We start from the raw sequence: 57,671 nt of genomic DNA, 5'->3' as shown, positions 1-57,671 counted from the left end.
ACCATTGCAACCAACCATGCGAGCCAATTTATCAGGCTTAATGATTATGAATTGACCAATACCAGCACCAGCCAAAAACCTAATCGTAGCGATTATAGCTTTGTATGGCAGACAAAAATGCCATGGATTGGTCAAGCCTATCGGCGTTTTGAGGTAACCGTGGCTGGCGATCAAGTGATTACCAGCTCGCCAGCGATGTATACGCCGCCAGAATATCGCCGCGAGCGCGACCAAACCACCTTGGGCGAGAGTATTCTGAGCAATCTGCGCAGTGCCTTGCGCACCATTCCGGCGACGATCTTGCCGATTTTGGGCTTGATTGGCATTTTTCGGCGGCGCACCGAACTTTGGCCATGGGTTTGGTTGGGCGTTGTGGTGGGGATTGGCTACTTAATTCAAGGTGCAGGGCGCTGGACATTTGCCCAAGTCAGCGAAGGGCCGCGCTTTATTTTGGCGATCAGCCAAACCATCGCCAACGCTGTGCTGAATGGCGGCGAGCTAGCGTTGTTGGGTGCTGGGGCGGCAACCGCTTGGAATCTAACTAAAAAAGAGCAACAATTACCACTTGAAGCCTTTATTCGGGCAATTCCACATCGGTTACAAGATTTCGTGGCTGATCGCGCGCAAGTTTTGCGGCGCGAAAGCGTGGTATTGGGCATTTTGCTTGTGCCATGGATCTTGCTGATTCGCAGTTTAGTTAACATGACAACCGCCAAAGCAGGCTTTTGGGCCAGCGTTCAACCGCTCAACGCACAATCAGCAATGCTTGATATACTATTACAAGCAACATTTGATGCAATCACCACAAGTTTGCTCTTGATCGGTAGCCTGAGCATGCTAACATGGGTAGTACGTGGGAAGCAGCAAATCGCCTTGGCAATAACCTGTCTTGGAGTGGCATTAACCCTTTTGCCATTACACGAACCAGTGCAATGGCTTATTTTAGGCCTAAGTGTGCTGATCAGCATCTGGCTTGGGCGCACGTTGCGCTGGAATGGGTTGGCTTTGGCGGTGGCGTTGTGGTTGGCAAACATCTTGCCAGCAGCCCTAACATTACTTGCAACAACCCCACGTTCATGGCAACTGAATGGCGCAGCCTTGCTGGTGTTGTTCTGTGGCTTTTGTGGGTGGTATTTCGGTGGATGGTGGCAAACACAGAATGCAGAAAATTAATCAGACCTATACACATATTCGACGGGCTACTTGTTTGGTGTGGAGGATGGTATGAATTCATTGGCGGCAATCCCGCACCTTCACGATCTACCACAAGTGGTTGAAACCGTGAAACGGCGACAATTATCAGGCCGACTCACATGGATCGATCACATAGATCGGGTGCATTTATTTTTTGTCGATGGGATGTTGCGCCATGGCCAAGTAGACCCACATGGCCAAATTGGCGAAGATGCAGTTGATTGGCTATTAACGCGGCGTTCGGGCCATTTTGAGTGGAACGCCGCCGATAATTTGTTTAAGCCTGCACATAGTATTAATGCAGAAATGGTAGCAAACTTTGATCGTTTGTTAACGATTATGGTCGAAGGTGAAATTTTAAATCGGCCACCTGAGCACGATTTTGCACTAGAGTTTTTTGGCCTAAGTGCTGCGCCAATTCCCAAAGAGGCCTTGATTCCGCAGCCTGTGCGGCGTTCGTTGGTGCTGCCGCCAGGCGAGCACGACCCGAATAGCAGCAAGCAATTGCAAAGCCTGCCGCTCGGCAAGCAACTCGAATATTTACATTCGCAACGCTTTTCTGGCTATCTTTACTATCAGCCAGGCGCGCAAAGCACGGGCTTTGTGATGGGGATTGTGCTGTTCAGCGAGGGCAATCTGCGCGGAGTCTACGCCCAAGATTTGGGCAATGATCAATGGTTTAGTGCCAACCAAGCCTTACAACAGTTGGCCAGCGCCCATTCGCAGCCCGATCTCTACCAAACGCCAGCCCGCTTGATCGAGGCTTGTAGCGCGATTGTTGGCGCTGATCCTAGTCGGCCTGTGGCAATTCCGGCTTCGAAAACGATCCTGCAGCAGGTCGTTGCCGATGTGCATAAGCGCAGCGCTACCGGAGCCGTGCAAATTACTGTGCCCGATAAACCAACCTTGTATGTGCCGTTTTACCAAGGCCAAGTCATTGGCATTTTGGAGCACGAATCGGGCAATAGCCGGCTGAAACCAATGCCCAATAATCATCCATTACCCTTTGGTGTGCCCCATGTCACCTTGCGCGTGCTCGAACAGGCCACCAAATAATCATTAAGGTCGTTATGTCGCAACACGAACAAATTATCGCTGGCTTAGAGCACTTGGCGCAACACTTTGTGCGCTCGGTGCAAAGCCAGCTTGGCATCGAACTTGAGTATAATCACTTGGCGGTGAAATGGCTCAATACCTATATCGAACAAATTCGGCCCAATCACGACCCTGAGAACGTGCCACCCAGTTTGGTGCAATCGCTTGGTGCGTTTTTAGGAGCCTGCATTATTGCCAACTACGGCGGGCGTTGGGGCCTCGAACGCGAGAGCAACGATTGGGGCATTGCCCTGCCCGTCCAAGGCGGCGATATTTGGGTTTATCCGTTTAACAAGGTCTATAAACACATCGCTGCTGGCGAAGAACATTCAGTGCGCATGTTTTTCGAGGCCATTCCCAACTTGATCGACCCAAGCCGCAATTGGAGCGGCCCAAAGTAGGGATGAAGGATGAGGGATGAGGGATGAGGGATCAAGCCTACAGCCTTCTGGTAACTTCATGTACTTCGTGGATCTAACAGTTAACACACACAAGGCAGGGCCGAGGGTTCAGGTTTAACGCAGCGGCGCAGAGCACATATTTTAATGCTCTGCGCCGCTGCGTTAAATTTTGCTGCTATTGATTCGCTTAGATCCCCGTTCGCATTCTTAGCGCTCTTCGCGGTTACTACAGCTGCCTGCCCACTGACCCCTCATTTGACTTCTGATTTTTGACTTCTGATTTTTGATTTTACTCTTTACTCCAGCGTTTTCGCCGTGGCCTCGATTGCTTGTTGCAAATTGGCGTAAGTTTGCAAGCCATGTTGGGCGAGGCCAGTATGGACTAATTCTTCGGCAACCTCGGGTGTTACGCCCACCAAGACTGGCTCGCAACCAAGCAAGCGCAACATCTGCAACAGTTGATGCATACTCGCCGCTGCTGAACGATCAATCGCCGAAACCCCAGTTATGTCAAACAAAAGCACTTTGATGCGTTTGACTTCCACATATTGTGCCGCTGAATCGGTGGCAATCTTGACCCGCTCGCTGGATAAATTGCCAATGACCGGCATAATCGCCATGCGATTGCGCAACGGAATAATGGGAAACTGCATGCGCTGCACGGTGGTTTCCAAAACGCTGCGTTCGGCCATACTTTTTTCTAAATCGGCCAAGGTTTGTTGCAAAGCCTCATTTTGCTGCTGTGCTAGCGCGTGTGAGCTAGCCAATTCGTGCTGCGATTGCTCAAGCGCGCTCGAGCGTTCTTGCAAGGTGCTATAGGCTTTTTGCAGGGTTGTATCAAAACGCCGCCGACTGAGTAAAAAGAAAATCGGCACTTGAATAATAATCCCGCCAAGAATAAATAAGAGCGTGATGCGTAATCGTTCAAGCGATTGGCGTTGAAATTGTGCGGCGCGATCGACAATTTGACGACGCTCGTTGACCATCGTGCGCGCATTGGTTTCCATATTGCTTAAAACTGGAATTAATTGCTGCAACGAATTGGTCGAAATATTAAGTCGCGTCTGCGTTTCGAGCGTAAAGAAATCACGCTTAATCACTTCAAACGAGCTACGTTCGAGCAAACTACGTTGATCTTCGCGCTCAACGCGATAAAAATCACTCAAGATGTTAATGCGGCTGCCAACTAAATTACGCCGCAGCACAAACTCGTTGCCTAAATTGGGCGTGCCCATGCTAATTTCATTGGCAATCACCCGCAGGCGCAAAATTTCGCGCTCAAGCTGGGTTGGGTTCCAAATGCCGCCATCAAGCGTGAAGAAGCGGTTGGCAACACTTAAGGTTTGTAAATTAAAGCCCAAGAGCACAAGCAAGATCAAAAAGATCAAGCTTGTGCCTGCGAGCACCAATCGTTGAATCCAACGGCGAGGCTGCATTACTTAATCTCCATACTCCGCAACTGCCAGATCCACATGCCCACATATTTTTCGTGCTCAAGTTTATAGGCGTGGTATGGAAACACAATTTCCAAGGGGCCTTTATCCGAAACTGCCATGCGCTCGCCATCCAAGCGGGTTGCCAAAATTACCGGCATAGTACGCAATTCATCGATCGGAATATCAACGCTGTAGTCGTTCAAGGCGATGGCTTTGACCGTTTTGGCCGTATCTTCAACCTTGGCCGCAGCAAAAATGCTGCTAATCAACACCCCTTGGTAGGTCACGGTTCGACCCAAGAATGGATCAGCAAGCGTGTATTCCACCACGCCAAGCTGTTCGAGCGTTTCCATGCTGAAATCAAGCTGCTGGCCATTATTGGTTTGGCCAATCAGGCCGCTGAGGCTCAAAACAACCTCAGAACTGGGGGCGGGAATTGGATCGCCAGCATTAATGGTTGCAGGATTAACCACCGTGTAGGCGTTAGCAGGATCAGCCGTGGTTTGGCCACAAGCAACCAGGCTGCCCAAAATAAACAGATTGATAACCAAAAGGCGAACCCACGGGCGAAGCGCGAAACGCATGCAGCGACCTCCTCAAACCAACAGCGAACGACAGAGTGTAAAGCAATCTTGCACAATCGATCTCTTGTATCTATGCTACGTCAAGTTCGCAATTTGTGCAAAATGCCCATAGTCTTGTCTTGCACTAGCCTTTATCCCCCACGGTTGTGAATAGTTGAACCGCATTCATCCACCATAAAGGGGATTAAGCACAGCAATAATTTTTTACAGTTAAATGCTCGTAGCGCCGAGCTTGGCCTGTTGCTAGTGTAGCTGTGGTTTAAACAAAAAAGGGTTGTTATGCAACAACCCTTGGTAAGCAAATCAAGACGCGACTACTTGGCAAAGACGCGGTAAATCGCCCCGCCAGCATCATCTGAAATATACAAACTGCCGTCGCGGCCAATAATTACGTCAACTGGCCGACCCCAAACCGCGCCTGCATCGGTCAACCAGCCAGTCGCAAAATCTTGGGCGTTGCCAGCTTTGCCGTCGGTAATTGGCACAAACACCACTTTATAGCCAGTTGGGGTTGATCGGTTCCATGAGCCATGGAAGGCGACAAACAGGCCGCTTTGGTAGTGTTCGGGGAAGTTGCTGCCATTGCCAAACGCAAGGCCAAGCGGGGCGCTGTGAGCCTGCATCTCAACTGCTGGCGGCGTAACGCCTTGGCAAGCATTGGCATCTTTGCCAAACTCAGGGTCGGCGATGCGGCCTGAATGACAGCGCGGCCAGCCAAAATCCAAGCCATCGCTGGTGGCAACATTCACCGTTTCTGGTGGCTGATCGTCGCCCAACATATCGCGGCCATTGTTGGTAGCCCATAATTCGTTGGTGCCAGGTCGCCAGGTGATGCCGACGGCGTTACGCAAGCCTTTAGCATAAATTCGGCCATTGCTGCCATCGGGATCGTATTCCATCACGGCGGCGCGGCGCGCATCTTCTTCGTCGCAAACATTGCACGATGAGCCAACTGCTACGTAGAGTTTGCTTTCGTCGGCGTTGAAAAGCAAGGTGCGGGTGCTGTGGCCGCCATCGGGCAAGCCATCGATGATCGTTTGGCGCTGAGTAAATTTGCCTTCAGCATCAGGCTGGGTTAATTTGATCACCTTGGTGGTTTCAGCTACATACAAATTGCCAGCTTGGTCGAAAATCATGCTTGATGGCGAATCGAAGCCATCAGCAATCACCTCAACACCATCAGCCAAGCCATCTGCATTGCGGTCGGGCAAGCGCACAATCCGATCTTCGCCGCGTTCGGCGGTATAAATCGCACCATCGGGGCCGATCGTCAGCATGCGTGGGCCAGTCAATTTGCTTTGAAACACGCTAATGCCAAAGCCATCGGGCAAGCTAATTGGATTGGTTGGCGCAACCACTTCGGTTGGCGCGTTGGGCGCTGGTTTGCCAGCACTTGTTGTTGGCTCAGGGCTTGGTACAATGACTGCTGTTGCTTCAGCAATCGGCGTGGCGGAACTGCCAGCTGGTTGGGTGAGTGGCACACTCGTCGGCGCGATTGGCGCATCGACTTGTTGCTCGCCACAGGCTACCAACACACCAAGCAAACTAATCAGGAGCAGAGATTTGCGCATGGTACCTCCAAAACATCATCATAAGAAAGGTATCACAACTCATGGATTTATTTAGCTATCAAGCGAGCCAAAGCAACGATGCGCCCCTAGCAGCACGCATGCGGCCTCGCACCCTCGCCGAATACGAAGGCCAAACCAAAATTGTCGGCGAAGGCCGCTTGTTGCGCCGCCTGATCGAGCGCGATCAATTGATTTCGCTGATTTTGTGGGGGCCGCCTGGCACTGGCAAAACCACGCTGGCGCGGATTATCGCTGGGGCTTCTTCGGCACATTTCGAGCCACTGTCGGCAGTGAGCGCAGGCGTGGCTGAATTGCGCAAAGTGGTTAAGGAGGCCACCGAGCGCCGCGGCATGTATGGCAAGCGCACGGTGTTGTTTATCGATGAAATTCATCGTTGGAACAAAGCCCAGCAAGATGCAGTGCTACCAGCGGTTGAGGATGGTACTGTCACCTTAATTGGCGCAACCACCGAAAATCCTTCGTTTGAAATTAACCGTGCCTTGCTTTCCCGCTGTCGGGTCATTGTGCTGGAGTCGTTAGAAGATCAAGCAATCGAGGCGATTATTGAACGAGCCTTGAGCGATAACGAACGCGGCTTAGGCAAACAGCGGGTGCAACTCAGCCCTGAAGCCCGCGATATGCTCATCCATTTGGCCAGCGGCGATGCCCGCGCAGCCTTGACCGCACTCGAAGCAGCAGCATTAACCCAAGTGACCGAGCCAAACGGCCAACGGCTGATTGATTTGGAAGCGATTGTTGAGGCCTATCAACGCCGCAACGTCAGCTACGATAAAACCGGCGAATTGCATTACGACGCAATCTCGGCCTTGCACAAATCGGTGCGCGACAGCGACCCCGATGGCGCGTTATATTGGATGGCTCGTATGCTTGAAGGCGGCGAAGACCCGCTGTATGTGGCGCGGCGGGTGATTCGCATGGCCGTCGAGGATATTGGCCTTGCAGACCCGCTGGCGTTGGGCATTTGTGTTGCAGCCCAGCAGGCTGTGCATTTTATGGGCACTGGTGAAGGCGCGTTGGCCTTGGCCCAAGCAGTGGTCTATTTGGCCCAAGCACCGAAAAGCAATGCGGTTTATCGAGCCTATGGTGCGGTCATTCACGATGTAGAGGCCACTCGCAACGAACCAGTGCCGCTGCATCTGCGCAACGCGGTCACTGGCTTGATGAAGGGGCTAGGCTATGGATCGGGCTACCAATATGCCCACGATTTCAAAGATGCCCAGGTTGAACAGGAGCATCTACCGCCGAATTTAGCTGGGCATCGCTACTACTACCCGACAGATCATGGCTATGAGGCGCGGGTTCAGCAGCGCTTGGCATGGCGTTACCCTGAGGATCAAGCTGCAACGTCGGAAGCTTCCACATCAGCCACGACACCCCAATCCCCACCGCCAAAAGAATGAGCCAAAGCCACCAAATCGGCTTTAGCCAGGCAGAAAGGGCTAAGGTTGGCCACAGCAAGAGCAATGTGACAATCTTAGCCCGCAAGGGCATGCCGCGTTTATCGCGAAAATTGCGAATATAGCTGCCCAAGTAGCGATTGCTCATGAGCCAGTTGTACCAACGCTGCGAACCACGCATATAGCACGCCGCCGAGGCCAATAACGGCCCCGTGGTTGGAATTAACGGCACGAAAATGCCAATTACGCCTAATATCAAGAAAAAAGTCCCAAGACTTATCCAAAGGAACTTACGAATTGATGTCATACCACGAATCCTTAAATCGATACTCTTGATATTATAGCGCTGCTTGGGCCGAACTTCCGTAACTTTTGTTGGCTAATTTGTTTAAATAACCTAACCCTTGGCAAGCAAAAATGGATGCTTCCCTCACCCCCAGCCCCCGCTCCCACTGAACGCGGGCGAGGGGGAGCAGCCGTTTTTACTGCCGCATTGCCGGAAAACCACTGCATGAAAGCCCCTCGCCCGTTGGACGGGCGAGGGGTTGGGTTGAGGGAAGCGATCTTATTCAGCAGGTTTGGCTTCGGTTTTGGCTTTAGCAGCTTCGCGCGCTTCAATCGATTCTTGCCACATCTCGCAAGTGACTTTCAGGCCCGAACTCAAAATCATTTTGGCAGCAATCGTCGCGCCAACCGAGGCGATAATTGGCAAATTGAAGGGCAAGAGGCCAATTAATAATGGTGCTAAGGCCGTGGCGATATTGTCAGCAGCAGCATTGCCACTATCACCACCAGAAACCGCCGTTGCTGTGCCTCCCTTGGCTTCAGGCAGTTGGGCCAAGATTTGGCTACGCTCGCTGCTTTCGCTGGAGCACAACAAATTGTAGAGCTTTGGTTCGATTTCGGCCCACCAGCGTGCGCCAAAGACCCGCAAATCCTTGCCCACACCCATTTCAATCTCAGCTGGCTCAGCAAATGCGCCGTTGGCCTGCGCTGCCTCTAATTGCGCTGCATCTGCTTCCTCTGCTTGCTTAACCTGAATCCCAAGCTTGCGAAATAAATCATCTTCCGAAAGCTCAACCAGCGTTTGAATTTGGCTGGCCAACACTGCTTGTTGATTGGTTGAATCGCTCACAGCAACTCCTTCACACAATTAAAATGATGCTTGGCTGGAAATAAAGGTTCGTCGTCAACCCAACTATAACACTCTGAACAATGGGCATTTGTCGCAGCACCAATGCCAGTCCCTCATCCCTCATCCTTATATTTTAGCCACGAAGAGCTATTGGATTTTGATCCACGAAGGCCACGAAGGCACACAAAGGATCGGAACCGCGAAGAACACGAAGAGCACGAAGGACATTTTTTAGCCACGAATTGCACGAATTACACGAAGGGCTTTTGATTTGGATTTCATCCTTCATCCTTTATCCTTCGCTTCTCTGCTCTCTGCGCCTCTGCGTTAAACGATTGATCCACGAAACTGGGGCTTTCATCCCTCATCCTTCATCCCTCATCCTTCATCCCTCATCCTTCATCCCTCATCCTTCATCCCTCATTAAACTTTGGCATCAGCATCGCCATAATAGGTATAGGCCAAGCCCAAGGGATTGCGTTCTTCTTCGATAAAGTAGCGTCGCAAGGCTGGCAGAATATCGCCCATCGCTTCGCCCTGGCCCAAGCGTTCGATTAATTTTTGGCCAAAGGCTGCCGCAAATGGCGCGAGCATTGGGCATTCAGTACCTAAAATACCGCGTGCGCCAAGTTGGCTAAAAAAGGGAATAAAGCCGCTGCTCAAGGTTGGCAGTACTTGGGCCGATTCACACATATTCAAAATCACCAACGGTTTGCGTTCGAGTTTCAGGCCCCATTGGCTCAGCAAGCGCAATGGCAACAGGCTTTGGTTCCATTTCAGCCAGCTATCGCTAATATTGGGATCGCTTGGCTGATATTCTTTTTGGCTCAGGCTGAGCAAATCGCTGTATTTGCTGCGCACACCCTCATCCAAACGCGCCATTTGATCGCGAAACTTGGCCAGCCAATCCGAAGTATCGTCGGGGGTTTTGGCGGTGTGACCATGGCAATACATATAAACAATATCGCTTTGGCTGAATAACGGGCCAAGGCTGGTTTTATCGCCAGCCTCACGCAGATCCAAGCCAACATTACCGCGCGCATCGCTCCACGCTTGTAAGGCTGCGCGGTGTTGTTGGGTTATATCAACCACACTATCGGCGATCGGCACGCGGAAATTATAGGTTCCGCCGCCAATCTGCAATTGCTGCTGAGCACTTGGCGCTTGCTGCGCATTTTGAGCCAGCTGCTTGGTCATAATCTCCAAGCGATAGCGACAACCCCAAAATTTGCTCAAATCAACACTATTTGGGTCGTTAACTGGCTCAGGATAAAGCAAGCCCCACGGCACGCCGCTGGGCATGCCTTCGTGGATAATCTGCAAGGCGGGCAAGCGTTGCTCAGCGCTGATTGTTTCGAGCCATGTGCGCAAGGCCGCTAACGATGCAGCTTGTTCGGCAGTAGCGCCGCTTGGCGCAAACAACGCAGCATATAGTCGATTACCAACAACCGCCAATTGATACAAACTTTCGCGCCGTTCGGCCAACTTGCCGCGTGTACCTTGGCGATACGATGGCTGCCACGTAATGTCGTAGAGCGTATTGCGGGCTTGAAGAATTTCGTTGCTCAAACTGGCCGCATTAATTGGCAACACCACATTCAAGCCGCGTTGTTTGCGAAGCGTGTCTTCAGTTGGCCAGGCCACGCTCATGCGATAAAACTCGCCATCGCCAGTTAATGTGCAGCTGATTTGCTTGGGTCGAATTGATGCTAAATCTGCAAAGCCAGCCGTGCGCGAATAGCTGACCCGTGCCAATAATGGCTCTGGCAAATCGCTCTCAACGGGGGTGATTTTGAAATGCAATTCAAGCGTTTGCAGCAGAGTCCAATTGTAATAAATATTGATCCACAGTGGCAGATCATCGATCACTTGGTTGGCAGTCAGACTAAATTGAATGCTTTGGCTATCGCCTGTTGGCGGCAAACTCAAATGCTGCATCGGTGCATCAAACACCACATACTGACCTTTGCTCGACACACTGATAAATAAAGGCAAATCCTCGCTTGTTTCGGGCGTTGGCAAGGCTTCAGCAGTGGCTATGCGCGAATCGCTACGGCGCTGGCCAATATTAATGCGCAAATGATAACGGTTTTCTAGCGCTAAAGTCGAAGTCGCAGCGACCAAATCCGGCGGATCATCTGCATAATACAGCGCTGCATTCACCACCCGCAGTTGGCTTGTTGGAGGCGGAGCTACCGTACCAGTCTCATCTGAGCCGCGACGGTCGTCGGTATGTTTGGATTCAAGCGGATCGCTCTGCCAATGCGCAGTGCGATCCGGAAAAATGCGGATGATCGTGACCGTGATGCCAGCCAACGCCCCAACGACTGAAACATTGCTTTGCTTCAGTTCAGCCACAGCAATCAGCGTCGCAGCATCGCCCTCTTTGGGATTTGGGGTCGGCGTAATCACCAGCCAATCGACTTGGCGTTGATTGACGATCATCAATGCGGTTGCCAAGGGCATACCAGCAGGCAAAATTAACGCAAGCGCAGAAGGAGCCACCATCAAAGTACCCTCCTAGCAGTACCAAGTGCTGACTCCATTGTACGAAGCCGCTTCATGGCTTGTCAACAGGCTAAATCGCCAAAAAGCCATAGACCGTTTGATATACGACTGGCGTGAGCAACACCTCAACTAAGCCTGCTAGCACAAGCCCGGGCACGATCACCAAGCAAAAAACTTTCAAATACATGCCCCAAGCCCAGAGCAAATGCCGTCCGGCACTATAGGTTGGCGGCACAAAGGCCAACGCTGCGCCCAGCCGCAAGGCCAAGGCCGCAGCAAACATGCTCAGCGGAATTTCAATCAGGCCATGGGGTAATTCATAGGCCAGCAGATAATTTAGGCTAGCCCCAAGCCCGCCGCTCGCCGCCAACGTACTCGCGCGAAACGAGATGCTCATCAGGTTAATCGCTGGCACCATCAAGCCAAAAAAGCCCATGCTAATCGCTGAGAACATGCCAGTAAAAAAGATTGTAAACATGTTAGCGCTCAAAGTAGCGCCGAATCGAGGTGTCACCAATGCCCCGCGATTGACATCCAAGCGGGTCATGATATTCGCCAACGATTGCTCGCGCTGGCTCTCTGGCGTAAATTGGCTACCAAAGATCATTGCCGCCAGACAACAAATCAGCACTACAGCCAAAGCTAAGCGGGTTTCGCGCCAAACCACCACCAATTCTTGGCGATAGAAGCGTTTGAGCCATGCGCCAAACTTGCGCTGTGGGCCTTGCGCAGTTTGAACATGAAACATTGGCAGATGTTTATCGGGATTCGTGCCAGCAGGACGAATTTCGCTAAAGAAGGCATTCAAGGCGCGATTAATTTGGCTAAAATTCAGCGCTAAATGCTCACGCGACAGAATCGATTCGCGTTTAAAGCTGCCAATTCCGGTGCGGCTGAGCACAATCGTCAAAATCAGCATCACCGCCATAATTGCATTCAACACGTCATAGCGTTCGCCAATAATCAGCACTGCTTCAAGCTGCACCATAATTGCTACTGGCACCAAAATGAAGCTGGCTAATAAATTGGCCAAGCGCACGGTGTTGGTATGCGATGAAATTACGACTGCTGCCGAAACCATTGCCAAGGCCTGGGCAATGCTCAGCAATACCATTTGACTAAAGATCGCAAGGTCGATCCGGCCAAGCAAGGCAGTTGGCGCAAAAATACTCAGGCCAACTCCAAATAACAGCATCGCAATCAGGCTGGCCCCAATTGGCGGAACAATCGCCGCCAACAACTTGCCACGATACAATTGACCATCGCTAATTGGCATTGAGAACAGCGATTCCAGCGAGCCACGTTCACGCTCGCCAACAAACACTTCCAGCGCCACAATCAACGAAAACGACGCAGGCAGAAAGCCCACCAGCAACACAATAAAGGGAATTAGATTAACCACGCCTTCTGGGGTATCAACATTGGAGTAGGCATAAATTACGCCAAACAAAGCACCAATTGGCACCAAAAAGGTCAGCAAGCCAATCGGAATCAAAATCCGCCAATCACTCAAGGTATCGGTTGCTTCACGGCGCAAAATCGTCATGACTGGGCCATGGGTGGTCGTTGCTTGGCTCAAACGTTGGGTTGAACTGCGTTTGCTAATCGTTTCGTGCTCACGCGAAAGCAATTCTTCGCGATTGAAACTATACATGCCCCAGCCAACCATCGTCAGACCAACCACCAGCAACAACCCATTGATCAAGATAATTGGCAAAACCATGCCATTAATGATGATCAAGGATTCAATCTGCACCAAAATCGCCATTGGAATCAGAATGAAACTCGCAAGTAAGTTGGCAGCCCGAATGCTGGTGGTATGCGAAGAAACATAGACCGCTGCTGCAACCATGGTGAAGACTTTAATCAGCAAAATCGCCGTAATCCCCAGAATCCAAGCGCTGGTCAGATACTCGCTCAAAAAGACGCGATTTGGCAGCGAGGCCATGCGCACAGGCCGGCCTAGTTCAATCGCCAAGCTATAAATGACCATTGCCACTGCCGACGAACCAACTGGTGGCAGCAGGGCAGCAAAAAACTTGGCCAAATACAAGCCGCGATCGCTCATCGGCATCGCCAAAAGCGATTCTAAGGTTGAGCGTTCCCGTTCGCCAACAAACGATTCCAGCGGGCCAATCAAGGAAAGCGAGGCCGGCAAGAAACCAGCAATCAACAAACCAAGTGGCACTAAGCTGCGACTGATAAATTCATCGTCAAGAAAACTCACTGCCTGGGCCACGCCCGACCGCAAAATCAGCGGCAATAGCACCGAAAGAATACACAGCGGAATCAAAGTACGCCAATCGCTTAGCGTATCGCGTAAATCGCGCCGCGTAATGGTCAGGGCCTGATTGCTCATACGGCTACCTCGGCTACCGCAGCAGCGTTTGGCTGCGCAGGCTGATTGCGAACCCGTTCGTTGTGGGTTTGACCAACAATCGTCAGATACACATCTTCTAGCGAGCGCTGAACTTCGTTGATTGAGAGCAACGGCCAGCCCCAACCACTGATCCGTTGAATCAGGCTTGGATTAAGCGCATGCGGCTCGGTCGTGCGATAGCGCAACCAACTATCGCCCACGTCCTCAATCGTGAGCAAATCGGCTAAGCGGGCAGCAAGCTCAGGTTGTGGCTGGGCCAAACGTAATTCCCAAATTGGGTCGCCCATCAATTGTTGGCTCAGCTCAGCAATCGTGCCCTGCACCGCAATTCCACCATCGTGGACAACAGCGATGCGGTCGGCCAATTCTTCGGCCTCGTTCAAATTGTGGGTACACAGAATGATTGAGCGTTGAGCCGAGCGCAAGCCAGCAATCGCATCGCGCACCGTGCGCGCCGAATGTGGGTCCATGGCGGTGGTTGGCTCGTCGAGATACAAAATATTGGGATCGTGGATCATGGCTCGAATTAAGGCCAGCTTTTGTTTCATGCCCTTGGAATAGCCGTCGATGCGTTTTTCGCGGGCTTCCCACAGGCCAAATTGTTGCAGCAACTCAACAGCGCGCTGGCCACAATCGCGGTCATTCATGCCTTGCAGCCGCCCAAAAAACAATAAATAATCAAGCGATTTCATGCGATGGTAGAGGCCTGGAAATTCGGTGAGCAAGCCGACGGCGTGGCGCACTTCACGGGCATGGGTTTCAACATTAAAGCCGCCGACAATTGCCCGCCCGCTGGTTGGCTTGAGAATTGCCGCCAACATCCGGATGCTGGTGGTTTTGCCAGCGCCATTGGGGCCAAGCAAGGCTAAAACCTCACCAGGCTTAACTTCAAGCGAAACGCCCTTGACAGCGTGAAAATCTCCAAATTGCTTGCGTAACTCTTCAGCAACAATCATTGCAGAACTCCTATCCAAACCGCCACCATCATGAAAAAAGGGCGTACCAATACCAGACCGCAAAAACGCTTGCTTGTCAAGCCTACGATAGTCCAATTGTGCTGCTAGTGCCCAGTTTGTTTTAACCAACTCTGCATTCGCCAACCAGCTAAGGCATTGGCCACAATAAAATTAAGCATGTGCACCTCGAGCAATCCAAGCCGGAAACCGAAATACTCCTGGCCAAACCAAGGAGGTATTAGCAACCAAAGATCCCAAAATGGCACCAAAGAACCAAAACCCAAAGCCATTATTGCCGCCCCAATCGCATAGTAGAGACAAAACCAAAATGTTTTATCACGCTTAATTTGACGTTTGTACAACCCGATCGTGGTGAAAACGCTCACCCAAAAACCCAAAACCAGCGCAATCAATCCACCAAGCACAACATAAAACAAAAAGGGATCTATGAGCGATATGTCTATTCCAGAAATAGTCACCATAACCAAAACCCCATTGATGAGACCCGTGCCAAGAATGATCTCTCGCCAACTGCGCCAAAACCATGCTTGCCAGCGCACTATTTGAACCAATTCACTGCTAGGAACCTGATAATCCATCGTAACCTCTCTTTTAGTTCAATCAACTTTTAGGTGGTGGCGGCACTTCTGCTGCTGCAAGCTGCTGACGATTTAACCAACCGTGCATATGCCAGCCAACCAAACCGCTGGCCAGCATAAAAAATGCCATTGGCAGCTCAACACTTAGGATCAGAAAATGATCGGTATCGAAGCTCCAGATATTCCACGCTGAGGTCAGCAAATAAAAAATCAACACCACAATGGCCGCCCACGCTGTATAGTGAACCGCAAACCAAAAGGCTGGCTGGCGCTCAAACTCACGTTGATATAAGCCAATTGTGCTAAAAACGCTGACCCAGAAACCCAAAACCACGCCAACCAACAACCCGAGCACCCCAAAAAACAATAATCCTTCCATCCCACCAAGGGTCATGGTTATGGCTGTATTCGCAAGAGTGATCCAGCCCCAGCCACGCCAAAACCAGCGTTGCCAACTCACGCCATGGGCTGGCAACACCTGTGGTAGCTCAGGCTTTGGATAGTGGGGAAAGACAGGCTCATTCGGATACTGCATAACTACCTCGCTTTTGCTTGAATCACTCGACTGGCTTTACTATAGCCAATGCACGGCGCATGGAGCAGCAGATTTGCAGCAGATTAACCGCAGTTCAGCCAAAAGTCGGGTAGTGCAAATCGCGCAGTTTATGCTAAAATCAGCATACTGTATCGATTGATATTCATCCTGCTGAAACAGTGTTGCAATGGTGCAGCCCTGAAGCATTGACATTAAACGGGAGAACCCCCTCATGACCATGGTTGAAGAACAGGTACCAACCCGCGAGGAAGTAAGCGCCGAAGACACTTGGGATATTAGTAGTCTCTATGCAGACCAAGCGGCTTGGGAGGCTGATGTTGAACGAATTAGCAACGATTTGCTGCCAGCCTTGACCAGCCTGCAAGGCAGCCTAGCCAACGGTCCTGAGGCGTTATTGGCAGTCTTTCAAGCCCAAGAAGCACTTGGCATGGTGCTCGAACAAATTTATGTCTACGCCAGCCTGCGCGCCGACGAAGACACCGCCAACCAACATCACCAAGCGCTCGAAGAACGCGCCACCGCGCTCTCGATTAAGGCCAGCGCTGCCACATCGTGGATCGAGCCTGAGTTGCTGGCGCTTTCCGATGAGCAAATTTTGGGCTACATCAGTGCCTTGCCAGCCCTCGAAGTCTATCGCCGCGCCTTAGAAGAGCAAATTCGCTTGCGCGAACATACCCGCTCTGGCGAAGTTGAGGAATTATTGGCCCAAAGCGGCGAGATTAGCCGTGGTGCCCAAACCACCTTCAACATGTTCAGCGATGCCGACCTCAAATTCCCGCCAATTGAAGACGATCAAGGCAAGCCCGTTGAAGTTACGATGGGTCGCTATTCGGTGTTGTTGGAAAACCCCGACCAACGCATTCGCCGCGACACCTTTATGAGCATCCACAGCACCTATCGCCAGTTTCGTAATATGTTGGCCGCAAATTATGCCACCAACGTGCGCAGCAATATTTTCTATGCCAAAGCACGCGGCTACGAGTCGGCCTTGGATGCTAGCTTAAAACCCAAAGAAATTCCCATGAGCGTTTATGATAATTTGATCAGCACCGTGCACGAGCACTTGCCCAAATTACATCGCTATGGCTCGGTGCGCAAGCGTATTTTGGGCATCGACAGCCTGCATGCCTACGATTGGTTTGTGCCGTTGAATGGCGCTGCGCCAACTAAAATTGATTTCGAGCAAGGGGCCTCGTTAATTTTGAGCGCCTTGGAGCCACTGGGCGCTGAGTATAGCTCAAGCCTCGGCCATGGGCTTGAATCGCGCTGGGTTGACCGCTACGAAAATAAAAATAAACGCTCAGGAGCCTATTCATGGGGTTGCTACACCTCGCAACCATTCATTTTGATGAATTACAAAAATAACTTGAATAGCCTGTTTACCCTAGCTCACGAGCTTGGCCACTCGATGCACTCGTTGCTGACCCGCAAAAATCAGCCCTATACCTATGGCAGCTACACCTTATTTGTGGCTGAAGTTGCTTCGACCTTAAACGAAGCCTTACTGGCCGAATATATGCTCAAAACCAGCGACGACCCAGCCTTGCGCTTGCAATTGGTCACCCAGCAAATCGATGATATTCGCGGCACATTGTTGCGCCAAACCTTGTTTGCCGAATTCGAGCGCGAAACCCATCGCATGGCCGAACAAGGCGAAGCCCTGACCGCCGATAACCTCAGCGCCTTGTATCGCCGCTTGATCGAGCAATACTATGGCCCTGAATTGGTCTTCGATGAAGAATTGGATATTGAATGGGCACGGATTCCTCACTTCTATCGCTCATTCTATGTGTACCAATATTCGACTGGCATTTCAGCAGCGCTGGCCTTGGCCGACAAGATTTTGACCGAAGGCCCTGGTGCAGCTGAAAACTATGTCAACTTCTTGCGCGGTGGCAATTCCAAATCATCAATTGACCTACTCAAGGGCGCTGGGGTCGATATGACCACGCCAGACCCAATTCATCGCGCCATGAACCGCTTCGGCGATTTGGTGACCAAACTCGATGAATTAACTGCTTAATCATAGTTCAATGCTCGCTCTTCGGTGTGAAGGGCGAGTTGTGTTGTGTAAGGAGTTGACATGGCCGATCCACGGGTGGTCAAAATGGCCCATACCTTGGTCAATTATTCGATGAAGATCAAAGAAGGCGAAATGGTGGTTTTGCAAAGCGAACCAGCTGCCGCACCCTTGATCAAAGAAATGTATCGCGAAATTTTGCTGGTCGGTGGCAATCCAGTTGTCCACACGGTTATGCCTGGCATCTCGCGAATTTTGCTCAATCATGGCAACGATCAGCAGTTACAATGGATCTCGCCCTACGATCGCTTGGGGATTGAAACTGCCGATGTGCGAATTCGGATTGATTCCCAAACCAACACCCGCGAACTCTCGCAGGTTGATCCTGAGCGCCAATCGGTGTATCAAAAATCACGCAGCGAATTGATGGGCAAATTGATGTCGCGCACCCATGCTGGCGATTTTCGCTGGTGTGTCACGCTCTTTCCAACCGAGGGCTTGGCCCAAGATGCTAACATGAGCTTGCCCGATTTTGAAGATTTTGTCTATGGCGTGTGCTTCTTGAACGAAGCCGACCCCATCGCCAAGTGGCAAGAACTGCACGACAAACAAGCGCATTTGATTAATTTCTTGCACAATAAACGCGAAGTGCATATTGTGGGCGAAGGCACCGATATTCGCTTGGGAATTGCCGGACGCAGTTTTGTCAATTGTGCTGGCGATGCCAACTTCCCTGATGGCGAGTTTTTTACCGGCCCAGAAGAAAATAATGTCAACGGGATTGTACGCTTCTCCTTCCCAGCGATCTATAATGGACGCGAAGTCGAAGATGTACAATTGACCTTTGAAGCTGGCAAAGTTGTTAAGGCAACAGCCAAGAGCGGCCAAGATTTCCTTGAGCAAATGTTGAATGTTGATGCTGGGGCACGGGTTTTGGGCGAATTTGCCTTTGGCACCAACCCCAACATCAAAAACTACACCCGCAACATTTTATTCGATGAGAAAATGGGTGGTACAATCCACATGGCACTCGGCGCTTCCTACCCTGAAACTGGCGGCTTAAACCAATCGGCAATCCACTGGGATATGGTTTGCGATTTGCGCCAAAATAGCGAAGTCTATGTCGATGGCCAATTGTTCGAGAAAAACGGCACATTCGTCGTCTAAACCTTCCCTTATTCTTCCAACTTAAGCATGTTCGAGGGTATGAACAGCAGTGTTCATACCCTTTAGGCTATGATTCAGGCAGTGACGCAAGTTCTGGGTTATGTTGGTTTCTGGCCCAACGCCCATCGCAATGCGGCTGCTTGATTATTGAACCATTTCTGCTGTAAGGAGAGTCCGATGGTCGTATCTCGCTCACGGGCAGTGCTCAAAAACGTTGCATGGCTCACATGCGGCGCGTTGGTCGCCCTGCTGATCGTCTATCTGCGGCGTGATCCGCAGGCCACCGCCGCCCCGAACACGGTTACTGGCAAGGTCGAAATCGCCGCCCAGAACAATCGCTCAGGCTATGATCCTTTATCCTTGGCCGAAATTGAGCAAGCCCAGAAGATTGCGCTCAACGAATGGCAATCCAAACGCGGCAAAGTGGTCGAAAACAAGGCCGTACCTGCTGATGCCCAGTTGGAATTCGTCAAAACCGAACGCCACGAAGAAATTCAAGCTGTCTACAACAAGGGCACATGGCAACGCCGCGCCGATGTGCTGATTTTCGATTATGCCAAAAACAGCTTGGTGGCCGTGTTGGTCAACCTCAGCACTGGCAAGGTCGATCTGCTTGATCAAGCACGAGGCAGCCAACCCCACCCAACCGATCGCGAAACCTTGCGCGCCCTGCAATTGGTCTTGGATCACCCCACCTTTGGGCCACAGTTGCGCGGCGAGTATCAAGCCTTGACAGGCAAAAGCCTGACCCAGGCTAGCCAATTCCAGACGGCAGGCTTCGTCTATATTGCCGAGCCACAAGTTGATAACGCCGCAGTTTTGCGCAGTTGCCAACAAAATCGCTGCGTGCAATTGCTGCTCAGCGCCGATAATGAATGGGCAGTTGAGAGCACCCCGATTGTTGATCTTTCGAATGGCCTTGTGGTTAGTTTGAAGCGTTAGGAGCCTGGCGATGAAGCTTTCAGCACGTTGGGGCATGCTGCTTGGCATGCTATTAATTGGGGCCAGTCTGCTTAGCACAAACTCGCAGCAAGCAGCCAATGCCCAAACCCGCGACCGTTGTTCTGGTGGTAGTTTTACGATTAACAAAACCTTGGAAAACGGGGCCAGCTGGGCCTTATGTTGGGAAGAACGCAGCAGCGAAGGCATTGTGCTGCGCGGCATCCGCTACACCCCACCAGGTGGCAGCGCAATCTCGATTATCAACCAAATTAATTTGGCCCAAATTCACGTCCCATACGACGATAACACCGCCCGCTTCCACGACCTCTCAGATTATGGCTTGGGTGGCGGCCACCTCAATAACATGACGGCAGCCGATTGCCCCGATGGAACTTTGCTGCAAAATAATGGGCGCAATGTGCTGTGTGCTACGGTCGTGCCAACTGGCTATGCCTACAAATATTATGCCCAAGTCAAGCAAGGCTCAGCCTTGGTGGTGCGCTCAGTTTCGCACATTGGTGCCTATAACTATGTTAGCCAATGGATTTTCCACGATGATGCCACGATTGAGCCAGGCATCGGCGCAACTGGTAAATTGCAAAAATGTACCAATGTGGCCAAATATGGCTGGAAGATCGATGCGAGTAGCTGCCAATATGGCACATCGCACGTTCACAATTACTACTGGCGGATCGACTTTGCACTTGGCGGCAACAGCAATAACGTCGTTGAGCAAATCGAATTCGATTCAAGTGGCACTGCCCAACGTGGCTTACAAGTACGACCCTATACCACTGAAACCGCCGCTCAAGTCAACCCTGAAAATTTCCGCTCATGGCGCGTCAAAAACAGCACGGTCTTGAATAGCGATGGTCACGAAATCTCATACGACATCGTTGGCAACTCCGATCATGTGTTCCGTGGCCCTTCGTTTGAGCCATGGACCAAGAACGATGTCTATGTGACCGAAAACAACCCCTGCGAACGCTGGGCTTCGCGCAACGATGGCAACACCTGCGCTGATGATGTTAGTGGTTTTGTCAATAACCAAACCTTGGTCGACCCAATCGTTTGGTATGGAATGACCTTCCATCACCTGCCCCGCGACGAGGATGACCCATTAATGTCGGCCCACTGGAGCAGCTTCCAGATGGTTCCCCGCGACTTATACGCCAGCCAACAACGCTAAAAAAACCAACGCCCGCTCAGAGCTTGAGCGGGCGTTTTTGTCGCCTATTTACCAGGCGTTGGCGTAATGGTTGGGGTTGGTGGTGGTGGTGGGGTTTGTTGTTCGTCCAAGAACTTCAGCGCCCAGAATAATTGCGAATCAGCACAGGCAGTTGCACCATCTGCTGGCGTGCGATTCAAAATACATTCAACTGGATATTGGCTTGCATCATCGGAGAATGGCACGACATAATCGGGCGTAACTCCCAGCGTGTGGATTGCACGCTTGTTAGGAGTTAACCAATGGGCGATTGTAATCCGCGCTTCCGATTTATCACTGAGCGTATGCACGCTTTGGACTGAACCTTTACCAAAGGTTTTTTCGCCAATCAAAGTTGCGCGCTTAGTATCTTGCATTGCACCAGACACGATTTCCGAGGCGCTCGCCGAGCCGCCATTGACCAATACAACCACTGGCAGATCGAATAATTCTTGTGCATCGCCCTGTTGCAAGGTGCGATATTCTTTTTGAGTTCCATCACTATTTTCTTGATAGTGGGTCACGCCATCTTTGGTAAAGCGACCAAGAATGTTTTGGGCCTGATTGACATAGCCGCCAGGATTATTGCGCAAATCAAAAATAATCGCTTTGGGATTATTGGTTTTGAGTTTGGCAATTGCTTGATCCATTTCGTCGTAGGATGTTTGCTTAAACTCGCTCAATTGAATATAGCCAATATCGCCAATCATGGTTGAGCGCACGCTAATTAACGGAATCGTATCGCGCACAATCGAAATATCGAGCTGTTTTTCATCGCTGGTGCGATAAACCGTGATTACGACTTGCGAGCCTTTGGGGCCGCGAATCAGCTTAATCGCCTCAGCCAAAGCTTGATCGCGTTCGAGGTTGGCGATAACTTCGCTAATTTGTTTGCCATCGACTGCCACGACAATATCGCCAGCGCGCACATTGGCTTTTTCAGCAGGCGAGCCTTCGATTGGCGAAACAATCATAATCTGGCCGTCTTTATATTCGACGTAGGCTCCAATGCCCTCGAAGTTGCCGCGCATATCTTCGCGTGAGCGTTCAGCGGCTTCTGGCTCTTGAAAACCGGTAAAATCATCGCCGAGCGATTGCAGCATGCCGCGAATTGCGCCATACATCATTTTTTTCTCGTCGATTGGCTCAGTATGATAGAACTCTTTATTAACCAGATTCCAAACTTCCCAAAAGGTCTGAAAATTTTCGTCTGCATTGGCTGGGGGAGCAGCCATTTGCGTTGCTTGCAACGCATTCGACGTATCGCTTGTTCCTGCTTGATTGGCAGTAATCAGCGCCTGTTCTTTCGATGAGCTACCCCAATAAAAACCAGCGCCAAGGGCGATGCCAACAATCAGCAAGACACCAACAATCCCACCCAATACAACCCAAAGCTTTGCTGCTTGGGTTGCGGAACCGCCCGATCTGGGCTGGAACTCGCTCATAGAAAACCTCGTTTCAAGCAATTTAACCTAGGCTAAGCCAGCCTGTATGCAGTGTACAACTTAAGCAACTGCTTGTAGGTTAGGTTGGCATTAGCAATCGAAATGGGTAAGTTTACGCGGCATTACCTCTCAGGCTATGGTTCATGCTAGCACGAATTTGGGCTAAACCACTGATCGAATTGAAACATGATCGCTGCCAACGCGGCAATTGGTGCAGTTTCGGCGCGTAAAATTCGCGTGCCCAAACTAACACTGATCAAGCCCGCTTGGTTGGCGGCTTCAAGCTCCGCTTCAGTCCAACCGCCCTCGGGGCCGCTCCAAAGCGCTAGCTCGGCGCGTGGCTCCAAAGCTAAGGCAGCCTTGAAGGCCATCGTTTGGCCAGTTTCGGCCAATAACAAATGCCCACGAGCTTGAGCCAAGGCTTGGGCCACGGTTTGGGCTGCGTGCAAGATTGGCAAGCGCCCACGGCCAGCTTGCTCGGCGGCTTCGCGAATAATCCGCTGCCAGCGTTCGCGTTTGGTTGGCGTAACATCAGCTTGCGAGCGCTCGCAGAGCAAGGGGACAAACGCAGTTGCGCCCAATTCGGTGCATTTTTGCAAGGCGATTTCGAAGCGTTCGCCACGAGTTAGGGCCAGATAGAGCGTGACGTTGATGCTTGGCTCGCCATTGGCTGCATAGCGTTGCAAAATGCGGCCTTGAGCTTCGCGCTTATTCAAGCTGACCAACTCGGCAATATAGCCCGTGCCAAGGCCATCGAGCAGCGCAATATGCTGACCAACGCGCAAACGCAGCACATTGTTCCATTGGTGCAGCAGCTCACGCTCGCTCACATGCAACGCTTCGCCTTGAATGGCCTCAGCTGGCACAAAAAAGCGATAGGTATTTTTCATTAGGCTGGCTTGCGATGGGTAAAGGCCACCCAATCGCCTTGGGTGCGGCGTTCAACTTGCTCTAAGCCAACGGCTTCGAAGGCTGCTACCACATCGGCTTCGCGCTCGTTGATAATGCCTGAGGTGATCAGCACGCCGCCTGGTTTGAGCGCCGCAAGATAATCATTACCCAACACAACATGCACTTTGGCCAAAATATTGGCCAAAATCACATCAAACTCGTTGTGATGGCGATAGCTTTGCGGCGTGCCAAGTTGCGCGCCTTCCCAGCCAAGCCAGTGTTCTAAGGGCGCATCGCCCAAACTACCTTCCAAGGCGGTTACCAAGGTTTCGGAATGATTGATGCGAGCATTTTCGGCGGTCGCTTCAACCGCGATTGGGTCGGTATCCAAGGCCAACACCCGTTGCGAACCAAGTTTGGCCGCGCCAACCGCCAAAATCCCCGAGCCACAGCCAAGATCAAGCACCGTCGTGTTGTTAAACTCGATCAATTCCATCAATTCGAGGCAGAGTTGGGTGGTGGGATGCAAGCCAGTGCCAAAAGCCATGCCTGGGTCGAGATTCAGCACCACATCGTTTTCAGTAGCTTCGTGTTGCAGCCACGAAGGCACAATTACAAAGCGCTGGCCGATGCGGCGAGTGCGATAGTGCTCTTTCCAAGCGTTGGCCCAATCTTCTTCGGCGATGGTTTTAACCTGCAAATCGCCAACCGGACGCATCATGCCAAGCACCCACAAACCGCGTTCGATGTGGGTTTGAGCATCGGCTGCTTGCTCGTTGGCCAGCAAGTAGGTGCGCACAATCACTGGTTTGTTGGTATCAATTTGATATTCTGGCGAGTCGAGCGATGGGATGATGGCCTCTTCGACTGCCACGCCACCGTTATAGCCATATTGGGCAAATAATTCCGACACGCTTTCGACCGCTTCGGTATCGACGGTCACGCTCAGTTCGAGCCACTGCATAAAAACCCCTGTTTAGAAGGATGAATTATGAGGGATGAAGGATGAATTTCATTCCTCACGTATTCAGGCCTTTTTAGTAATCCAAAATAATTCAAAGTCGCAAAAATCCCTCATCCCTCATCCCTCATCCCTCATCCCTCATCCCTCATCCCTCATCCCTCATCCCTCATCCCTCATCCCTCATCCTTTCGTCGTCCATGTTGTGCCGCTTGGGCCGTCTTCGAGTTGCACATCAAGCTCGCTCAGGCGGTTGCGCACCAAATCGGAGAGCGCCCATTGCTTGGCTTTGCGCAATTCGGCGCGTAACTCAATCAACAATTCGATGAATGGGGCGGCATCGGTTTTGCTGGCGCTGGTTGCTTCCAAACGAAGGCCGAGCACCGCTGCCAATTCGCGCAAACGAGCTTGCGCAGCATCGAATGGCTCGCCACCAACGCCAGCATCACGAGCAGCGTTGATCGAACGCACCAAATCAAACAACACCGCCAAGGCCGCCGCGCTGTTAAAATCGCTATCCATCGCGCTGCGGAAATCGGCTGGCGCTTTGGCCACAATGGTGGTGAGCGTATCAACCACCGCGCCGCTGGTCGTCGTGCCATGCGCTGGCTTGAAAGCCGACATGATGCGTTCGAGCTTGCGTTCGGTATCGGCCAAAACCTCATCATTATAAACCAATGGTGCGCGATACGAGCCAGAAAGCACCATCAAGCGCATAATATCGGCGGAATGTTCGCTTAAAAATTGATCAATCGTGATCAAATTACCCAGCGATTTGCTCATTTTTTCGCCAGCCAATTGCAGCATGCCGTTATGCATCCAGATTTGGGCAAAATTCTTGCCGGTCAACGATTCGGTTTGGGCAATTTCATTTTCGTGGTGCGGGAAGATCAGGTCGTTGCCGCCGCCATGAATATCAATTTGCTCAGCTAATTCGTGCAAACTCATAGCCGAGCATTCGATATGCCAACCAGGTCGGCCTTGGCCCCACGGGCTTTCCCACGCTGGCTCGCCGGGTTTGGCCGCTTTCCACAAAGCAAAATCTAAAGGATCAGCTTTGGCTTCGTCGGGAGCGATCCGTGCACCAGAACGCATATCGTCGACGGCGCGCCGCGAAAGCTTGCCATAATCTTCATCGCCACGCACGCGAAAATAAACATCGCCATTGCTAGCGTGATACGCTGCATCTTTGGCGATCAGGCCTTCGATAAATTGAATAATTTGCGGAATTGTGGTTGAAACCCGAGGGTAGGCGGTGGCTGGCAGCACATTCAACTGGCCCAATTGATCAAGAAAGGCCAAGGTATAGCTTTCGGCCAATTCCATCGGATCGCGGCCCTGCTCGTTGGCGCGGCGAATAATTTTATCGTCAACATCGGTAAAATTCATCACATGGCGCACCGTATAGCCCGACCACTCCAAATAGCGCCGCACCACATCGAACACAACAGCTGACATGGCATGGCCAATATGGGCATCAGAATACACCGTCGGCCCACAGACATACATCGACACATGGTCAGCAACCAACGGTGTAAACGGCTCGGTCTGGCGGCTAAGGGTGTTGTAAATTGCTAATGCCATAATTCTGGCTCCTCAACACAATAATAAAGAGCTAAATACCGTCAGCGTAGTGCATCTCGTAACTTTGCAAATCTTCAAGGCAATCGAAGGGATCATCACCAGGGGTACGTTGGGCGCTGAGCGCGGCTATATGGTAGGCTTGGCTGCCCATGGCGCTTTCAAGCTCGATCACCCGTTGATTAAGCGTTTGGACTGATTCGTGGAGCGAGCGCAACATTGCGCCCTCGGGGTCGGGCAACATTTCAACCCGATTGGTTTGGCCCGTTTGGGGATCGCGGGTTGCCACCACCCGCGCAGGCACGCCAATTGCGGTTGAGTAGGCAGGCACTGGTTTGACCACAACCGCGCCGCCGCCGATGCGTGCGCCTTCGCCAATGGTAATTGCCCCAAGCACTTTGGCCCCCACCCCAATCACCACATTGTTGCCAATGGTTGGGTGTCGTTTGCCAATTTCCTTGCCAGTTCCGCCGAGCGTCACGCCTTGATACATCACAACATCATCGCCGATAATTGCGGTTTCGCCAACCACAATGCCCATGCCATGGTCGATAAACAAGCGCTGGCCAATCGTCGCGCCTGGGTGAATCTCAATGCCGGTAAAAAAACGCGTGAGTTGCGAAAGCAAACGCGGAATGAAGGGCAACTTCTGGTTCCAAAGCCAGTGGGTTAGGCGATGGATTTGGACAGCCTGAAAGCCAGGGTAGAGCAGCACCTCAAAGATCGAGCGCGCTGCCGGGTCGTTATGCAAAATTGTCTGAATATCTTCGCGAACCGAACGCCACCAATGCCTCATATCGATCCAATCCTTTCGCAGACAAAAAGAAAGCCCAAGGCCATTAGCCTTAAGCCAAGTACCTTGGGTTCTTGAATGTCGCTTTAGGCCGCAGCCGTTGAGTCTGATTTGCTCGCTTCAGCTTTGGGAGCTTCAGGCTTGCTTTCGCTGGTTGCAGCGGCAGGCGCAGCACTACTGGCATCGCTGCTTGTTGCTGCAGGAGTGCTTGATTTGCTGCTGGTGCTGCTGTTATTGCCTGAACGACTATCATTAATATACCATCCACTACCCTTGAATACCACCCCAACCGGCTGAAATACACGTTTGATCGTGCCTTGACAGCGCGGACAGATTGTCAGCGGCTCGTCAGAGAAGCGTTGAAATTGCTCGAATTGTGCGCCACATGCTTGGCACGCATACACATAGGTTGGCACGCTACCATACCTCCGACAGGATGAAAGTTTAACGCAACAAAGCCCCAAAAGGCACATTGCCTCATTCTACCGTAATTATGGTCGCTGATCAACCAAGAGCAGAACAGAGAGCATAGGTGGGGGTCGGTTGTTGGGGGCTGGGGATCGGTTTTGATTCGCGAAGGACACGAAGAGTACGAAGGACGATAGGCTTTTGGCTATCGGCTTTTGGCTCGCGGGATTTTTGGGGAGGCACGGAGTCAAAGTTGTGATCCACGAAGAGCACGAAGAGCACGAAGGGGAGATGGCTATTGGCTATTGACTTTTGGCTATAGGTCTCAAGTTTTTACCAAAATCTCCGCTAGCCCAAAGCCACCAGCCTATAGCCTCATCCCTCTGCGCTTCTGCGTTAAAAATCCTATCCCCATTTTGCCCTCTGCCCTTTGCCCTTTGCCTTTATGTTCTATGTTCTATGTTCTATGTTCTATGCTCGTTGCTCGGGCTTCTGCCCTTTGACTTTTGACTTGCATCCCTCATCCCTCATACTTCATACTTGATTTGGGCTGATTTGTTTGTGATAATAGGCCTTGGGCAACGTAGCTCACATCAATGCCGCCCGATCAGCGTTCTCCATATTCAGCCACAAGGGAGATAGTATGCAGATCGATCCAGCAACAACCGCGTTGGTTCTCATCGAATTTCAAAACGATTTCACCTCGGAAGGCGGAGCACTTCACGGCGCAGTTGCCGAAAGCATGCAAGCTACCAACATGCTGGCCAACACGCTCGAAACGGTCAAGCAAGCTCGTGAAGCAGGCGTGACGATTATTCATGCGCCAATTTCATTCGCCGAAGGCTACCGCGAAATTACCAACCAACCCTATGGCATTCTCAAGGGCGTGGTCGATAACAACGCATTTCGTAAGGGCAGTTGGGGCGCGGAATTGATTGATGTGCTCACGCCGGAAAGCGCCGATATTGTGGTCGAGGGCAAGCGTGGCCTTGATACCTTCGCCAGCACCAACCTTGATTTTATTCTGCGCAGCCGTGGCTTGAGCAATTTGGTTTTGGCGGGCTTTTTGACCAACTGTTGCGTCGAATCGACGATGCGCTCAGGCTACGAACGCGGCTATAACGTGATTACCCTGACCGATTGTGTCGCCGCCACCAGCGCCGAAGAGCAAGAAGGCGCAATTAGCAAAGATTATCCAATGTTCTCGCATCCTATGGATCACGCACAATTTCTCGAAATTTTGAGTGGACGCAGCGCCATGGTCAATGCAAGTCGCGGGTATTAATTGATGAATCCAGCAGCAGAACTTCAAATTGAGGTTTTGGCTGCACTGCAGCGGTCGGTTCGTGGCAAGGTTCACGCCGACCGCTTGACACGTGCGCTCTATAGCACCGATGCCTCATCCTACGCCGTCATGCCCAAAGCGGTGGCTATTCCGCGCGATCGCGCCGATTTGCAAGCCATCGTCGAGATTGCCCAACGCTTTTGCGTGCCAATTGTGCCGCGTGGCGGTGGCACAAGTCTCTCTGGCCAAGCGATTGGCGCGGGCATTATTGTTGATCTTTCGCATTCGTTTGGCCACATTGGCGAGTTTGATCCAGAGCAGCGCCAGATTTGGGTTGAGGCTGGCTGCACGCTTGATCGTTTGAATAATTTTCTCAAGCCGTATGGCCTGATGTTCGGCCCTGACCCTTCGTCGAGCGCTTCGGCCACGATTGGCGGCATGCTCGGCAATAATTCGACTGGCTCGCACTCAATTGTCTATGGCATGACCGTTGATCATACGATCGCCATCGAAAGCATTTTGGATGATAGCTCAGTTGCAAATTGGTCAACCCAACCAGCCAATAACCCGCGCCAGCAGCAGATTCAACAGCAACTTGGCCAGATTGTTACGCGTTATGCTCACGCCATCGAGCGTGATTATCCCCAAGTTTGGCGCAATGTGGCAGGCTACAATCTGCAACGCATGCTCCAGCGCCAGCAGCAGCAGCAACCGTTTAGCGCTGTACCAATTTTGGTTGGCAGCGAAGGCACACTGGGATTGACCGTTGGCGCGCAACTTAGCCTCGTCGAACGGCCAAAAGTTACGCGGCTAGCACTCTGGCATTTTGATGATTTGCAGCAAGCGTTGGCGCTTGTTCCCGAAATTTTGCGTTTTCAGCCAAGCGCCGTCGAATTATTTGATCGTTATTTTATTAATTTGACCCGCCAAAACCCTGAGTATGGCTCGCGCCTCAGTTTTGTAGTCGGCGAGCCGCGCGTGGTGTTAATTGTTGAATGGGCGGGAGCAGATGCCAACAAATTAGCCGCCAACGATGCCGCCTTAGAAGCCCATTTGCGCACGCTTGGCGAAACTGGCCGCGTCGTGCGCGAAACAATGCCCGCCGCAATTGCCAATGTTTGGGCCGTGCGCAAAGCAGGCTTAGGCTTGTTGATGAGCCAACGTGGCGATGCCAAACCACTGGCGTTTGTCGATGATGCGACCGTGCCAGTTGATCGTTTGGCCGACTATGCTCGCGGAGTTGAGGCGATTTGTCGCGAGGTTGGCACCGAAGCCAGTTTTTATGCGCATGCTTCGGTTGGTTGCTTGCACATCAATCCATTGATTAATTTGAAAACTGAAACTGGTTTGGCCCAAATGGCGCATATTTCGCAGGCAGTCGCCAGCTTGGCAATTAGCCTTGGCGGCACAACCACAGGCGAACATGGCGAGGGTCTGGCGCGCTCAGCCTTTAATCAACAATTATATGGCGCAGAATTACACCAAGCCTTTGGCGAAATTAAGCAGCTATTCGACCCAAATTCAATCTTCAACCCAGGTAAGATTTTGGCCGCACCTCAGCCGTGGCAGCCAGAAATTCTGCGCATCAACCCAAGTTACCAAACGCCGCATGCGCCCAGCGTGACCTTCTTCGATTTCACGCCCGACGGCGGTTTTGCGGGCTTGGTCGAGATGTGCAATGGCCAAGGTGTTTGCCGCAAAGCTGATGCTGGCGTGATGTGCCCATCGTATATGGCAACTCGCGATGAGGCTCATTCAACGCGAGGCCGAGCCAATGCCCTGCGCGCAGCCATGACGGGCCAGCTTGGAGCCGAGGGTTTGAGCAGCCCTGAATTACACGAAGCCATGGATTTATGCCTTGAATGCAAGGCCTGCAAACGTGAATGCCCGTCGATTGTGGATATGGCGCGGCTCAAATCGGAATGGCTGGCGCAGTATCAGGCAACTCATGGCGTGCCAATGCGCAGCCGTTTGTTTGGCCAGATCGCCAAAATCAATCAGCTTGGCATGCTGGTTCCGCGTTTAAATAATTGGTTGCTAGCCCAGCCAATCACGCGCTGGCTGCTCGACCGCAGCTTGGGCATCGATCAACGTCGCCAATTGCCAGCATTAGCGCGGCGCTCGTTTCGGGCTTGGTTCAAGCAGCACAAACAGCAGCAAACTGCGCCGCGTGGCCCATTAATTCTTTGGGATGATACGTTTACGCTGTACAACGAGCCACAGATTGGCCAAGCGGCGGTGAAATTGCTCAGCGCTGCGGGCTACAAAGTGTATGTGATCAACGAACGGCGCTGTTGTGGCAGGCCACTAATCTCAAAGGGCATGTTGGCAGAAGCCCGCGCCAATGCTGAACACAACATCAAACTGCTTGCGCCATTTGCTGAGTTGGGTGTGCCAATTATTGGCTTGGAGCCAAGCTGTATCGCCAGCTTTCGCGACGAATACCCAGCTTTAGTGCCAACCAATGCGGCGAAGGTTGTGGCTGCTCAAAGCTACTTTATTGAAGAATTTCTGGTCAAATTGGCTGCTGAAGGCGTTACATGGCGTTGGAATCAGCAATTGCCCGCAGATCAGGTGCTGGTGCATGGCCATTGCTATCAAAAAGCCTTGATCAGCACTAGCCCATTGCTGGCGATGTTGCGACTTGTGCCCAACCTCGCGGTGCAAGAAATTGAAAGCGGCTGTTGTGGTATGGCTGGCTCGTTTGGCTATGAGCACGAGCATTACGAGATTTCCATGGCTTGTGGCGAGCAACGCCTGTTTCCAGCAGTTCGCACAAGTCAACAGCCAGTTTTGGCAGCAGGCATGTCGTGTCGGCATCAGATTGAAGCTGGCACAGGCGTAATTGCTCAGCATCCGGTTGTTTTTTTGGCTGCTTGTTTAGCCGATTAAGCTACAGATAATCGTAGAACATTTCATATCTGTTCAATTGTTTGTTCATCCAACAAATTGACAAAGGCCAAGGCTTTGGCGTATAGTATGGCCTTGAAGAGTCGTGTCATTTAATCAATCCCCAACCAGATTTCCCATGCCCTGCCTGGGGCCTTTGGCGGTTGCGCTGAGGCTATCGCTGCGCCCATAGGCATCGCAACAATGCTAAAACTACAATCTGAAACGATGCGAAGGAGCCGTGTTATGTCAATAGCGACATTAGCGCCGATCACCGCCGACCGCATGGGCCAGCTTTTTGTGCCCGATGTTCTCAGCACGCACGCCCAGCATTCGCCACAGGCTATTGCCATTGCGACCAGCAATTTTAAGCTGTGTTACGCCGAGCTTGAGCAACGCAGCAACCAGCTTGCGCATTATTTACACAGCCAAGGTATCCGCCGTGGCGCAGTGGTTGGCGCTTGTTTTGAGCGTTCAACCGAGGCCATCATTGCTGCAATTGCGATTTGGAAGGCGGGCGCAGCCTACTTGCCGCTCGACCCAAGCTATCCCCAAGAACGACTCAAATATATGTTGGCTAATAGCGGCGCAAACGTGGTTTTGGCCAGCCAGCTTACCGCTAGCCAATTGCCTGATCGCCAATTGCACATCTTTGATCAATTAACTGCTGAGCTAGAACAACAACCAACGAGCGCTCCTGTGCATCAGCTTAGCGTCGACGATTTGGCCTACATCATTTATACCTCTGGCTCAACTGGCAAGCCCAAAGGTGTGCTCGTGCCGCATCGGGGCTTGGCCAATTTGGCGGTTGCCCAAAGTGAACGCTTTGGCATCACTAGCCAATCACGGGTGTTGCAATTTGCCTCGCCCAGCTTCGATGCCTCGATTTCTGAAATGATCACGGCTTTTTTTCAGGCCGCGACTTTGTTTGTAGCCCCAACGAACGATCTTTTACCAGGCCCCGATTTATTGACGACGCTGCGCGATCATCAGATTACGGTCGTAACGCTGCCGCCTTCGGTTTTGGCCTTGCTCGATCCACGCGATTTGCCCAATTTGCAAACGATCGTATCGGCAGGCGAGGCTTGCACAGCGGAAATTGTGGCGCGCTGGGGCACAAATCGACGCTTTATCAATGCCTATGGCCCAACCGAAGTGACGGTTTGCGCCACCATGAGCCAGCCTTTGCGCTATGGCATGGCGGTCAGCATCGGCAATGCTATCAGCAATAGCCAAATCTATATTGTCGATCAGGATTTGAATTTGCTCGAAGGCGAGGCCGTTGGTGAACTCTTGGTCAGCAGCGTTGGTCTTGCGCACGGCTATCTCGGCCTTGGCGATCAAACTGCCGAACGCTTTTTGCCCAATCCATGGAGCGCGCAAGCTGGCAGTCGCGTTTATCGCACTGGCGATTTGGTGCGGCGCTTGAGCGATGGCAGCCTTGAGTTTCGCGGACGGATCGATCATCAAATTAAGCATCGTGGCTATCGCATCGATCCTGCGGAAATTGAAATGTTGTTGTTGGAATATCCCAACGTGCGCCACGCCGTTGTCACCTTGCATCACGACCACAACCAGACTGAGCGCTTGGTCGCCTATTTGGTGTTGCACGGCGAAGTTATGCCCTACTATCGCGATATGTATCGCTACTTGGAGAGCATGCTGCCCAAATATATGGTACCGCTCTCGTACACCGTCGTAAAGGAATTGCCGCGCACACCCAACGGCAAGCTCGATGTTGCAGCCCTGCCCGAGCCAGATTTTGCCTTGCTGACCGTTAGCGAAAACTACGTTGCTCCACGCACGCCGCTCGAACAGCAAATTGCCACAATTTGGGAGAATATTTTGGATACGCCCAACATTGGCGTGCTTGATGATTTCTTTGATGCTGGCGGTCACTCGCTGCTGGCAACCCAAATTGTTTCGGCAATTCGCAGCACGTTTGCGGTCGAAATTCCACTTTCGGTTTTGCTCGGAGTCGAGCCAACCATCGCCGCTACGGCACAACTAATCGAGCAATATCAAATTGCCAACGCCGACGATGCAGAACTGGCAGCCTTGCTCGATGAACTCGATGGCCTCTCGGATGAGGAAATTCAAGCTCTGTTGGCCGATGAAGGAGCGATTACCGCATGAATTTTTTGCTGATTCAGCCGCTTGATTATTTGTTCGTCTCCGGCGGGGCGCACAAAGCCAACCGCTTTTTGATGGAAGGCCTCGTGGAGCGCGGCCACACTTGCATCGTACTCTATCCACTAGAAGAAAATCGCGAAAAAAACGGCAAAGAAAAATTATTGAAGCAGCTTGAACAACGCCAAATTCAGGTGGTCGATGCCAGCGATCCCGACATGGTGCATTATCACATGAATGGGGTTGATGTTTATGCTTCGGGCGGCTCGCTGAGCTTCTTCACCAAGCTAATTCACCGCGTCAGCAACGAATTTAACATCGATTGGACGATTGTCACCGAGGATCGCTCGTTCTTATGGGTCGAAGTCGCCCACGAAGCCAATCCAGGCCGCGCAGTGTTTCTCTCGCATAGCCAAGCAACCTTGCCATTCGGCCCCGAATGCTTCGTTGACGACCCAACCAAAACCCGCACCTTGCAACAAATGGCCGATTTAATCTGCGTGAGCGAATATTTGCAACGCTACGCCAAGGAATGGGGCAACCTCGATTCGACCGTGCTGCGCTTTCCCTCATATGGCGCAGGGCCGTTTCCATTTTTGGCCAACTTCGATCAAGGCGCGGTCACGATGATCAATCCATCGATGCTCAAGGGTAGCCCAATTTTTATTGAATTAGCCCAGCGCATGCCCGATATGCAATTTGCTGCCGTACCAACCTGGTCAACTACCGGCAAAGATCGCGCGATTCTCGAAGCGCTGCCGAATGTGCAATTTATTCAGCCCTCGCCCGATATGAACGAGGTGCTCAAGCATGTCAAAGTGTTGTTGGTGCCATCGCTGTGGGGCGAATCGTTTGGCCAAGTCGTGGTCGATGCGATGTTACGCGGCATTCCGGTGTTGGCCAGCGATGTTGGCGGCTTGCCCGAAGCCAAGTTAGGCGTGGAATATTTGCTGCCAGTCAACCAAATTCGCGAATATAGCAGCATTTCAGCCAAAGTGTATACCGCAATTCCAGTTGTGCCGCCGCAAGATGTTACGCCTTGGGAAGCAACTTTGCGCCGTTTGTTGAATGATCGCGAGCATTACAACGATTTGGCTCAGCGCTCGCAAGCAGCAGCGCTCAATTTTCTCAACAACATTGGCATCGAAAAGTTTGAACAGTATTTTCTCAATTTGCAACCACGCCAAACTAGCCTTGTGCCGAGCTTAACTCCCGACCGCAACGTGCAACGGGCAGCGCAGTTGGCAGCCATGCCTGCTGAACAACGAGCGCTCCTCGCCCAACGCCTGAAACAACGCCGAGGTGAGCAAGTATGACCGAAGTCGCCCGCCAACTCGAAGATCTTTCGCCAGAACGCCGCGCCTTGTTGGCCCAACGTCTGCGCCAACGCCAAGCAGCCAAGCCAGCGCCCAGCATTCCCGCACTGGCCCGCGTCGGCGAACGCCCAGCCTTTGAACTTTCGTTTGCCCAACAACGCCTGTGGTTTTTAAGTCAGTGGCAGCCAGCAAGTGCCGCTTATCATATTCCTGCTACATTCAGCATTGTGGGCGAAATTAATGTTTCTGTATTGCAGACATGTCTTGATAAAATTATTCAGCGCCATGAAGTGCTGCGCAGCACGATCGAAGTGCATAATGATGAGCCAGTGCAAGTTATTCAGCCATTCCATAGCCTCGATTTGGAGCTTGTTGATTTACGAAATTTGAGCAGCGAGCAGCAAGCCAGCCAACGCCAGCAGCAGATCGAGCGCCACAGTCAACAGCCGTTTGATCTAACTAAAGATTTAATGTTGCGTGGTTTGTTATTGCAAACGGCTGATGATTACGCTGAATTGGTATTGACGATTCATCATATTGCCTGCGATGGTTGGTCGATTGGGGTCTTGCTGCGCGAGCTGGGCCAGCTGTATGAAGCGGGGCTACGTGGCGAGCAACTTGAACTACCAGCGCTGCCAATTCAATATGCCGATTTTGCGGTTTGGCACAAACGCTATGTGCTCGAAGAAGTTTACAATCAACATTTGAATTTTTGGCAAACTCAATTGAGCGGCAGCTTGCCATTGCTCAATTTGCCAGCCGACCATCCACGGCCAGCGGTCAAACGCGATCTCGGCGCGACGCTCGAATATCATTTGCCATGGAGTTTGGTTGAGGCCGTCGAGCGCTTGAGCCGCCAAGAACGGGCCACGCCGTTTATGCTGTTTATGGCGGCCTTTCAAGTTTTGCTTTATCGCTATTCCGGCCAAAACGATCTGATTATTGGTACGCCGATTGCCAACCGCACCCGTCGCGAAATCGAAAATTTGATCGGCTTTTTCGTCAATACCTTGCCAATTCGGGTCAATTTGGCTGGTTCGCCGAGCTTTCGCAGCCTGATTGCCCAAGTGAGCCAAACCTCGTTGGCGGCCTTCGAGCACCAAGATATGCCGCTCGAACATTTAATTGATGTGCTCAAAGTCGAACGCAGTTTGAGCCATAACCCGCTGTTTCAAGCCTTGTTTGTGCACCAAACCACCAGCATTCAAACGGTCGATTCAGGTGAATTTGGCTTGCAATTTGGCGGGGCAATTGAAACTGGCAGCGCTAAATTTGATATTAATCTGAATTTAGCCGCCAATCGTGCCACCTTCGAATACAACACTGATCTATTTGAGCGCAGCACGATCGAACGCATGGCCAGCCATTTCCATAGCTTGTTGGAATATGCGGTGACCAATCCCGATGCCAGCATCGAGCATTTGCCCTTGCTGAGCAGCAGCGAACGCCAACAATTGCTGCAAACCTGGAACAGCACCAGCGCCAATTATCCTGCGGTTGATTCAATTGTGAGCTTGTTTGAAGCCCAAGCGGCACGCGTGCCAGAGCGCACAGCCTTGCATTTTGAAGGCCAAACCCTGAGCTACGCCGAACTCAATCAACGCGCCAACCAACTAGCTCACAGCTTGCGCCAGCGTGGCATCGGCTGCGATATGCGGGTTGGGTTGTTTATCGATCGCTCGCTGGATTTGTTGGTGGGCGCGTTGGGGATTCTCAAGGCGGGCGCGGCCTATGTGCCAATCGACCCGATTTACCCCCAAGATCGTATCAGCGCGATGCTTGCAGATGGCGCGGTTGGAATGCTGATTACCCACGCCGAGCTAGCTGCCGAATTGCCAACGCTCGATCTTGAGGTGATCTGCATTGACGAGGCTTGGCCGACAATTGCCCAAGCGCCAACCCACAACCTGAATTTGGCGATCGATCCACGCAGTTTGATGTATGTGCTGTTTACCTCTGGCTCGACTGGTCGCCCCAAAGGCGTAGCAATCGAACACCGCAATTATGTCAATTATATTCAAGGCTTATTGCAACGAATTGAAGCCGAAGATGGCTGGAGCTATGCCTTAGTTTCGACCTTCGCCGCCGACCTTGGCACAACCAACGTCTATGGAGCCTTGTGTAGCGGCGGCGAATTGCATATCGTGGCCTACGAACGCGCCACCGATCCCGAGGCCTTTGCCGCCTACTTCCGCCAGCATCGGATCGATGTGATGAAACTGGTGCCAAGCCATTTTGAGGCCATGCGCGGTCTGAGCAATTTGGCTGATGTGATTCCCAAGCAGCGCCTGATTTTGGCGGGCGAGGCCAGTTTGTGGGAGCAACTTGGCGATATTCGCCAACTTCAGCCCAGCGTGCAGCTGCAAAACCACTATGGGCCAACCGAAACCACGGTTTCGATGCTGACCTACCCGATTCCGAGACAGCCGCGCTACCCAAGCAGCAGCGTGCCACTTGGGCGGCCCTTGGGCAATGTGCAAATTTATGTGCTCGATCGCCACATGCAGCCAACGCCGCAAGGCGTGCCAGGCGAACTCTACGTTGGCGGTGGAGGCGTGGGTCGTGGCTATATCGGGCGACCCGATCTCACTGCCGAGCGATTTGTGCCCAATCCATTTAGTGCTGAAACAGGCGCACGGCTCTATCGTAGCGGCGATTTGGTGCGCTACCAGCCTGATGGCGCGATTGAATTTTTGGGTCGAATCGATCTGCAAGTCAAAATTCGCGGCTATCGAGTTGAATTAAGCGAGATTGAAACTGCCTTGCAAACCCAAACCCATGTCGCCAATAGCGTTGTGATTCTGCGCGAAGACACGCCAGGTGATAAACGGTTGGTTGCCTACATCGTGCCCGAAGCAGGCCAGAGCTTGAATATTGGCAGCATTCGTGAGGCGCTGCGCAACAGTTTGCCCGATTATATGGTGCCAACCGCCTTTGTCGAATTGGATGCGCTGCCGCTCAACCCAAATGGCAAAATCGAACGCCGTGCCTTGCCAACCCCCAGCAGCGAGCGCAATCTCGATAGCTATGTTGCGCCGCAAAGCCCGCTCGAACATGAATTGGCTGGAATTTGGGCCGACGTTTTGGCGCTTGATCAAGTTGGCATCAACGATAATTTCTTCGATTTAGGCGGCGAATCATTTAAAGCAATTCGGGTTGTGCGCAAAATTGGCAGCCATGTCAGCGTCATGACCCTGTTCAAATATCCAACGGTACGCGAATTAGCTGCCCAGCTTGCGGGCGCAAGCAGCGCTGCGAGCGGCATGCTCTATGAATTGACCAAAGCGCAGGCCAAGCAGCACACTACAATTGTGGCGATACCCTATGGTGGCGGCAGCGCTATCACCTATCAACCATTGGCCCAAGCCATGCCCAAGGGCTATCGTTTATTGGCCGCCGAGCTACCTGGCCACGATTTTAGCCGCCCCGACGAGCCATTGCAAAGCTTAGAAGTCGTTGCTAGCCAGCTTGCCAACGAAATTCAGAGCACAACCCAAGGCCCAATTGTGCTCTATGGCCATTGTGTTGGCAGCGCCATGACCGTCGAAATTGGCCGTTTGTTGGAGCAAGCAGGCCGCGACGTGCAGGGTATTGTGTTGGGCGGTAATTTTCCGGCGGCGCGTGTGCCTGGCCGTTTTTTTGAATTGCTCAACAAACTTATGCCCGCCGACCGCTGGATGTCGGATCGAACGTATCGCGATTTTCTGCGCGCCTTGGGTGGCTTCACCGAAATTGTCGATCCGGCGGAACAGAGCTTTGTGATGCGCAGTTTGCGCCATGATGCGCGTGAAGTTGAGCGCTATTTTACCCAAGCTTTTGCCCAAAAACAGCCGCAGCAGCTCAAAGCTCCGATCGCCTGTATTATCGGCGAGATGGATCGAGCGACCGAATATTACCAAGAGCGCTATCGTGAATGGGAATTCTTCAGCAACGACGTGACGCTGCATGTGATTCCCCATGCTGGCCATTATTTTCTCAAACATCAAGCCAGCGAATTGGGCCAAATTATCGAGCAACAAACTGAGCAATGGCAACAACCAGTGCCAATCCAAGCCACAGCAATCAAAACCAAACCCAGCAAAGCCAGCATGCCCAGCCTACGAATTTTCTTTATGGTCGCTTTGGGCCAGTTGGTTTCGATGCTTGGCTCAAGTTTATCGAGCTTTGCCTTGGGCATTTGGATTTATCAGCGCACTGGCACGGTCAGCGATTTTGCCTTTACCGCAATCGCCTCGATGCTGCCAAGTTTGGTGGTTTCGCCCTTGGCAGGAGCAATTGCCGACCGCTGGGATCGGCGCTGGATTATGATTATTGCCGATACAATTGCTGGGCTTTCGACAATTGTTGTTGCCATGTTACTGTGGGCCAACAAACTTGAGGTTTGGCATATTTACCTCACGGCAGCAGTTAGCTCGATTGCTGGAACCTTCCAGCGCCCAGCCTATGCAGCAGCCATGACCCAGCTTGTACCCAAACAATATCTTGGCCATGCCAACGGCGTGATTCAGCTTGGCTCGGCGACGGGCGGCTTGATTGCGCCATTTATTGCTGGTGGAATGGTGGCATTTTTTGGCTTGGGCGGAGTCTTTTTGCTCGATTTCATCTCGTTTAGCTTGGGAATTGGTGTGCTGTTCTTGGTTCGCTTCCCCAACACGCTCTATCACAAGCGCGAGGAGCCATTGTTGCGCGAAATTGTGCGCGGCTGGGAATATATCATCAAGCGACCAAGCCTCGTGGCGATGGTGCTGTTTTTTGCCTTGGGCAACATCTGGTTTGGCATCGCCAGCATCAGTATGAGTCCGTTAGTGCTCTCGTTTGGCGGGCCTGCCGAATTAGGCATTGTCAGCGCAGCCTGTGCTTTGGGCGGCTTTCTCGGTGGCTTGTTTATGAGTTTGTGGGGTGGTTTGCAACGCCGCGCCGAGGGCATGGTTGGCTTCGTGATTCTTGAAGGCTTTTTCATTGCCTTGGCAGGCTTGCGGCCCTCAACATGGCTGGTGGCGTTGGCGATGTTTGGCATGTGGTTCACCATTTCGTTGGTCAATGCCCACTGGCAAGTGCTCATCCAGACCAAGGTTGGCTTGGAGTTGCAAGGGCGGGTGCAAGCAACCAACCAAATGCTGGCCATGCTCAGCATTCCGCTTGGCTATTGGCTGGCTGGCCCGTTGGCCGATACGCTGTTTGGCCCGTTGCTTGAGCCAAATGGTGCACTCAGCAACAGTTTGGGTTGGCTCTTCGGGGTTGGCCCCGACCGTGGGATTGGCTTGTTGATGGTGGTAGTTGGCTTGGCTGCGGCAATTTGGGCCGTAATTGGCTTCAACTATCGACCATTGCGCTATATGGAAGATGCGCTGCCCGATGCGATTCCCGATGCTGAAATTGCCAGCGACCGCGATACGATTCAAGCCCAAGCCGATGGTATAATCGCCACGACAAGCAAAGGATGAAGTCAAAAGTCAAAAAGGCTCAGTTATAACCGCGAAGAACGCGAAGTTACGCTAAGAAGTTAAGAATTAAACAATCTTCGTGCTCTTCGTGTCCTTCGTGGATCAAATGCTCTATGTTCTATGCTCTATGTTCTATACTATCTATGCGCTTAAATGCTAACACCATCGACATTTGGCTGATCGACCTAACGCGGCTGCGACCTCAACGGAGCCGCTTTTGGGCTGTGCTCAACCCTGAGGAGCAAGCGCGAGCACTACGCTTTCACTTCGAGCGCGATCAGCTGCGCTACACGATTTGCCGTGGCGCAATGCGCCTAATTTTGGCCGAATATCTTGATCGTGATCCAGCGAAGCTTTCATTCAGCCAAAATAGCTATGGCAAGCCCTTGCTGGCGGATGTTGAACTGAGCTTTAACCTCTCACATGCTGGCAACTACGGCTTGCTTGGGCTAAGTCAATTCAACACCATCGGCGTGGATATTGAGCAAGAACGCCAACTCGACGACTTGGCGAGCATTGTGCAACATTATTTTGCGCCCAGCGAGCGCCAAGCAGTGCTGAATGCCGAGAATCAGACTGCGGCATTTTTTCGCTGCTGGACGCGCAAAGAAGCCTATCTCAAAGCCCATGGCATGGGGTTATCGCTGCCACTCTCCAGTTTCGCGGTTTCGATCGAGCCGCACGTTGAGCAAGCCCTCGAATGGAACCGCGAAAATACTGTCGATCAATGGCATGTTCAGCCGCTCGCAGCGCCTGCTGGCTACGCCGCCGCGCTGGCTTGCCCTCGTTCTAGCAGCCCAATCGTAGTGCAGCAACGCGGGTGGCTGGGCCTAGCTAGCTAAATCGCTGAAGGCTATTTTTTTGTCAAGCCGCCAGCCCTGTGTTAAAATGCGCTATTGCGTTTAGCACGCACTAACTCGAAGGGCTTTGCATGCAGCGGTTTCGTCAATCCTCGATATTTATTATGTTGACCATGGCTTTGTTTGGCCTTGGCGGCCTACTGATCGCTCAATGGTTGCGCCCCGATCGCTCGCCACGCACATGGACTGGCGGCAATATTCTGGCCAACGCCGATTGGCGCAGCGCTGCTGATAACGGCATTCCCGATGGCTGGTCAGGCAATGGCCTCAAACGCGCCGATACCACCAATGGGTATGTGCTCGACGATAGCTATAGTTTGCAACTCTACGGGGTCAATAGTTTTGCCCGCTCGCCACGCCTCACGGCGCAAACAGGCCAGCGCTATCGGCTTGGCTTCCAAGCATTAATCGACCCTGGCACCCAACGCAGCAGTGTTGGCGCGCAAATTCAGGTTTGGGTGCATTGGATCGATACAGTTGGCGATGATATTCGGCTTGATAAACAAACCCCAGTCTTGCTGGGCTTCGATAGCAAAGGCGATCCAACCTGGACTCCACTACTGGTTGAAACCGAGCCAAGCCCCAGCCAAGCTGCTTGGGTTGCAATTTCAATCCACGCGCTTTCCGATGACACAATTTATCTTGATAATTTGAGCATGGCCGCAGCAGGCATCTATATCGAACCCTATCCACAAGGTGCGGTTGCCGCCGTGAGTTTTAGCGTCGATTGGGAAACAGCTATGGGCGGGGCGATTCACTCGCTCAGTTTGCCAACTGATGCCATTAGCAGCGCCACCAGTTTGGGCTTGCAAGCACGTCAAGGCACGCACAATTTGCTCGATTTATTTGCGCCACATCGGATTCGCGGCACATGGTTTGGCAATGGCTACAATTTTTTATTCGGCAACCAAGAGCGCCGCACTTGGATGGGCGACCCAACTTTTGCTTGGGCTGCCAGCACGCCACGCCGTTGGCAAACCATCGATTGGTCACAAACGCCATGGTTCAGCCACGATCCCTACGGCACGGTCGAGAGCGATCCTGCTTGGTATTTTGGCGATTTGCTTGCGCCATTACAGGCCGCCCAACAAACGATCGAAAGCCATACATTTAGCCATATGTACGTTGGTTTTGCTCAGGCCAACGAGTTAGCCAGCGACAGCAGCGAGTGGCACGATTTGGCAATCAGCCAAGGGCTTGCCCCCGCTAGCAGCCTCGCGTTTCCCTATGGCGGCAGCGACGGCGTAACTGAAGCCCATTGGCAAACCTTGCGTAGCGCAGGCATTCGCACCGTCGTGCGGACGCGGGTGCTCGATGCAACCAACATCCAACGCGGCTTAAACGATCGCCACTTGTTGATTGATCGGCGTTGGTGGCAACCGCGCCAATTGCCAGGCCACGATTTGGTTGCTTTGCCCGATGTCTATCTCACGCCACAAACCGCACTCACTGCAACCACCTATTTGCAGCAGGCCATGGCCAGCGGCGGCGTAATCGATATGTATGCTCATAATTACGAAATTTATAACCCTGCGCAAATCGCCGTTTGGCAAACCGCTATTCAACAGGCGGTTGCTGCTCAAGCGTGGATAGCCACCGTGCCGGAGATTGCCGACCGCTGGCGCGCGCTCAAATCCATTCAACTCACCATCGAACAAACTCCTGAACAACTCCAGATTCGCCTAGCCAACCAAAGTCGTTTCGATTTGGCACAGCTCAGCTTGCGGCTGCCTGCCGAAAGCACTGGCAGCGATAAAGGCAGCTTTGATCAGGCCCACCATCGGTTGATTCTTGATTTACCAGCAAACTCCGCCGAGGAGATTACGATATGGCTCAAACCATCAACGCCGCACGTACCGTAAATGGCAAACGTCGTCGGTTAGGCGGCTTTCATTGGTTTTTGTTGTTGCTGACAATTGGCATGACTGTGCTGATTTCAGCGCCAACTCTGTTTTTCCAAACAGTTCAATACGATGCAAGCGCCACAATTCAACTTAATCCGCAACGCTATCGCAGTTTTATGGCCGAGCAAGCCTTGCAAAATCAGTTGTGCGATGCTAGCCGCAATGTGGTCAAAAGCATTTTGCCTAAATTTGGCAGCAATACCTTTGGCTCAGCCTGTGCCGCGCCCGCTGCTGATGGCAGTTTAATTCTGACTGCCCAAGCCACCTCGCCAGAAGATGCCCAAGCCGCCGCCGATTACACCGCCCAAAAGCTGATTCAGCAGGTGCGGGCGGCTGGTGGCCGCGATAGTTTGCGCCGCTTGATGGAATATGAGCTTGGTTTATTGCTCAAAAATCAGCCAGCCAACAATGAGCTTGGTCGCCGTTTGCGCGAATTAATCGGTGTGCAAGCCTTTGATTTTTCGCTGCACGCCAGCACTGAACTACCAGCCATCAACGCCGAAGATCTCAATGATTTGGTGCGGGCATTTGAGGTGCGCTTCGATCAGATTGCCGTAGAATTACGCCAACCAGATTTAGCAGCCGAACGCACCCGCGACCTCAAAACCGCGCGCGGCTTAATTGGTACAATCTTGACCGATGTGCTCTACTCCGACCCGCGCTACCAATCCGATGATAGCCAAGCCAGCGCAGCCTATGTCAAACAAGCGGCGTTGTTGCCAACTCAAGCCCGTTCGCAAAATTTTGCGCTCAAATTTGGTTTGGCCTTGGCAGTCGGAATCGTTGGCGGCATTTTGTTGGTGCTGGCCGATCGCGCAATCGGGATTGTCGATAAAGTGCGTGAGCTGTGGGCCTATCGCGAGCTCATTCGCAACTTGGTCTTGCGCGATTTACGTTCACGCTACAAAAATTCGGCCTTGGGCTACGTTTGGTCGTTGCTCAACCCATTGTTGATGATTTCGATCTTCTATTTAATTTTTGGCCTGCTGCTCAATTCCAATATTCGCCATTTTCATATTTTCTTGATGGTGGCGTTATTACCGTGGAATTATTTTATTGGCGGCATGGCTGAAGGTATGATGAGCGTAATCAGCAACGCCAACTTAATCAAGAAAGTTTATTTTCCCCGTGAAATTTTACCAATCACCACATTAATTTCCAATTTGGTGAATTTCATGCTGGCGTTGCCAATTATGTTTTTGATTATGTTTATTACTGGCGCGCCAATCAAAGCAACACTTTTATTGATGCCAGTGATTATCATCATCGAAAGCATGTTTATTTTGGGCATGATTCTGTTTTTATCGTCGATCACCGTGTTTTATCGTGATGTTTCGCATATTATGGGGATTGTGCTGCAACTGTGGTTTTTTATCACGCCAGTTTTCTATCCCTTAGATAATATTGCTAGCGCCAATTATGCCAAACTGGTGCGTTGGCTCAATCCCATGGCCTCAATTGTCGATTTCTATCGCGATATTGCCTATGGTGGGGTCACGAATGTTCCCGATTATCCAACGCCTGGCTTGCCAAGCCTCGACGGCGTGGCGCGAACTGGCCTCACCGCCTTGATTGTGCTGTGTTTCGGAGCCTACGTTTTCAACCATTACAGCGCCCGATTTGGCGAAGAACTCTAAGCGAGGCAATGATGATTATTTTTGAGAATGTTTCGAAGCATTTTACGATCAAGCGCGATCGGCGCAATAGCATTCAGGAACGCATCGCAGGCTTGTTCAAGCCCCAAGCAGTGCCCGATGAAGATTTTTGGGCCTTGCGCGATGTCAGTTTTAAAATCAATCGCGGCGAAACGGTTGGCCTGATTGGTCACAACGGTTCCGGCAAATCGACAACGCTCAAGCTGATTACACGCATTTTGCAACCCAACAGTGGCAAAGTGGTGGTCGACGGGCGGGTTTCGGCCTTGCTGGAGCTTGGTTCGGGCTTTCACCCCGACCTCACAGGCCGCGAAAATATCTTTTTGAATGGTTCGCTGCTTGGGTTCAGTCGCGCCGAAATGGCCGAAAAAGTCCCAGCAATCATCCGCTTCTCCGAGCTAGAAGAATTTATCGATATGCCCGTCAAGCACTATTCATCGGGCATGTATATGCGCTTGGGCTTTGCCGTGGCAATCAACGTCGATCCCGATATTTTGATTACCGACGAAGTGCTGGCGGTCGGCGATGAATTGTTCCAGCGCAAATGTCTCGACCGCATTTATCAACTCAAGCGCCGTGGCAAGACGATTCTGTTCGTTTCACACGCCATGGGCCAAGTGCGCGATTTGTGTGATCGCGCCTTGTGGTTTCATCATGGCAATTTGATGGTTGATAGCACGCCAACCGAAACGATTGATGACTATTTGGCCGAAACCAACCAACGCGATGCAGAGCGGATTGAGGCCGAAAAAGCCGCTGAAGCTCCCGAGCCAGAAGTTGTCAGCAGCGAAACAGAAAGCGAAGAAGTAGCGCCCGAGCCAGCTGTTGAATTCGATCCTCGGCGTTGGGGCAGCCGCGAGGCCGAAATCTACAAAGTTGAATTGCTCAACGCCGATGGCGAAGAGATTCAGACCGCGACTACCGGCCAAGCCTTGACCATTCGCATGCACTACCAAGCCCACGAGCCAATTGAAAAACCTGTTTTTGGGGTTGCAATTCACCATCGCACTGGCTTTCATATCAATGGGCCAAATTCGCGCTTTGCTGGCCTCGAAATTCCCGAAATTGCCGAACAAGGCTATGTAGATTATCACATCGAGAATTTGCCACTGCTCGAAGGCAATTACGAGCTTTCGGTTGCCTTGTACGATCATACCCTGACCCATCCGTATGATCATCACGATCGCAAGCACGATTTGCGGGTTTATGCAGCCTCAATTGGCGAGCAATTTGGCGCAATTTACATTCCTTCACAATGGTATTGGCATAAGCAATAATCCCAACAATCAGCGAAGGAGCCTCGATCAATGCAAAAATCATGGCGTAATCCGCAAACTTGGACGATCGAATATTTTCTTTTATGCTTAACCGGATTATTACTGATCACGATTTCATTGCTTATTCCAATTCAAAGTGATACCTGGTGGCTATTACGCATCGGCCAAGATGTGATTCATAATCAGCTCATTCCGACTACCGATATTTATAGTCATAGTATTTTTGGCGCTGATTGGCCAAATCATGAATGGTTAAGCGCGACATTATTCTATTTATTATTTTATCTTGGAAAGGCACCATTATTAATCGTTGGTAGTGGCTTAATTACAATTGCCACATGGTATATTCTCGCCAAAACCACCAACTATACAACCATTTGGCATGCTTGTATCTTTATGCTTGCAATCATCATCAGTATGGGCAGCTGGAGCATTCGGCCTCAAATATTAAGTATTTTAGGGATTGTCATCACAATGTATCTCTTAGATCATCCCAAAAATATGATCTATTATCCTATATTATTTTTAGTTTGGGCTAATTTGCATGCTGGAGTTGCGAGCGGCGGCATTATTCTGGTTGCAGCATTGCTGGTAAGCTTGGTTAAATATCGCCATTTATTAACTCGGTTTATTATTATCAACCTTATTTGTGGTTTAATCACGCTAGTCAATCCATTAGGCTATAAATTATGGTTGTATATTGCAGGCTCATTGGGCAACACAGCGCACAAATATATTTCTGAATGGCAGCCATTTGATTTTTCCAAGCCTCAAGATTATCTGCTTTTAGTCTGGCTTGGTATTTTCGGCTTTACGGTATGGAAAAACAAACAATTATTTAACAACCACAAACAGCTTACGATTATTGCTGCAAGCATCATCTTCGCTATTTTAGCATTCAAATCAATGCGCAATACTGCTTTTTTCGTCATTATTTCGCTACCCTTAGTTATAAATTCGTTGCCAAATAAACCATCAACTTCAATAAATAAGCATAATGGCAAATTCTATCAATTTTTATTTGTTGGAATGAGCATTGTTGCAATCATTGTTATTCTGTTGCAAAACCAAACTCCTACGATTACCCAAGCTGAGATTAATGCATTAAATACCTGTCAAGGCAATTTATACAATACATATGACGATGGTGGCGAGTTAATTTGGTTTGTGCCACAAAAACCAGTTATTATTGATAATCGCTCAGATCCCTATAGTGAAGAGCTTTTTCTCGAAGTGAGTTTAGCCGAGGAGCAAGGTATTTATCAAGCGTTATTTACCAAATATCAGATTAATTGTGTGTATATTGCAAAAAGCTCGCCGTTAGCAGCCAATTTGCAAAAAGATAATTGGAAGTTGCTGCATAATGGTCAAACTCATGCTGTTTATACACGCTAATTAGCTTTTTCATGGGGGGTTTTGCATGCGTCGATGGTTTTTTATCAGTTTGCTGTTAATTTTAGCAGCGTGCAGCACAACCGGAGCACCAACTGCGACGGTGCCAGCCCAACCTAGCCCAACCGCGACCACGCCGCCAAGCCCAACACTTGCGCCAACCGCAACCACGCCGCCAAGCCCAACACTTGCGCCAACCGCCACGCCAATCAGCAGCGACCCACGGACTGGGCGACCAGCCATGGCGCGTGGCACGCTCACGCAACGCCCCTACATCACGATGATCGATAACTTTCCTGCGGCCTATCCGCAAACTGGCTTAGATCAAGCGGCGATTGTGTTTGAGGCCTTGGCCGAGTATGGCGTAACGCGCTATATGGCGGTTTTCACCCCTGATTTGGTTGAGGTTGCAGGCGATTTGGGGCCGGTGCGCTCGGCACGGCTCTACTTTGTGCAATGGGCCATGGGCTTTCGCGCGGTCTATACCCATGCTGGCGGTAGCCCCGAAGGCCTCGAGCGCTTAGCCGCCGACGACAACGATTTAGTAATTGATATTGATTTGGTGAGCTTGGAAGGCCGCCAGATTTTCGATTATTCACGTCGTTCGTTGCAACGCGAGGCCCCACATAATTTGTATACCAGCGCCGCAGAAATTGGCAAGTATGTTGCCGAGCGCGCTAGCTCCAGCGCCCAAGCAGATGTGAGCGAAGTTGGCTATTTATTTGCCCCAGAAGCTCCAGTTGCTGAGCCAATTAGCACAATCGATTATTTCTTCATCTACCCCGATGATCCTGCTGGCTGGCGCTACAACGCAGACACCAACGAATATGCTCGTTTGCGCCGCGGCAGACCGCATATCGACGCGGTAAGCGAGCAACAATTGACCTTCAAAAGTATCGTGACGATGGAAGTTTTCGAAGCACCAATTCTCGGCGACGACAAAGGCCGCATCGACCAGCAAGTGGTTGGCGAAGGTCGCGCCTTGGTCTTTGCCAATGGTTCGATGCAAGCAGCAACGTGGCGCAAAACTAGCGAATCAGCGCCATTGCGCTTTTATGATAGCGCTGAGGCCGAAATCGTCTTCCCTGCTGGCCCAATCTGGATCGCCGCCATGCCCAGCTTGGAGAATGTGAGTTACGAGTAGAGACGAGGGGTCAGGGGCTGGGGGTCAGGGGTCAGTTTAATCTATGCAGGTTGTTTAGAGGCTATAGGCTATTGGCTTTGGATCTTAAGTTTCTACCCGATCTCCGATAGCCCAAAGCCTCTAGCCTATAGCCAAATCTTTATGTTCTATGCTCTATGCTCTCTGTTCTTGGTCACTCAACATCTTTCAAGGTGCGCGAAGCCAAGGTTAACAAAAACAAACCATAGCCAAGCAAAATCACAATATTGGTCCAAATAACGCTGGAACTTGGCGTTTTGCCAATAATCTCTTGAATTGCATCGTTGGCATAGAACAAGGGAAACGCATGGCCAAGCCAATTGGCCCAGGTTGGCAGTTGCTCAGGATTGATCAACAAGCCCGAAAGAAATACCGACGGTAAGATGATCAACGGAATAAACGGAAACACTTGGCCCTCGTGGCGGGCAAAGGTCGAGATAAACATCCCCAGCATCACCGACGTGATTGCTAAAAGCCAAATCACCCCAAACAACAGCGCCAAATCCCCCCAAGCATAGCTCAAATCAAACAGCCACAAGGCCTCGGCCAAGGCAATGACTGCCTGAAATGTGGCCAGCAGAATATAGCCCAGCACATAGCCGCCAATAATCTCGATGCGCCGAAAGCCATTGATAAACATGCGCTCTAAAGTGCCAGCGGTACGCTCCTGCACCAACACAATTGCACACAGCAAAAAGGCCAAAAAATGCACCATAAAGGCCGTAATCGGCATAATATAACGGGCATTGTTGAAGCCCTTGGGCATGGTATCGAAGAAAATTTTCAACAGATAAATAATCAACAACGGAGCCATGACCGATAAGCCAAGCAAGCGTTTATCGTGGCGTAATTGGGTTAATACGCGTTTGGCAACAATCAAAATTCTGCTCATTTAGCCACCTCGCTTTGTTGCAACATCCGCAACACAATCGTTTCCAATGAATCTGGTTGCAAGGCGATGGTTTGCACCGCTGGATTCAGCCCATAACCACGCAAACTTTCAGCCAAGGCGCTGGGCGTGCTGGCAATTTGCTGGTTGCTGGTTTGCCCAGCCGCTTGGATGGTTAATTGAGTTTGGCCATGTTCCAAAATTGCCTGTGGCGTATCGACAATCAAAATTTTGCCAGCTTGTTGGATGGCCAGTCGGTCGCAGAGCAGCGCTTCATCCATCAAGTGGGTGCTAATAAACAGGGTTGTGCCAGCGTTGGCCAATTCGCGAAAAAGTTGCCACGACCGCACCTTAAGATGCGGGTCGACCGCCGCCGTTGGTTCATCGAGAAAGAGCATACGTGGTTGGTGCAACAACGCGCAGGCCAACGAAACTCGCTTTTTCATGCCGCCCGAAAAGCCATAGACCGCATGCTCGGCGCGACTGGTTAATTCGGTAAATTCAAGCGCTGCTTGAATCCGTTGTTCCAATTCTGGTACGCCGTGTGCGCTGCCAAAAAAGCGCAAATTTTCGCGCGCCGAAAGATCTTCGTAGAGCGCTACGCCTTGGGGCATATAGCCAATCAATGCGCGCAACTTGGCTTGATCGCGTAATGGATTCAGGCCGAGCACCTGCCAGTCGCCGCTATTGGGCTTGAGTGCGCCAACTAAGGCTTTGATTAAGGTCGATTTGCCTGCGCCATTTGACCCAAGTAAGCCAAAAATCATGCCTTCTGGCACACTTAAATCGATGCCTTGCAGCGCGTGGACATTGCCGTAGCGTTTGGTGAGGCCCCGAACTTCAACTGCGTTCATGGGTTTACTCCTTTGGCGTGAGTCCGTTCAGAAAAATCTCAATCGTGGTTTCAATATGTTCGTCGTCGGTTAAGCCGTCTGCTTGGAGGCTCGGAAAAATAACTTTGCTTAGCATTTGCGGCATTAACATTCCCATAAAGGCCCGACTGCTGGCGCGCGTATCGTGCTGACGCATTCGGCCAAGCTGAATTTGGTGTTGAAAATAGCGCTCTAAAAAGTGCTTGACCTGCGGCACAAACTGCTGGTTGAGCACATCGGTTGGATTGCGCCCAAGCAGCATTTCGCCCAGGATAACCCGCATTATCTGGACAGTGCGCTGGTTATCGCCTGCTTGCAAGTAGCCTTTGGCCAAAAGTGGCAGCAATTGGCTTGGCTCGCGTTCGAGCAACCCATCGAGCGATTGGGTGGTTTGCAAAAACGGCATTTGGCCTTGCATAACTGCCTCAAGCAGCGCCTCCTTGTTCGGAAAATACCAATAAATCAAGGCTGGAGACTGAATGTTGGCCCGCGCCGCAATCGATTTAATCGTGGCTCCCCGAAAGCCTTTTTCAGCAAATTCGGCCCGCGCCGCCTCTAAAATCGCTTCGCGCCGCTCGCCTTGTTCATCAGTCATACGCTACTCCAAAAAATTGATTGAATGTTCAATCAAGAGTATAGAGAATGCTGATTGGGCTGTCAAGGGTGATTTTTGAGCAAAACAAAACCGCGATCAAAACATTGATCGCGGTTTCGCTTGAGCGGAGCTTATTTACTAGCCCACGGTGCCCAAACCTTATATTGGCTGACCACCGTAGTTGCGGTGTTGGTCGGGCCAGTCGTCGCGGTTGGCGTGGTGCTCACCGTAATTGTCGGTGGATTCGTCGCCGTCGGCGTGTTGGTTGGGCCAGTCGTCGCGGTTGGCGTGGTGCTCACCGTAATTGTCGGTGGGTTGGTTGCCGTCGCGGTATTGGTCGGCCCAGTTGTTGGGGTGTTGGTTGGTCCGGTTGTTGGAGTTGGCGTACCGCCGCCGCTGCCTTCGCGCAATGGCCCAGCTACCGCTAAACCATAGGCTTGGCTGGCAATTGGCACATTATGTGCAGTAACCTCAATGCGATATGCGCCAAGTTGCGGCGTATTGATAATCACACCTTCGAGGTTATTGGTGCGGTCGCCAGTGCTCTGATTGTTGCCATAGTAGCGCGTGCCATCAGGCCCAATCACCACCAAATCAAGATCGTTGACCAGTTGTTGCGCGGCGGCCAAGGATGCTGGCGGATCAGTCCAGTTGAGCATTACTCGCAACGGTTGGGTAGTGGTCAAGACGGTTAATGGTTGGCTGGTGGTGTGGTTGTAGCTCACGGTTTGGCCTGTGCTCAAGCCAGCCGCATGATCATCAACCCACAAATCATACGGCGCTGCTTTGGTGATAAAACTCAAATTGCTACGCCCCCAACCAGCCACGCTATTTGGTCGATTGTAAGGAATTTCTTGGGTTGGGCCAGTGCCATATTGTCCTGGAGCAATATCGACTGTGGTATTCAGCGCAATAGATTTAATCACTGCTGCGCTGGGAGTGCTCAGCCCTTTGGTTGCTAACCATTCACGAATCAAGGCAACCGTGCCAGCAACCAACGGCGTTGCCATCGATGTACCGCCAGAATAAACATAGTTGCCATTGGTTTCGTGCACGCCCCACAAGGTGCTTGCGCCGCTGCCATACGAACGGGCAGAAACGATATTGGTGCCAGGTGCAACCAAATCAGGTTTGATCCGACCATCGTCAGTTGGCCCGCGCGATGAAAACGCCGCCATGCCGTTGGCATCGTCCGAAAGTGTATCCGAAAGAATTGGCTCGGTTGCAAAACAAAAGCTCAGCAACAGCCAGGGCAAGCCTGTGTAACCACCAGTTGGGCGTGGGCTTTCGCTTGCTCCAACCGTAATCACATTCTTGGCGGTGGCTGGGGTCAACAGCGAATCGGGGTCAACCACGCCATTGCCGCCAGTACAAAAGCCCATCTCGCCAACTTCGCCATCGGCCCCGCTATTGCCAGCCCCAAACAGCATGGTGTAATCGGGGTGTTCCCACAAAAATTGGTCGGTGCGCTGAGCGCTGTATGGATACCCACCATACGAGGCTTCAGTATCCGTGATTGGCCCCGTCAGATCGCCCCAGCTGTTGCTATGAATCCGTGCGCCTGCATTGTAGGCTTGTTGATACATTGGGTAAAAATCGGTTGGCAAGCCAACGATATTGCCATTTGCATCAGCCTCAAACGCTTGCACCACCAACTTTGCTTCAGGCGCAATCCCTGCCATCGAGTTGCTATAGCTATGGCTGGCGGGATTAGAGCCAGAAAGCGCTCCATTCCCAGCAATCGAGCCAGCAACATGCGTCCCGTGGCCATGATTATCATCCCAATTACTGCCTGCCGAGAGCACCTGAGTAGCATGAATGCGGTTGGCAAAATCGCTGCTGAGGGTTGAGAACGAGCCAGTATCTAAGCCCGTATCGGTATAGGCCACAATTTGGTTTTGGCCATACAACTGCCGATCAGTCCAAACTGGCTCGACTTGTTGTACTTGGCGCGCATACTGATCGATTAACTTGGGCGTGCTGACCACTTCGATCCAGCGCACTTCGCTCATGTTGGCCAGTTGCAGCATTTGACCGCTCGTGCGAATGGCATCGAGCGTGAGGCCTTGGGCTTTAACTGCTTGTTCAGCGCTTGCCAATTGGTTATCCCAACCGATGGTGCGCAAGGGCAAACCTTGATAGCGACCGCTTTGCAGCAATTTCAACAACCCAGGCTGAACCTTATCGGCCAAGGTCCAATCGCCGCGTGCATAAAAGCCATCGATGGTGCGGGCTGCTGCTTGCTGCGTTGCTGAGCCACGCACCAAATAGGCATAATCGGGCAGATATTCAACCATCTCTAGGCCCGTTGCGACCAGTGCTTGGCGCTGTTTAAGCAGAATCGGCCCGCTAAATTGAATAACCGCATACCCGTCAATTGGCTGCAACCATGGATCAGCCTGATTCGATTGGCTAGCCACCGCGAGATCGATCGTGCCCCGTTGAAGATACAACTTTGGTGGAATTGTGGCGCTGGGGGGCTTGCTAGCGGCACTTCCGAAGCTTAGAAAAACTAAGCTCAGCAGTAAAAGACCATAAACTAAGCGCATGCTGACCTCCGGGTGGTAGTTGCAGGTGTGCCCTGAGAGAATTATGAATATTGCACACCGTTGAGGAAAATCAATAGCCAAAGTATAAAAAATTTTTACCTAAATTACTAGGGTGAATTTATGTGAAGGATGAGGGATGAAGGATGAAAGGAAAGGCAAAAGGCAAAAGCAAAAATCAGAAGGCAGAAGTCAAAAATCAAAATAGAGAGCATAGAACACAAGAATTGGGGAGCGATGTTTGAGGTCTAGGGGTCGGGGATTACAAAGATAATTCGTGCAATTCGTGCAATTCGTGGCTAAGAAATCCTTCGCGATCTTCGTGCGCTTCGTGGTTTCGATCCTGCGGGGATTAATAAACAGAGAAGCACAGAGAACGTGCTATCATAGGCGCAACGTTCTACGCAGCAATCTAGTAAGGTTCTTTTATGGCATCTACGCCTTTTACTGGCACGCGATCACTGCGTCGCCAAATAACAATTGTGCTTGCAACCAGCCTTGTGATCTTAGTAATTGTCTTGATTTTTCCACTGCGAATCTTATTGCTCCAATCGTTTGCAGCGCTCGAAACCAGCTCAATGCAAACTGACCTTGATCGGGTGGCGAATGCTCTGCAAGCCGAACAAAATCGCATCGATACGGCCTTAGTTTCGTGGTCAACGTGGGATGATACCTACGCCTTTATCGAAGCGCCAGAGGCTGATTATATTAGCAATAATGTTGGCGATGATGTATTTGCCAGCTATAAACTTAATCTGATGGCATTTCTGAACCAGCAACAAGCCTTGGTCTACGGACGCATGGCCGATGCTGGTAGATTTAGCGATTTAGCACCCGAATTTCTGCCTTTCGTGCAACAAATGCCCCAATTAACGACGTTTAGCGATCCAAATCAGCGCAATCTGGGTATCGTGCGCTTTCAAGAGCGAATTGTGTTAATTGCTGCGCGGCCAATTATTAATAGCCAAGCTCAAGGCCCAATCCGTGGCACGGTGATTTTTGGGCGTTATCTCGACCAACAATTGCTTGATGCGCTCGCAGCAACAACCTTATTTCCTTTTCGCTTGGAAGATGCAGTTAAACCGCCGATCGATTTAAGCGGCCCAATTCAGCAACTCAACGCCACTAATCCGCGCCTGATTAGCCCAATTGATGAGCATGCCTTGCGCGGTTTACAACAAATCGATGATCTGCAAGCCAAGCCTGCGCTCATCGTCAATATCGTTCGGCCACGCACAATTTATAATCATGGCCAGCACGCCTTGCAATTTGTGTTGATTTTGACTGCTGCAGTTACCGCTGTTGGGGGATTGATCCTCTACTTTTTGCTCAATCGGGTCGTGATTAGCCGTGTGCTCAAACTCAGCAACGAGATCAAACATGTGGCCAATAATCTGCATGAACGGGTTGCGGTAGTTGGCAATGATGAAGTGGCGGGCCTAGCCGCCAGCATCAACCAAACCCTCGCCGTGCTTGAGCAGTCGCAGCAGGCAACCACGGCGGCTGAAACCGAGCGCAATCAATTTCAGGCCACTATTCTCGCCAGCCAAGCCAAACAACTGGCGCTGCAAGATCAATTGATTCAAGCCCAAGATGTGGTGATTGCCGAACAAGCCACGCCACTGATTCCCTTCAGCGATGATATGTTGGTTATGCCCTTGGTCGGAGCCATCGATCAAGCGCGGGCCAGCCAGATTTTGCGCAGCTTGCTGCAAGGTATCGAGCAACAACGGGCACGCATCGCCTTGGTCGATATTACGGGCGTAGCCCAAATTGATGGCTTTACCGCCGCAATGTTGCTCAAGGCGGCCAATGCAGTGCGTTTGCTGGGTGCGCAACTCGTGCTGACCGGGCTTAGCCCAGAGATCGCCCAATCGTTGGTGGCATTTGGCCAACAGCTCGATCAACTGACAACATTTAGCACCTTGCAAGCAGGCATTGCTTGGAGCATTCGACGCTAAATCTTCTCAACCAAGTTGGGCCATGCTATGATGAAATTCCGATTAATCTGCATCATTGCATCATTGCCCCAACCAAATGAGGAGTTGTTGTATGGCCGATTATCAAGTGCCGAATGCCAAAGATATGCACGCGAGTTTTGCTTGCCCTGAGTGTGGCAGCAAAAAACAGTATATGAAACCCTTGCTTAACTCAGGTATTCATATGTTTCGCTTTTTTGTGCAATGTCTTGAGTGTGGCCACGAATATACCTACAAAAAGCCCTTGCCCAATCTGAATCGTCAATTGAGCAAGGACCCTTTGGCATGGTGTATGTTGCTAGCAATGGTTTTGGGCTTAAGCTTTATGCTGTTTGGTTAGCGCCGCAATAAGCGCAAACCATTGGCGACCACCAATAACGTGCTGCCTTCGTGGCCAACTACGCCCAAAGGCAAGGCAATATTGCCAAAAAGCGCCGAAATGAGCAGCACAACAATCACACTTCCAGCAAAAGCAATATTCTGCCAAACAATCCGTTGGGCGCGCCGACCAAGCCGCAACGCTTCAGCAAGTTTCAATAAATCGTCGCTGAGCAACAACACATCAGCACTTTGCAAGGCCACATCGGTGCCAGCAACGCCCATGGCTACACCAAGTTGGGCTTTGGCTAAGGCAGGCGCATCATTCACGCCATCGCCAACCATGGCAACTGGGCCATAGCTTTGCTGCAATTCTTCAATCATGCTGGCTTTATCGCCAGGCAACAATTCTGCCCGCACATCGTCGATGCCAAGTTGGCTAGCCACATGTTGAGCAACTGCCCGATTATCACCAGTTAACAGCACCACCCGTTCAACGCCAGCAGCGTGCAAGGCAGCAATCGCTTGCTTGGCTTCAGGTCGCACGGTATCAGCCAAGGCAATGAGGCCCCATGCTTGGTCGATTGTGCCAACCCCAATCACGGTTGCACCTTCAGCCTCAAGTTTGGCTGCTTGAGCTTGCACCGTCTCGCCCCACAAGCGTGGGCGGCCAACTTGGATCAACTGGCCATACACATCTGCTTGCGCACCTATGCCCGTGATCGATTGAAAATCAACCGCCGTTGGTACGCTGATGTTGTGTTGTTCGGCGTAATTCACAATCGCCTTAGCCAACGGATGTTCCGAGAACGCTTCGACCGCTGCTGCGGCTTTGAGCCAGTATTCGGTTGGCTGTTGCCCAAGATCAAGGGTTTGGGTCACGCTCAATTGGCCCGTCGTCAGCGTGCCAGTTTTATCCAACGCCACCACTTTGATCTTGGCGGCAGCTTCAAGATAGCGCCCACCTTTGAACAACATGCCATGGCGAGCGGCGTTGGCCATCGCCGAAAGCATCGCCGCTGGAATTGAAATCACCAAGGCACACGGCGAGGCCACGACCATCAAAGCCATCGCGCGGTAGAGCGTGGTTTTAACGCTCCAATCGAGAAATAGCAAAGGAATTGCAATCGCCAACAAGGTCATTGCCACCACAGCATAGGCATAATATTGGCCAATCACCCGATCGGTAAAATCTTGAGCTTTGGCTTTTTGGCTACGAGCTTCAGCCACCGTTTCGATAATGCGCGCCAAGGTTGTATCGCCAACTGCAACCGTTACTTCAATTGTCAATGCGCCAGTTGTATTGAGCGTGCCAGCAAACACCTTGCTGCCAGCAGCTTTATCGACTGGCACCGATTCGCCAGTAATTGCAGCCTCGTTGATCGCAGAAGCACCGATCCGCACAATCCCATCGACGGGAATGCGCTCGCCAGGCCGCACGAGCACCCGATCGCCAAGCGCCAAATCGGCCACCGCAACCACGCTTTGGCTGCCATCAGCAGCAATTCTGGTCGCTTGGTCGGGAGCCATATCCAACAGCGCATTGACCGCGCGATGGGTCCGACCCATGGCATAGGTTTCGAGCGTATTCGAAAGCGCAAACAAAAACATCAAAATTGCGCCTTCACGCGGCTGACCAACCGCCGCCGCGCCGATTGCAGCCACAATCATCAAGAAATTAACATCGAATTCGCGTTGGCGCAGGCTTTCCCACGCATTGCCCAGCGGAAACCAGCCGCCACTAGCAAATGCCAGCACATACAGCAACCAAGGAATCCACGTTGGCACAGCATCAAAACTGCCTGCAACCCAGCCCAAGCCCGTTGCCAGCAAACAGATCGCGGTTAATCGCAGCATCCAAGGCAGGGCCGCAAGCTCGTCAAGCTCGGCTTGAGCCTCGGCATGCAAAT

Annotated in this window: 41 protein-coding genes and 1 pseudogene (2 of these 42 running past the window's edge); 21 read left to right on the top strand and 21 right to left on the bottom strand. The window is 51.6% G+C overall.

The features are described from left to right. The 3 genes in view from JOD20_RS26395 to JOD20_RS07605 are tightly spaced (at most 51 nt apart) and all read left to right on the top strand, a layout consistent with a single transcriptional unit that may run on beyond the window. Positions 1 to 1,173: the final stretch of a CPBP family glutamic-type intramembrane protease gene (locus JOD20_RS26395; RefSeq protein ID WP_204754694.1), read on the top strand. 2,112 nt of this gene lie to the left of the window's left edge; 1,173 of the gene's 3,285 nt are visible here — the last part of the coding sequence; its start codon lies off the left edge, out of view; the stop codon is at positions 1,171 to 1,173. A 51-nt stretch (positions 1,174 to 1,224) separates the two neighbouring features. Further along, positions 1,225 to 2,250: a DUF4388 domain-containing protein gene (locus JOD20_RS07610; protein WP_204754693.1), complete on the top strand. Its 1,026-nt coding sequence runs from the start codon at positions 1,225 to 1,227 to the stop codon at positions 2,248 to 2,250. 14 nt (positions 2,251 to 2,264) lie between these two features. Further along, positions 2,265 to 2,690, top strand: coding sequence for a DUF3806 domain-containing protein (locus JOD20_RS07605; protein ID WP_204754692.1), 426 nt, complete (start codon positions 2,265 to 2,267; stop codon positions 2,688 to 2,690). A 296-nt stretch (positions 2,691 to 2,986) separates the two neighbouring features. On the opposite strand, the gene JOD20_RS07600 is transcribed toward JOD20_RS07605, so the two are convergent. The 3 genes from JOD20_RS07600 to JOD20_RS07590 form a co-directional block, all read right to left on the bottom strand. Continuing rightward, the gene (locus JOD20_RS07600; protein ID WP_204754691.1) at positions 2,987 to 4,126 is read right to left on the bottom strand and encodes an STAS domain-containing protein; all 1,140 of its coding nucleotides are present in this window, start codon (positions 4,124 to 4,126) and stop codon (positions 2,987 to 2,989) included. After that, positions 4,126 to 4,710: a putative pterin-binding protein gene (locus tag JOD20_RS07595; protein WP_204754690.1), complete on the bottom strand. Its 585-nt coding sequence runs from the start codon at positions 4,708 to 4,710 to the stop codon at positions 4,126 to 4,128. Before JOD20_RS07595 ends, JOD20_RS07600 begins: the two co-directional genes overlap by 1 nt. 314 nt (positions 4,711 to 5,024) lie before the next feature. After that, positions 5,025 to 6,281 (bottom strand): PQQ-dependent sugar dehydrogenase, encoded by a 1,257-nt coding sequence (locus JOD20_RS07590; protein ID WP_204754689.1) that lies wholly within the window; start codon positions 6,279 to 6,281, stop codon positions 5,025 to 5,027. Positions 6,282 to 6,322: 41 nt separating this feature from the next. On the opposite strand from JOD20_RS07590, the gene JOD20_RS07585 reads away from it, so the two are divergent. Further along, positions 6,323 to 7,702 (top strand): replication-associated recombination protein A, encoded by a 1,380-nt coding sequence (locus tag JOD20_RS07585; protein WP_204754688.1) that lies wholly within the window; start codon positions 6,323 to 6,325, stop codon positions 7,700 to 7,702. Between the two features lie 4 nt (positions 7,703 to 7,706). Here JOD20_RS07585 and JOD20_RS26970 read toward each other — a convergent pair. The 7 genes and pseudogenes from JOD20_RS26970 to JOD20_RS07555 all read right to left on the bottom strand — a co-directional run. Next, positions 7,707 to 8,006: pseudogene (locus tag JOD20_RS26970) on the bottom strand (YbaN family protein); the annotation flags it as partial. 258 nt (positions 8,007 to 8,264) lie between these two features. Continuing rightward, complete coding sequence (locus JOD20_RS07580) at positions 8,265 to 8,834, bottom strand: hypothetical protein (RefSeq protein WP_204754687.1); 570 nt, start codon at positions 8,832 to 8,834, stop codon at positions 8,265 to 8,267. 423 nt (positions 8,835 to 9,257) lie between these two features. After that, on the bottom strand, positions 9,258 to 11,342 hold the full coding sequence (locus JOD20_RS07575; RefSeq protein WP_204754686.1) for a CHAT domain-containing protein: 2,085 nt from the start codon (positions 11,340 to 11,342) through the stop codon (positions 9,258 to 9,260). A gap of 70 nt (positions 11,343 to 11,412) precedes the next feature. Beyond that, positions 11,413 to 13,701, bottom strand: a complete 2,289-nt coding sequence (locus JOD20_RS07570; protein ID WP_204754685.1) for an ABC transporter permease subunit — start codon at positions 13,699 to 13,701, stop codon at positions 11,413 to 11,415. Further along, a complete protein-coding gene (locus tag JOD20_RS07565) occupies positions 13,698 to 14,678 on the bottom strand; it encodes an ABC transporter ATP-binding protein (protein WP_204754684.1) in 981 nt (326 codons plus the stop codon). Before JOD20_RS07565 ends, JOD20_RS07570 begins: the two co-directional genes overlap by 4 nt. 104 nt (positions 14,679 to 14,782) lie before the next feature. Further along, positions 14,783 to 15,277: a hypothetical protein gene (locus JOD20_RS07560; RefSeq protein ID WP_204754683.1), complete on the bottom strand. Its 495-nt coding sequence runs from the start codon at positions 15,275 to 15,277 to the stop codon at positions 14,783 to 14,785. Positions 15,278 to 15,299: 22 nt separating this feature from the next. Further along, positions 15,300 to 15,812, bottom strand: coding sequence for a hypothetical protein (locus JOD20_RS07555; protein WP_204754682.1), 513 nt, complete (start codon positions 15,810 to 15,812; stop codon positions 15,300 to 15,302). A gap of 232 nt (positions 15,813 to 16,044) precedes the next feature. Here JOD20_RS07555 and pepF point away from each other — a divergent pair, with 232 nt between their 5' ends. From pepF to JOD20_RS07535, 4 genes are all read left to right on the top strand, one after another. Then, a complete protein-coding gene (pepF, locus tag JOD20_RS07550) occupies positions 16,045 to 17,856 on the top strand; it encodes an oligoendopeptidase F (protein WP_204754681.1) in 1,812 nt (603 codons plus the stop codon). A gap of 60 nt (positions 17,857 to 17,916) precedes the next feature. Beyond that, positions 17,917 to 19,020, top strand: coding sequence for an aminopeptidase (locus JOD20_RS07545; RefSeq protein ID WP_204754680.1), 1,104 nt, complete (start codon positions 17,917 to 17,919; stop codon positions 19,018 to 19,020). Positions 19,021 to 19,197: 177 nt separating this feature from the next. After that, the gene (locus JOD20_RS07540; protein ID WP_204754679.1) at positions 19,198 to 19,962 is read left to right on the top strand and encodes a hypothetical protein; all 765 of its coding nucleotides are present in this window, start codon (positions 19,198 to 19,200) and stop codon (positions 19,960 to 19,962) included. 10 nt (positions 19,963 to 19,972) lie between these two features. Then, on the top strand, positions 19,973 to 21,151 hold the full coding sequence (locus JOD20_RS07535) for a copper amine oxidase (protein ID WP_204754678.1): 1,179 nt from the start codon (positions 19,973 to 19,975) through the stop codon (positions 21,149 to 21,151). A gap of 44 nt (positions 21,152 to 21,195) precedes the next feature. On the opposite strand, the gene JOD20_RS07530 is transcribed toward JOD20_RS07535, so the two are convergent. From JOD20_RS07530 to JOD20_RS07505, 6 genes are all read right to left on the bottom strand, one after another. Beyond that, complete coding sequence (locus tag JOD20_RS07530) at positions 21,196 to 22,614, bottom strand: S41 family peptidase (RefSeq protein WP_204754677.1); 1,419 nt, start codon at positions 22,612 to 22,614, stop codon at positions 21,196 to 21,198. Positions 22,615 to 22,760: 146 nt separating this feature from the next. Next, complete coding sequence (locus tag JOD20_RS07525) at positions 22,761 to 23,504, bottom strand: 16S rRNA (uracil(1498)-N(3))-methyltransferase (RefSeq protein WP_204754676.1); 744 nt, start codon at positions 23,502 to 23,504, stop codon at positions 22,761 to 22,763. Continuing rightward, positions 23,504 to 24,469 (bottom strand): 50S ribosomal protein L11 methyltransferase, encoded by a 966-nt coding sequence (locus JOD20_RS07520; RefSeq protein WP_204754675.1) that lies wholly within the window; start codon positions 24,467 to 24,469, stop codon positions 23,504 to 23,506. The genes JOD20_RS07525 and JOD20_RS07520 overlap by 1 nt, the downstream gene beginning before the upstream one ends. A 180-nt stretch (positions 24,470 to 24,649) precedes the next feature. Further along, a complete protein-coding gene (gene cysS / locus JOD20_RS07515; RefSeq protein WP_204754674.1) occupies positions 24,650 to 26,050 on the bottom strand; it encodes a cysteine--tRNA ligase in 1,401 nt (466 codons plus the stop codon). Positions 26,051 to 26,081: 31 nt separating this feature from the next. Beyond that, positions 26,082 to 26,843, bottom strand: a complete 762-nt coding sequence (cysE, locus tag JOD20_RS07510) for a serine O-acetyltransferase (RefSeq protein ID WP_204754673.1) — start codon at positions 26,841 to 26,843, stop codon at positions 26,082 to 26,084. An 83-nt stretch (positions 26,844 to 26,926) separates the two neighbouring features. After that, on the bottom strand, positions 26,927 to 27,256 hold the full coding sequence (locus tag JOD20_RS07505) for an FmdB family zinc ribbon protein (RefSeq protein WP_204754672.1): 330 nt from the start codon (positions 27,254 to 27,256) through the stop codon (positions 26,927 to 26,929). A 635-nt stretch (positions 27,257 to 27,891) separates the two neighbouring features. On the opposite strand from JOD20_RS07505, the gene JOD20_RS07500 reads away from it, so the two are divergent. The 11 genes from JOD20_RS07500 to JOD20_RS07450 all read left to right on the top strand — a co-directional run bounded on the left by JOD20_RS07500 (position 27,892) and on the right by JOD20_RS07450 (position 48,544). Further along, positions 27,892 to 28,533, top strand: a complete 642-nt coding sequence (locus JOD20_RS07500) for a cysteine hydrolase family protein (protein ID WP_204754671.1) — start codon at positions 27,892 to 27,894, stop codon at positions 28,531 to 28,533. Positions 28,534 to 28,536: 3 nt separating this feature from the next. Then, positions 28,537 to 31,425, top strand: a complete 2,889-nt coding sequence (locus tag JOD20_RS07495; protein WP_204754670.1) for an FAD-binding and (Fe-S)-binding domain-containing protein — start codon at positions 28,537 to 28,539, stop codon at positions 31,423 to 31,425. A gap of 243 nt (positions 31,426 to 31,668) precedes the next feature. Further along, positions 31,669 to 33,558, top strand: coding sequence for a non-ribosomal peptide synthetase (locus tag JOD20_RS07490; protein ID WP_204754669.1), 1,890 nt, complete (start codon positions 31,669 to 31,671; stop codon positions 33,556 to 33,558). Beyond that, a complete protein-coding gene (locus tag JOD20_RS07485) occupies positions 33,555 to 34,868 on the top strand; it encodes a glycosyltransferase family 4 protein (RefSeq protein WP_204754668.1) in 1,314 nt (437 codons plus the stop codon). Before JOD20_RS07490 ends, JOD20_RS07485 begins: the two co-directional genes overlap by 4 nt. After that, positions 34,865 to 40,312: a non-ribosomal peptide synthetase/MFS transporter gene (locus JOD20_RS07480; protein WP_204754667.1), complete on the top strand. Its 5,448-nt coding sequence runs from the start codon at positions 34,865 to 34,867 to the stop codon at positions 40,310 to 40,312. Before JOD20_RS07485 ends, JOD20_RS07480 begins: the two co-directional genes overlap by 4 nt. A 143-nt stretch (positions 40,313 to 40,455) precedes the next feature. Next, entirely contained in the window at positions 40,456 to 41,154 is a 699-nt protein-coding gene (locus JOD20_RS07475) for a 4'-phosphopantetheinyl transferase family protein (protein ID WP_204754666.1), read from the top strand. A gap of 89 nt (positions 41,155 to 41,243) precedes the next feature. Continuing rightward, entirely contained in the window at positions 41,244 to 43,034 is a 1,791-nt protein-coding gene (locus tag JOD20_RS07470; protein ID WP_204754665.1) for a polysaccharide deacetylase family protein, read from the top strand. Continuing rightward, positions 43,001 to 44,713: an ABC transporter permease gene (locus JOD20_RS07465; RefSeq protein WP_204754664.1), complete on the top strand. Its 1,713-nt coding sequence runs from the start codon at positions 43,001 to 43,003 to the stop codon at positions 44,711 to 44,713. Before JOD20_RS07470 ends, JOD20_RS07465 begins: the two co-directional genes overlap by 34 nt. A gap of 8 nt (positions 44,714 to 44,721) precedes the next feature. Next, on the top strand, positions 44,722 to 46,008 hold the full coding sequence (locus JOD20_RS07460; RefSeq protein ID WP_239583766.1) for an ABC transporter ATP-binding protein: 1,287 nt from the start codon (positions 44,722 to 44,724) through the stop codon (positions 46,006 to 46,008). Positions 46,009 to 46,038: 30 nt separating this feature from the next. After that, the gene (locus tag JOD20_RS07455; RefSeq protein ID WP_204754663.1) at positions 46,039 to 47,403 is read left to right on the top strand and encodes a hypothetical protein; all 1,365 of its coding nucleotides are present in this window, start codon (positions 46,039 to 46,041) and stop codon (positions 47,401 to 47,403) included. A gap of 25 nt (positions 47,404 to 47,428) precedes the next feature. After that, a complete protein-coding gene (locus JOD20_RS07450; protein WP_204754662.1) occupies positions 47,429 to 48,544 on the top strand; it encodes a DUF3048 domain-containing protein in 1,116 nt (371 codons plus the stop codon). 172 nt (positions 48,545 to 48,716) lie between these two features. Here the strand turns inward: JOD20_RS07450 and JOD20_RS07445 are convergent, their stop codons facing one another. The 4 genes from JOD20_RS07445 to JOD20_RS07430 all read right to left on the bottom strand — a co-directional run bounded on the left by JOD20_RS07445 (position 48,717) and on the right by JOD20_RS07430 (position 53,467). Continuing rightward, a complete protein-coding gene (locus JOD20_RS07445; RefSeq protein WP_204754661.1) occupies positions 48,717 to 49,454 on the bottom strand; it encodes an ABC transporter permease in 738 nt (245 codons plus the stop codon). Further along, positions 49,451 to 50,305: an ABC transporter ATP-binding protein gene (locus JOD20_RS07440; RefSeq protein ID WP_204754660.1), complete on the bottom strand. Its 855-nt coding sequence runs from the start codon at positions 50,303 to 50,305 to the stop codon at positions 49,451 to 49,453. Before JOD20_RS07440 ends, JOD20_RS07445 begins: the two co-directional genes overlap by 4 nt. Before the next feature lie 4 nt (positions 50,306 to 50,309). Further along, entirely contained in the window at positions 50,310 to 50,918 is a 609-nt protein-coding gene (locus tag JOD20_RS07435; protein ID WP_204754659.1) for a TetR/AcrR family transcriptional regulator, read from the bottom strand. Between the two features lie 131 nt (positions 50,919 to 51,049). Continuing rightward, positions 51,050 to 53,467, bottom strand: coding sequence for a S8 family serine peptidase (locus tag JOD20_RS07430; protein WP_204754658.1), 2,418 nt, complete (start codon positions 53,465 to 53,467; stop codon positions 51,050 to 51,052). A gap of 425 nt (positions 53,468 to 53,892) precedes the next feature. Between JOD20_RS07430 and JOD20_RS07425 the strand changes: the two genes are divergently transcribed. Together JOD20_RS07425 and JOD20_RS07420 are read left to right on the top strand one after the other, a co-directional pair. Continuing rightward, the gene (locus JOD20_RS07425; RefSeq protein ID WP_204754657.1) at positions 53,893 to 55,425 is read left to right on the top strand and encodes a CHASE4 domain-containing protein; all 1,533 of its coding nucleotides are present in this window, start codon (positions 53,893 to 53,895) and stop codon (positions 55,423 to 55,425) included. Between the two features lie 91 nt (positions 55,426 to 55,516). Further along, positions 55,517 to 55,783, top strand: coding sequence for a hypothetical protein (locus tag JOD20_RS07420; protein WP_204754656.1), 267 nt, complete (start codon positions 55,517 to 55,519; stop codon positions 55,781 to 55,783). On the opposite strand, the gene JOD20_RS07415 is transcribed toward JOD20_RS07420, so the two are convergent. Next, positions 55,780 to 57,671, bottom strand: partial view of a heavy metal translocating P-type ATPase gene (locus JOD20_RS07415; protein ID WP_204754655.1) — the 3' portion only. The gene runs 25 nt beyond the window's last position; the window shows 1,892 of its 1,917 coding nt (coding positions 26-1,917); its start codon lies off the right edge, out of view; its stop codon occupies positions 55,780 to 55,782. The genes JOD20_RS07420 and JOD20_RS07415 overlap by 4 nt on opposite strands.

This window comes from Herpetosiphon giganteus, assembly GCF_016907925.1.
In the GTDB taxonomy this organism is placed as follows: Bacteria; Chloroflexota; Chloroflexia; order Chloroflexales; family Herpetosiphonaceae; genus Herpetosiphon; species Herpetosiphon giganteus.
This window is presented reverse-complemented; position numbering and strand designations above follow the sequence as displayed.

What these genes read in the sequence shown, in the direction of transcription:
- JOD20_RS07595 (WP_204754690.1), bottom strand. Translation starts at nt 4,710, where the DNA reads ATGCGTTTCGCGCTTCGCCCGTGGGTTCGCCTTTTGGTTATCAATCTG.
- JOD20_RS07425 (WP_204754657.1), top strand. Translation starts at nt 53,893, where the DNA reads ATGGCATCTACGCCTTTTACTGGCACGCGATCACTGCGTCGCCAAATA.
- JOD20_RS07600 (WP_204754691.1), bottom strand. Translation starts at nt 4,126, where the DNA reads ATGCAGCCTCGCCGTTGGATTCAACGATTGGTGCTCGCAGGCACAAGC.
- JOD20_RS07585 (WP_204754688.1), top strand. Translation starts at nt 6,323, where the DNA reads ATGGATTTATTTAGCTATCAAGCGAGCCAAAGCAACGATGCGCCCCTA.
- JOD20_RS07475 (WP_204754666.1), top strand. Translation starts at nt 40,456, where the DNA reads ATGCGCTTAAATGCTAACACCATCGACATTTGGCTGATCGACCTAACG.
- JOD20_RS07450 (WP_204754662.1), top strand. Translation starts at nt 47,429, where the DNA reads ATGCGTCGATGGTTTTTTATCAGTTTGCTGTTAATTTTAGCAGCGTGC.
- JOD20_RS07610 (WP_204754693.1), top strand. Translation starts at nt 1,225, where the DNA reads ATGAATTCATTGGCGGCAATCCCGCACCTTCACGATCTACCACAAGTG.
- JOD20_RS07435 (WP_204754659.1), bottom strand. Translation starts at nt 50,918, where the DNA reads ATGACTGATGAACAAGGCGAGCGGCGCGAAGCGATTTTAGAGGCGGCG.
- JOD20_RS07540 (WP_204754679.1), top strand. Translation starts at nt 19,198, where the DNA reads ATGGTCGTATCTCGCTCACGGGCAGTGCTCAAAAACGTTGCATGGCTC.
- JOD20_RS07520 (WP_204754675.1), bottom strand. Translation starts at nt 24,469, where the DNA reads ATGCAGTGGCTCGAACTGAGCGTGACCGTCGATACCGAAGCGGTCGAA.
- JOD20_RS07465 (WP_204754664.1), top strand. Translation starts at nt 43,001, where the DNA reads ATGGCTCAAACCATCAACGCCGCACGTACCGTAAATGGCAAACGTCGT.
- JOD20_RS07485 (WP_204754668.1), top strand. Translation starts at nt 33,555, where the DNA reads ATGAATTTTTTGCTGATTCAGCCGCTTGATTATTTGTTCGTCTCCGGC.
- JOD20_RS07495 (WP_204754670.1), top strand. Translation starts at nt 28,537, where the DNA reads ATGAATCCAGCAGCAGAACTTCAAATTGAGGTTTTGGCTGCACTGCAG.
- JOD20_RS07420 (WP_204754656.1), top strand. Translation starts at nt 55,517, where the DNA reads ATGGCCGATTATCAAGTGCCGAATGCCAAAGATATGCACGCGAGTTTT.
- JOD20_RS07440 (WP_204754660.1), bottom strand. Translation starts at nt 50,305, where the DNA reads ATGAACGCAGTTGAAGTTCGGGGCCTCACCAAACGCTACGGCAATGTC.
- JOD20_RS07525 (WP_204754676.1), bottom strand. Translation starts at nt 23,504, where the DNA reads ATGAAAAATACCTATCGCTTTTTTGTGCCAGCTGAGGCCATTCAAGGC.
- pepF (WP_204754681.1), top strand. Translation starts at nt 16,045, where the DNA reads ATGACCATGGTTGAAGAACAGGTACCAACCCGCGAGGAAGTAAGCGCC.
- JOD20_RS07430 (WP_204754658.1), bottom strand. Translation starts at nt 53,467, where the DNA reads ATGCGCTTAGTTTATGGTCTTTTACTGCTGAGCTTAGTTTTTCTAAGC.
- JOD20_RS07555 (WP_204754682.1), bottom strand. Translation starts at nt 15,812, where the DNA reads ATGCAGTATCCGAATGAGCCTGTCTTTCCCCACTATCCAAAGCCTGAG.
- JOD20_RS07605 (WP_204754692.1), top strand. Translation starts at nt 2,265, where the DNA reads ATGTCGCAACACGAACAAATTATCGCTGGCTTAGAGCACTTGGCGCAA.
- JOD20_RS07535 (WP_204754678.1), top strand. Translation starts at nt 19,973, where the DNA reads ATGAAGCTTTCAGCACGTTGGGGCATGCTGCTTGGCATGCTATTAATT.
- JOD20_RS07560 (WP_204754683.1), bottom strand. Translation starts at nt 15,277, where the DNA reads ATGGATTATCAGGTTCCTAGCAGTGAATTGGTTCAAATAGTGCGCTGG.
- cysE (WP_204754673.1), bottom strand. Translation starts at nt 26,843, where the DNA reads ATGAGGCATTGGTGGCGTTCGGTTCGCGAAGATATTCAGACAATTTTG.
- JOD20_RS07490 (WP_204754669.1), top strand. Translation starts at nt 31,669, where the DNA reads ATGTCAATAGCGACATTAGCGCCGATCACCGCCGACCGCATGGGCCAG.
- JOD20_RS07455 (WP_204754663.1), top strand. Translation starts at nt 46,039, where the DNA reads ATGCAAAAATCATGGCGTAATCCGCAAACTTGGACGATCGAATATTTT.
- JOD20_RS07570 (WP_204754685.1), bottom strand. Translation starts at nt 13,701, where the DNA reads ATGAGCAATCAGGCCCTGACCATTACGCGGCGCGATTTACGCGATACG.
- JOD20_RS07590 (WP_204754689.1), bottom strand. Translation starts at nt 6,281, where the DNA reads ATGCGCAAATCTCTGCTCCTGATTAGTTTGCTTGGTGTGTTGGTAGCC.
- JOD20_RS07445 (WP_204754661.1), bottom strand. Translation starts at nt 49,454, where the DNA reads ATGAGCAGAATTTTGATTGTTGCCAAACGCGTATTAACCCAATTACGC.
- JOD20_RS07470 (WP_204754665.1), top strand. Translation starts at nt 41,244, where the DNA reads ATGCAGCGGTTTCGTCAATCCTCGATATTTATTATGTTGACCATGGCT.
- JOD20_RS07565 (WP_204754684.1), bottom strand. Translation starts at nt 14,678, where the DNA reads ATGATTGTTGCTGAAGAGTTACGCAAGCAATTTGGAGATTTTCACGCT.
- JOD20_RS07500 (WP_204754671.1), top strand. Translation starts at nt 27,892, where the DNA reads ATGCAGATCGATCCAGCAACAACCGCGTTGGTTCTCATCGAATTTCAA.
- JOD20_RS07530 (WP_204754677.1), bottom strand. Translation starts at nt 22,614, where the DNA reads ATGAGCGAGTTCCAGCCCAGATCGGGCGGTTCCGCAACCCAAGCAGCA.
- cysS (WP_204754674.1), bottom strand. Translation starts at nt 26,050, where the DNA reads ATGGCATTAGCAATTTACAACACCCTTAGCCGCCAGACCGAGCCGTTT.
- JOD20_RS07460 (WP_239583766.1), top strand. Translation starts at nt 44,722, where the DNA reads ATGATGATTATTTTTGAGAATGTTTCGAAGCATTTTACGATCAAGCGC.
- JOD20_RS07575 (WP_204754686.1), bottom strand. Translation starts at nt 11,342, where the DNA reads ATGGTGGCTCCTTCTGCGCTTGCGTTAATTTTGCCTGCTGGTATGCCC.
- JOD20_RS07545 (WP_204754680.1), top strand. Translation starts at nt 17,917, where the DNA reads ATGGCCGATCCACGGGTGGTCAAAATGGCCCATACCTTGGTCAATTAT.
- JOD20_RS07480 (WP_204754667.1), top strand. Translation starts at nt 34,865, where the DNA reads ATGACCGAAGTCGCCCGCCAACTCGAAGATCTTTCGCCAGAACGCCGC.